The following is a 57,671-nucleotide window of genomic DNA, read 5'->3' on the forward strand; positions in this document are numbered from 1 at the left end:
AAGTTCGTATCGCTCGCATACAGACTCCAATCGAATCCCAGCTCATTCAAGTCCGTCATCGTCAATTCCACCAGCTTCGCTTCAATCTGAATCATCGGAATGTCGATGGCATCCAACTGCTGGAGCAGATCTTCCAGTTTATTCAGGTTTTCAATCGTATTGGTCACGACGATCTTGTTGGACGGACGGCTGTAATTGATGGATGCGCCCAGCGGGAAATCGACGCCGCGGGCCGTAAAGTACATCGCCAACCGCGCCGGCGTCGCCTCACGGCGCCAGACATTGTCGCCACCCAGCGTATAGCTCGTATCGCTGCTGTTGGAATTGTTGCTCGAACCGCTGGAACCGCGGCTGCTGCCGCTCGAACCACGGCTGGAACCGCGGCTGGAACCGCCGCCGCGGCTGCTGCCTGAACCACTGCTCGAACCACGGCTCGAACCACTGCCGCGGCTGCTGCCTGAACCACTGCTCGAACCACTGCCGCTATTATTATCGCGGTCGCTCGCCCCCCAGGATTCACCGGTCGTTCCCAGAATATGCGCCGCACCGACACCGATGATACCGCCGCGAATGTAATCGCCGCCCACCGCGGAGTCATTATCGCCATTGTTGGAACCGCTCCGGTTCCCGCCGCCGCCGCCAGTACCGCCGCCGGTGCCGTCTCCCATCTGCGCCTGAGGCTCCAATCCCACCTGGAAGGACATACCCGGCATCGTCGAATTGATGCCATTGTCAGTCCCGCCGCCGCCGGCACCGCCGCGTCCGCTGCCGCCAGTCACCCCGCCGCCGACGCCCCCCAAACCGCCGCCCTGCTGCCCGCCGGGCCCGCCGGTTCCACCGGTTCCCGGCATTCCGGGCATCCCAGTCATGCCGCCCTGCTGGCCGCCGGCACCGGTCATGCCTGGCATGCCGCCCATGCCCGGACCGGTCATTCCCTGTCTGCCGCCCTGCATGCCCATGGCGCCCATACTGCCGGGACCTCCCATCGCATTGTTCTGCTGCATCTGAGGATATTTTTGGGGATCGTAACCATAAATCCAGCCGTATTGACCGAGCGCCTTCCCGCGCCCGCTCTCATACGGCGTATCATATTCGGCAATGTCGTTGATGATCGACGCCCGGATCGGGAACGATACCGTCTTCATCTCGCTGACATTGGAACCGATCAACACCGAATTATCGGTAATCTGATATTTTAAGCCGGTCTGCTTGCACAGATAACGAATCACTTCCAAGAGCGGCATATCCGTCGCCGAAAATGTAAACGGCTTCAAATCCGCCGCTTCTTCACCGGAAATCGCCGAAACGACGTTGACGCCCTTGCCATCCGGGGAATAACGCGCACTGTTCCGGTCCAGGGACCGGATGACATCGATCGGATTTTCCTCTTCGAAGTCGATATCCTTGAATACGATATCTTCCAGGCGTTTCCGCATTCCGGAATCGTTCTCTTCTTTTTCCATCGCCCGGCCGAGGACATTTTTCTGCTCCGAAGGTGTGTTCTCCGGGGTAATCCATTCCCAGGCATTGTAAGCCAATTGGCCGTAAATGTTGGCAGTCTGCCGTTCTTTGGCGCGTTGATACAGCGTATCGGCATTGCGCTTGGCCATCTCGATTGCCGGCTCATACAACGGGTTGATGATGAAGATTTCCTCCAGCTTTGCCCGCACTTCCTCATAACGTCCGCCCTTGAACAGGATCTGGGCTTCGCGGAACAAAAGATCCACCTTCTCCCGCTCGTCCTGCAACGTCGGCGCCGCTTCCTCCAGGGAAGTCATCTTTTCCTTTTCCAACGCCAGAATTCTCCGGCGGGCCATATCCACCACTGCGGCAACCTCGTCCTTGACGCGCGGATCGATCAGTTCCGCTTCATTGGCAGTATTGATCGCATCGGTGAACTTTTCGTCGGCCATCTGCTTGCGGGCGTCGGCCAGCACGGCATTGGCATGCTGCCCGATCACCTCACTGCGCCGCTTGTTCACTTCGGCCAGACGGCGTTCCGCCGCCAGTCCCTTCAAACCGGAAAGTTTCTTCTGGATTTCCGCAAACGTCGCATCGGCTTCCGCATATTGACCGGCTTTGACCAACTCTTCCGCCTGAGCCAAAGCAACATCAATCGCCTCAATCTCCTTGCTGCGCTCTTCCTTCACCTGATCGATCGCATCGCGCACTTCACCGTCCGTTTCCAGCGCTACGCATCCGGTCGCAGTCAAGTAACATGCCAGCCAAAATGAACAGGATTTTCTCGGCAACCCCAATATTCCCAGTCCTTTCATGCTCTTTTACCTTATGGTTATTGTTTCAAGACAATTTTTATTCTTTAGTTGCGTTATTTCCAATTGAATCGCCGGCATTCACCGGCGCGGCATCGTGGTTGTCGGCATGACATTCGGCATCCGATTGTTCATGTTGTTCATACGCTGCTGATAATACTGGTAATTACCCAGCCGGTAGCGTTCCGGAATCTGGATCGCCGTCGAAATCGCACCGCTCTTCGACTCGTCCGTCTTATTCAACAATTCAACCCGTTCCGAAGCCAGATCGACCGCCGTCACTTCGAACTCTTCCACGCCGGAACGCTGAGTCCCCATCTTGAACGTATCGCCGACCACCACTTCGTACTTGACGGCCGGAATGCTGATATCCCGGACCACCGCTTTGGCCGTCGGCATATCGGTCACTTCGTTGACCACCATTTCCAGTCGAATGCGGTTGTCGTCATCCTGGCCTTCGAGCCAAACCCGGGAAGCATCCTTTTGCTGCTGCTGGCCGTCGACCTCCACCGTTTCGGTGCGAAGCTCGGCATCCACCAGCTTATAGCGCTTGCGGTCGACGGTGAAAACATCACCGATCCGACGATAGGGGCCGCCGGAACGACCGGTACCGATCTGGAACTCCCAGGTCGAACGGTCGGCGCCTTCGGCGTTGATCTTACGCAGGGTCGCGCCGAACGGAATCGCGTTGATTTCGGCGATATACAGCCGGTTGATATACGGCGGATGATCCTTCGGATCAAGCATATTGGTTTTCATCAGATATTCATAATTGTTGGAAAAGCCGTCATAATCGTAATCGGCAATGCCATCGAGCGGATTGTTCGGATCCAGATTATTCCGCAATTCAAAAGAGTTCGGCATGCCATCGCCGTCAGCATCGGCGCCGATCGCCACATTGAGGTCGGAGAAGTCATTGACCGGAGTCGGCAGTTCGCCACCGCAGAACGGGCAGCTGTGCACCTCTTCGAAGTAATAAATCGGCACGAAATAACGGCAATGCGGACAACGTCCGCTGATCACCGGCACCAGCAGGTCGCTGAACAGAGCGGAAACTTTCCCGCCGTCGCGCGATCTGGACTCCTTCCAGGCCAAACCTTCCGTCATCACCTTGTCGGTTTTGAATTCATCGCCGTTGAAATTCAACGATTCGTAATCCTGCCGGCCGGGCGGAATTTCCAAATCCTTTTCCGTAATATCATTGGTGGAATTGATGACGTTGAACAGATAAAGCGACGAAAAAACGAACACCAGCAGTAACACCGCCAGAATGATTTTTTCATAATGTTTCTGTAGAAAATTCAAAATCAGACCTCCCGTTGGCTGTTACTTGAGCTCTTCTTCGGCATTGTAGACGACGTATTCGACGGCAATCATGGCCCGCACCCGGCGATTGCCGCCGATCATCGGCATACCATAATTCTTACGCTTGTCGAAAGCCAATCCCTCTTCGAAGCGATTCTCCGGCAACAAATTCATCCAGTAGACGATCCGTTCTTCCCACATGGCGTCCTTGTTCGAATTGCCGCCGCCCGGCATCCCGCCACCCATCATCGACGGCATTCCGCCGCCCGTCGGACCGGTGCCGCGGCTGTTTCTCGCCGGACGCTCGCTCAGGCCGCTCCGAACCGGCGCGTTCGTGGAGGTTCTCGACATCGGATCGCCGCTGCCACGCCGGGTCGGCGTCGCGTTCGGCATCGTCATCGGCATTCTATTGTTGCCCTGCGTCGTCAGCATCGGATTCTCCCGGAGACGCAGTTCCTGGTCACGCAAACGCAACGTCGCATCGATAATCCCCTGGACATCATCATCGATTTTTTCCATATTCATATGACGGACAATATACATCCGGTTGTCCTTGTAGGCGTCGTGGAGAACCTCCGCCAGCCGCCGCATGCTTTCCATGCTGCCGGTAACATCGAATTCGAAACGATAGTAAGTGTAATCCGACTCGGTATTGCCGAGCAGATCGGTGTTGTAAAAATAATCCAGCGAGTCAATTCCCGTCCCGGCAAGACGGCGCCCCAAGTCGCCGATAATCTCAACGATGCGGGCTTTCTGCCCCAACTCCTCAGCCGGATCGACCGGTTCAATCCCCAGGCCGCCAAAACCCATGCCGGCGGCACCGCCGCGAGTCGCAGTCGTTCCGCCGCCGGTCGCGCCGCCGCCGGCCCCCATCGGCCCCATCGCTCCCATGCCCATCGGGCCGCTCATCATACTGCCGGAACCGCTCAAACTGGCCGGCTCGGCAATTTCAAACGTATCGGCGCCGTACGCCAAGCCAATTTCCTTTTCATCGAACAATCTGGAAAGCTCACTGCGGATCGCCATCGAGTGGACATCGAACTCCGTACTGCTGCCGTTGAAGCCGCGCAATACGCCGATCGCCGCCATAAAAATGTCATCGACATTGCCTTCGGTGATTTTTTCAACCGTCGCCGCCTGGGCGATAGTTTTGAACTTCTCCATCGCTTTGTCCCACTGCTCCACCGTCCACTTCATCTTCGGAGCGGCATTCGAATCCACCGACTCGCCATCCTCTTCTTCTTCCACTTCCCAGCCGCCGGAAGTTTTGAACTGACGGAAGATATGGACCCCCGGACTGCCGGCTTCCCGTTTTTCCGACCACAGTTCGCGGAACTTGGCAGTAAACTCATCCAGGTCAACGCCCAGCTCCTTGGCAAACGCATCCAAAGCGGGCTGATACGGATGCCCGAAATAGTGCTGCATCCGGGTAACCTTATCTTCGAAAACTTCGGTATCCTTCTCAATCAATTCAAGATTTTCCGGCACCGGCGAAGGATGCTGCTTATTCAAATCCCCAATCTGGTTGCGCAACCGCACCAATTGATTGAATGCATTCCGATAACCGGCATGTTCGATCAATGCCAAGACCAGCAAGACAAGAGCAACCACCCCGGAAATCGACAGGAAGACCACAAAGGAAATGTTCTTTTTCAAAAATCTTTTCATAAGGCACTCACTGTTTAATCGGCTCTTTCAGTTTGATCTTCACTTTGAATGCGGTCACATTGTTCGAACCGGCATCCGCCTGCAAGTGCTCATACTTGAATGATTCGTTTTCGGAATCAAACAGAGCGGATTGCTGAACCCTTTCCCGGAAAATATCCTCCGGCAAAACGGTCGCCTTGTCCATCACCAGGCTGTGTCCATAAAGCACGATCCATTCATAATCCGGCAGGCTTTCGGCCAGACCCATGCCCAGGCCGCCTATTGACGAAGCGGAAGACATTCCGCCGCCGGGTCCGCCGGCCGGGCCGCCAGTCGCTCCGCCGGCCATCGGCCCCATCATTCCGGCGCCCGGCATGCCCATACCCATACCGCCGAGGCTTAAATTCATTTCCTCCGGCGCACCTTCAATGGTGGTAAACCACATATAATCCGGCGTAATCCGCTGCAATTCATTCAGGATGGCAAACCACTGGCCACGCTGCTTCAAAATTTCCAGCGCATCCTTATAAGCGGTTTCCGCCTTCTGCAATTTGCCGGTCGCCTCACGAACTTCCGCAACCCGCTTCTCCGTCTCCTCCACCTTGCTCGCGGTCAACTCCACCCGGCGCATATCGTATCCTTTCCGGGCCGAAATCAACCAGTAGAACACGATTAAACAGAAAATCGCCGAAATCGCACTGGCGTACAGATACGGCTTCTTTTTCTGCAAAATTTCATGGCGCTTGATCGACAACGGCATCAGGGAAATTTGAATCGGACAATCCTGGCAATGCCGCAATCCCAGGCCGACCAGCTCGGGAAACAGCGGAGCCACTTCCCGCAATTTCTCCTTGTCGATCTCCTCAGTGATGCCGACCACCGGGAAAACATTCAAATATTCCACCGGAATACGCAGTTTCTCGCAGAAGAAATGCGGCGCATACTGGATGATCGAACTGCCGCCGGACAGCAACATGCGCACCGGCTTGTTACCATCGTACTGGGAACGCCATTGATTGATCGAACGGTTGATTTCACCATGCAGCCGCGTCATGACGTTACGGGCGATCTTCGAAATCGTCGCCGCCGTTTCGGAATCCGGGTCCTCATAGGCACCGCCCAGCGCGATAAAACAGTGGCGGCGCTTCAACGCCTCGGCATCGGAAAAGCCGATGTTGAATTCCTTGGCAATCTGCTGCGTGATCGTATCGCCGGCAATTGGAATGGTCCGGACGTAAATACGGGTTTGGTCGAAAAAGACCAGACAGGAACAGCGCCCGCCGATATTCAACACCATATCGCAACCCTCGCTGCCAACGTTGTTGGCCTTGGCGGCGTTGTAGATGGCGGTCGGCGCCATTTCGATGGAAAGAATATCCTTGCCGGAATCCTGAATCACATCGGCAATGCCGGAAACCAAGTCGGCCTTGACCGCGACGAACAATGCTTCCAGTTCATCCTGGTCGGCATCGTATTCATTGGGCGTCGCCGCCTCGCCTTCGTCCTGCACCTGATGGTTGCGGTTGCCGGAATGACGAATCAACTGATACGACCAGACCACCTCATCCATCGGATAAGGCACCGTCTGTTTCGCTTCAAATTCAATGATCTGTACGACCTGCGCCTGATTCTCGGTAAGAGGCGGCAATTTGCTCAAACGGGAAAAAGCATGCTGTCCGGATATCGTAACCCGCACCTGCTTCGATTTGAACTTATGCTCGGCCAGCATCCGACGGTAAGCGCTGAGGAAACGATCCATGAAGTCCGTCTCGCCAATGCTTTCATCATATTCGCTGATCGCATATTTGTTTAATACCAGTCCGCCAGAGGGTGGCACAACGAATTCAGCCATTTTCAGACTGTCGCCGCCAACGTCAATCGCTAAAATTGTGTTTTCCTTAGCCATTTCAAAGTCTTAGTTGAATGTTGACATTTCTATTCTTTGATCAGCTCATACGAGTCGTATTGGATATATTCCCGCGGCGTTTGGTCAGAGAAAACATTCCCCCCTGCATAAAGCAATTCCCTCTTCGCCGAGCCTGCTCATCTCCTGGAAAACAAAACAAAGACCACCGCTCCCCGGCCGCTGCCGAAAACTGCCGTCCTGCATTGTATCGTGCCGTTTGCGGCACTCGAATAAATACGACACCTGCCTCGATCCCCTGCATCGCACAGGCTGTAAACGTGTATTTGCGACCAATATTTTGATTGGAAACGACAGAGAGTTTGCCGAGTTGAACCAACTCATTGCCACAATGAACTGTTTTTCCCATCAGGCCCTCTGTTTTCATTTCCCGGATCAACCAACTAATCTAACGGCTTATTATACCACGCCTTTTTTCACTTTGCAAATTGCAAAAAAACAACAAATTCCAGCCGCCGGACATTTCCGTTTCCTACGGATTCGCCGGAACGGTCTCCGGCGCCGCCTCGGGAGTGACTTCCGGAACTTCCGCCGCCGGGGTTTCGACCGCCGGCACCGCCTTGCCGTCCATTTTTTCCAGCGCCTGATTCACCGTCGCCGATTGATACTGGCTGTCGCCCCGACTGACCAGCACCGCCAACAACAAAGTCAGCCCGAAAAAGATCGTCGTCATCACCACCGTCATCTTGGTCAGATGACTGCCGGCCTGCGCGCCGAACACCGACTCGCCCAGTCCGCCGCCGAACGCCGCCCCCAGCCCGCCCTGCTTGGACGGCTGCACCAGCACCAACGCAATCAAAAGCAGCGAGACGATCACCACTGCCGCATAAAGCATTACCGTTAACACCACCATACTAACCCAAACCTCCAATGTATGAGAACACAATTATCAATCATACATATACCGCTGTCAACGGAAAATTCAAACAAAATTTCGTTGACAGCGGCAACTAATCCTGAATTTTATCTCACACTCGGGACGGACGAAATCGTCCAAAATAATATAAAATAATTATTTACAAGCAGATAAAGCATTCTTAATCAAACTGGCGAAACTGTCGGCTTTCAGCGCGGCCCCGCCGATCAAACCGCCATCGATGTTCTGCTGCGCCACCAATTCCCTGGCATTTTCCGCCTTCATGCTGCCGCCATACTGGATTCTGACCTTCTCGGCCACTTCATTGCCGAACATATCGCGCAATTGCTGGCGGATGTAATTGTGGGTCTCTTCCGCCATTTCCGGCGTCGCGGTCTTGCCGGTGCCGATGGCCCAGACCGGTTCATAAGCGATGACGGTTTTGGCCATATCTTCTTTGGAAATGCCGGCCAGGCCGCCTTCCAGCTGGGTAAACAGAACTTTGCCGGTGTTGCCGTTCTCCCGGTCGGCCAGCAGTTCTCCAACGCAGACGATCGGAGTCAATCCGGCCGCCAAAGCCGCTTTCAAGCGCTTGTTGACCGAGCAATCGGTTTCGCCGAAATACTGGCGGCGTTCACTGTGGCCGATGATGACATATTCCACGCCGGCTTCCTTCAGCATATCCGCCGAAATCTCACCGGTGAAAGCACCACTCTGTTCCCAATGGATATTCTGAGCGCCGACCTTGATATTCGAACCTTTCGCCGCCTCGACGACAGCGCCCAGGGTCGTGAACGGCGGACACACCACCACCTCGGCTTCCGTGCAACCGGCGACCAGCGGCTTGAGCTCTTCCACCAGCTTCCGCCCTTCCGAAGCGGTCTTGTTCATTTTCCAGTTACCGGCAATAATCACTTTTCTCGACATGACGATTCTCCTTACTATTATATTAGGAATACCGACGACGGAATTTTTATCCCGCCGTCATTTTTTGGAATGAACAGGAAAATAGCACTTCTTCGCTTCTTTTGCAATTTCACAGTGTAATTTTTCAATTCAGATAGCCGCATTCGACTGTTTTCTGCCAACCAGAGTCCTCAAACGGCGTCGACCATTCCGGCGAGGATTTCGAAATTTTTGTTGCGGAGAGGATTTGCATATCCGCCAAACCGCACTATAGTATGAACCTGTACTGAATGGTGGTTGTAGCTCAGTTGGTTAGAGCGCCTGGTTGTGGCCCAGGAGGTCGCCGGTTCAAGTCCGGTCTACCACCCCATTTTCCCCTGGCTATCAGAATGTTACGCGTAAAAGGGAAATTTTTCGTTTTACGCGAAGCCGTTTTGTACGACTTTTGTGCGACTGTCAGGAGAAGTAGCAGCGACTGTCCTCCAAGTCAAATCAAAACGAACCGTAAAGGTTCACGACGGAGGTTGCTATGAGTGTTGTCATCCGGGGCAGAAAGTTTCACTACCGTTTCCAGCTTCGACGCAAGGAGTATTCCGGCCCCTGCGAGGGTTGCGACGTTCCATCTGACGCCCAAACGAGAGAGATCAATGCGATCCGCAAAAAAGCTCTTGAAATCGAATCCGCCGAAAAATCCCGTCCCGCCCAAGAGGCACAGGAACAAATAGAACTGGAACGGGATGTCCGCAAAAGCAAGAGCGTTCAGGCTCTTGTGGAAAATTACAAATATGAGCTTACCGGCGGCAAACCGATCACTTTGTGTGAAGCCTGGATTTCGCCAGAAAAGAATTGAATCTCACATCCGACGAATCACTGAAAGTCTATTTCCAGGAGGAAGGAATCTTCGGACGCATGTCCAAGTGCGACTATACCAGTTCAGAGAATGTAGTTTATCCGCTTCTGTTCTATTTCTTGCACATTTGGGGGCAAAGAAATTGAAGAGCAAGCATAGGAAGCGGGTACCTTCTTCCGAAAAGGTATGGTAAAATAGAGATAACGAACAACGATTTTATCTTCAGGAGATAGAAAAAAAATGAATATTGAAATTCGTAGACTTACACCTGACCTCGCGGAGGATTATGTCCGCTTCTTTGACGCGACGCCCCATAATGTCAACACCGACGGCGGTAAATGCTATTGTGTAACATGGCGCAGTGATAATTCTTATGTTGGCAACGGCGACCACTGGTTTCCCTCTTGTGAGGAAAGAAGGGAGCGTGCCATTCAATTTGTCAGGGCAGGTAGCCTGCAGGGCTATCTCGCTTATTGCGGGGATGAAATCGTGGGCTGGTGCAACGCAAACGAGAATTGTCAACTCTGTATTAATTATTTGCGTTCTTATTGGCCCATAGACGAATATCATGCAGACATTAAAATAAAATCCGTATTCTGTTTTGTGATCGCACCGGAGATGCAAAGAAAGGGCATAGCCACGCAATTGCTGGAACGTGTCTGCAAAGACGCGGCCAACGATGGTTTTGACTTTGTCGAGGCTTACGTCGACAAGATACTCAATGATACAGACGAAGATTTCAGAGGGCATCTGGCGATGTATGAAAAATGCGGCTTTACCAAATCCGCTGAACGAGAAGGCAGAGTAGTTGTAAGAAAAGCATTGAAATAATAACCAGATATGCTTTGCTGCCACAAAAGCATAGTGTAGCTATACTCTTACAACATGAATCGTCACGGAGTAGACGCTTGAAAGGGCTTATATTGTGCGGCTTTATACGTGCGGAAATGATAGGGTGCGTGATTTGTGATATTATTCACCTACGGGGAAAGATGGGGAGATTCTGAAATGTCACAGTTGCAAAAGATGTCGTGTATGGCTATTGTGTTGATATGCCTCTGTTCCGCAACGGGCAGTCATGGAAAAACGGTTACGATTCCGGTCAAGGCTGTCGGCGTCGCCGATATCGGCGGACTGGGTAAGGAATCGGAACTGGAATGGCCGATGAAACAGGAAGACCTGTTCAGCCACCCATGCCGGTATTTGCCGAGGCAACCACCATTTATGTGGAAATGAACGACACGAAACTGGCAATCGGACAAGCCAAACAGGCGGCCGGCCTCACTCCGGCCAACGATGAAAAGCCACCGGAAGTGACGCTCAGCGCCTCAACGGATGGCGACCGCTGGTCGCATGCCCGGTCGCCGGAATTTGTTGTTTTTTTTGCAATTTGCAAAGTGAAAAAAGGCGTGGTCTAATAAGTTGCTAGATTAGTTGGTTGATCCGGTGAATTTATGCCCAAGGGCTTTTGAACGCATTGAATCATCGGTTCGAGCCGATCACCACGCTGGAATTACGCGTGGTCGTCGATCAGATCCGCAGCTTGAACAAAAGCATTGAAGAGTTGAACCAGGCAATCGATGCCCACAACAGTAAAATGGATGGCTTCGACAATCTGAAGTCCCTCAAGAGAATCGGTTCGAAAGGCGCGGCAATCCTGCTGTCGACGATCGGCAATGTTCAGGATTTCCGGTCGGCAAAGCAATTGGCCGCTTATATCGGGATCATGCGCGAGATTCGTCGTCGAACGCGGGGGGCGGCTGTTTTCCGGGCGGCAACTCGGCATTGATACTGGTCGGCGCCAGATTGCGGCATATTTATTCCAGTATATGGACATCAAAAAACTCTTTGAGAGGGACGCGGAGCAAATATCCCGAAGAGTATGATTCATAGACATTATTTCAATGAAAAATCCTGGGTAATCCTCAGCTGGAGTAATTTGATATCGTCGGTAAATTCTGTTGATTGTGTTGAAAATTATTGAATTACAGTAATACAGCTTTACAGGAATTCAGAGAAAAAGCTGGTTGGTTTTCGACAGTCTAAAAGCCTCTGGACCGCCATCTCCGGCAGGCCAGAGGTCAAATCAGGGAATGCCAGCCGTTTTCCCCGCAAGTTCCGCCTGATTGGCCATACGCCAATGGCGTGAAGCCGGCGGTTTTTCCGGTGATGCACTTATAGACGGCATGACCGGATTTCTCTTCAATGCGAAGACGACCGTCTGTGTTACTGTTCGGCACTGACCGCGAAAAGATAGAACGGATACCTTTTCTCGCCGGCGCGCACCTCCAGCGTCCGGATTTCCTGGTCCGGATAGGGGTTGTCGAAGATCATGCACCACATCCGGCAGATGTCGCCGAACTCCGACCGCCACTCCAGTGCATTGCCCGGCTTCAGATACTTCGAATAATCCTCATCCGGTCGTTCAATGTCGCGGCGGAAACGAACCGGAAGCTCAACACTGCTGCCATCGGCATAGCAAACCCGGTAATAGGCAATATTACCGTTATAATCCCATTTTTTTTCCGGATCGCGGAAAAAATGCAGGAAATAGAGCTTTTTGGCCTTGACGTTCAGTTGAATGCCTTCCACTGCCGCCGGGAAATCCGGGTTGCTCTTCGACTGCAGCGCCACCGCCGCCAACCGGCCGTCGCGTTTGGCCAGCTCGAACTTCACCGTGCCGGTGTCGCCGGAGTGGTCAACCAGCCGGTCGATGTCCAGCGGATCTTCGAGCAGGAACGGCAGGCTGTCCGGCCGCAGCTCCAGGTTGGCGACATTGGAAAGATCGAATTTGATGCCCGAAGCGTGTTTGTTTTCCGGTTCGGCGAACATCTGGTCGTACAGCGCCCTGCCGGCCGAAGTTCCGGCCGGGAATCCCTTTGCAACATTCCACATCCAGCAGGCGGCGTCGATGTACTGGGCGATCTGCTGAAAGTTTTTCTCCTCCATCACATAGCTGTTGGTATAACCGGCCCAGGTCGTCGCCATCATGCCGAGCGCCTTCTTTTCCGCCGCCAGTCTGGTGAAGTTGGCGATATTCTGCGGTTCGTACCAGGTGCAGCCGAGCAGCTTGAAGCCTTCATCCGCCATCCGGACGAAATCGCCCGACCAATCAAGTGCCCTGGTATAATCCCAATAGCACATGATGATGTCCTTCGGCAGTTGATCGCGTACCCCGGCCAGTCCGAAAATACTGTCGCCGTCCGCCGAGTTTTTTATGAACATATCCTGCCACATCATCGTGCCGATGCCGCGTTCCTTCAGATAGTTGTAATAGAACATGATGTCGTCCATGACCAGCTTCTGGCCGCCGATCGCCTTATTCTCCTCGCGGTACGGGAACGGCGCGCCCAGCGTCACTTCGTCGTGGCCGATGTGCACGTAGGCCGGGTGGTTATAAACATTGATGATCTCCTCGAGAATCGCCGTCATCAGCTCATAGGTGCGCGGGTTGGAAACATTGTAGGCGTATGGCCAGCTCGGGAATTCCGCCAGGTCGAGATTCTGGCCGTTGGCGAACAACCATTGGCAGTGGCCGAGCGTCTGGAACAGCGGGTAAACGTCGATGAAGTTGTCGTTGGCCAGCGCGATCAATTTGCGCAGGTCGTCCTTGCTGATCGCCCACGGCTGATGAATGTTCTTCGTCGCATCCCAGGCGGCATACTCCGTTTCGATGATGATCGTGTTGTAACGCAGCGGCGCCAGCAGTTCGGTGATCTGCCTGCCGTGGTAATCCAGCGAACCGTTGTCCACCATCATCAGCATGCTGCGGAAGTCGAAATCCGGCCAGTCGGTCACTTCGACGCCGTCGAAACCCTGGCTGTTGCGGTAGCTGCGCAGGCTCTGCAGCCCGTAGAACGCTCCCCGCGCCGTCCGCGACACGATGGTGATGCCGTCCGCGCCGATTTTCAGACTGTAACCTTCCGGCTGTTCCGGCGCGGTAACGCCGTCGACTTCCCGGTCGGTGACTTCAATCGTGATGTTTTTACCGAATTCGGCAGCGTCCTCCGCCATCGTCACCGGCAGCACAAAATCGTTCAGCAGCAACTTTTCGGCGGCGCGTTTCAAGCGGCCGGCGTCCTGCTCCGAGGCCGCGCCGGGGCGCACCACCACTTTATCCATGCCGCCGACGATGTACGGCGTTTCGGTCCGCTCCAACCGCTGCGGCGCCGGCAGCACCGGCGGCGCCGGCTGGTAACCGCTCACCAGGTTGGCTTCCGGCACTTTTCGGACCTCCTTGGACAATTCCGGCAGCGGGGCTGCAATCCCGAACCCATCGACGTAATCGAATTTCAGCTCCAATTGATGCTCGAAGCGCCGCTCTCCCCCGCCGAATGTTGAGAATGTGCCGATCCATATCCCCGGCCAAACCCTATCGGACGGACCGAACCCGACGCCGCGGTAATCTATTACACTGAACGGCTGGCCTTTTTTCAAGGTCAGCGCCAGCTTGCCGGCTTTGCCGTCGATGACGAACTCGGTCAGGTTTTCGCCGATCGGCTCGGTGCCGGTCCCGTCGAAACGGACGCTGATCCGGCCGGAACCGCTCCGGCCGTCGGCTGATTTCCAATGGTATTGGCTGCCGTTGATCAGCACCTGCGGCAAAAACAACATCGAATATTCGATCTTGCCCGGTTCGTCGCCGGGCGCTTCGCCGTCCAGCGTGATCGTCACCGTGTCGTCATGCACCACCGCCGAATAATCGTTCAATTTGAAATTCGGCATCTCCTGCGTCTGAATCATCCGCGCGTAGGCGTCGCCTTCCGGCGATACGCCGTTTTCAAAACGGGTCGGCGCCGTCACCGTGTAAAACCAGTGTTTCGGCCGTCCTTCGTTCCCATTTTCTTTCACTACAAACCGCGAAAACATCGAAATTTCACCGAAATTGCCGATCTGCAGCCCGCGGTTGCTCATCGAGACGCCGATTTCCCCGGCCCCCAGCCAGGAGGTCCAGCCACTCAAAACCAATAATAACAGCCTGTTAAACATCATCACTCCTTGGTTTGAAATATTTTTTCAATGACTGAATAACATAACCGATATGGCCAGCCGCATCAGCCTGACGAAGAGAAATTGTTGCCTCTTTCCGTTTCGGATATGGATTCTGCTGCCGCCAACCGTAAATTACTTTGGAATCACCGAAAACTCCCAGCCAATGAGCCGGAAATTTCTGCAACTCCGGACGCCGTTTGTAAAACAGTACCGGGTCCAGCACGGATCTCCAACTCGTCCAGCCAACGGCTTACCTCAGCGGATTCCGCGCCCCAGCTCATCTGCCAAACGGGAAATCCTTCCGCCGCCAGTCCACTCACTCCGGCGAAACGTCTTTTAAAACAACCTTATTCAGCCGAACGGAATATCCCGATAACTCTCCCGGGAGTATCATAGTGTATTGCCGCCCATAACCCTATTGCAGGCCAGCGCATTCACTTCGAAGCTGAATAATCGCAATACCGGAGATTTGCCGCCCAGGATGGTCAGCCGGAGACTTCGCGCCATGACCCCGGCCGGAACTCTGCCCAGCCGCTGATAGTTGTCATTTTCAAGAAAAAGCCCCCGCCAGTCACCGTTTTCATCCTGATAATCCAGCCGGTAGCCGGTAACCAGAGTGGCGGGCACTTCATTGTCCGGCTCGTCGCGGAAACGAACCGGAACGGTACTGCGGTCCAGCCGATTCAGATCGCTGTCGAAAACCATCCGGATCTCATGCAGCGCCACCGGTTCACGCCAGCAGTAGGTCAAGGTGTCGCCGACTGCGCCCGCCCAGCTATGCGATTGATCGCCGATCGGCCGGTCGATGCCGTCGCGCAATGGTTCCGGGTCGTTGCCGTTGGAGGCGACGAGCGTGCCGGTTCGAGTGAGTACCGAGATGCGCCGCCGCACCCCCGGAAGGTAACAATCATCGTCCAGCAACCGCTGCTGCAACTCATTGATGCAGCCGCCGACCTCGCGCGGCGTCAAATGTTTCTCAATGGCCAGCGCGGCAGCCGTCCCCGCCGCCTGTCCGATCGTGGCACAGGTCGCCATCACCCGGGCGGCGGAAAGCGCCGCATGGGTGACGCTGATGTTGCGGCCGGCGAACAACAGATTGTCGATATTGACGGAATACAGCGATCGATAGGGAATGCCGAACGGAGTCGGCACCGGGTGATGGATCGTCGGCGGCCCCGGATAATCGAAGCCGTCCGGATGATGATCGTCCATCGTCCAGCCGCCGTAGGCGATCACGTCGGCGAACTTGCCGCCCCCGGCGACATCGTGCTGGGTCAGGAGGTAATCACCAACATACCGGCGGCTTTCGCGCTTGCCGGGCAGAAAACCGACCCAATCCAGCTCCCAGTTGCGCCAGATGTCCCGGTCGGCCGCGAAATTTTTCAGATAATCCCACAAACCGAAGGCGATTCGCAGCAGGCGCTCCCGGTGAAGGTCGACCTCATCAATCACATTACCGGAGCCGCCGATTTCGATGTACCAGAAATTCTGCTCCGTGCTCAATTGATAATCGCGATAGGCCGGCAGGTCACCGGAATCCCGGTATTTCTCCGCCCACTCCGGCGCCCGGAACGGCACTTCCCGGTCCGCTTCGCGAATCTGAATCAGGCAGCTGGAGCCCATCGTCTGCCGGTCCGCCACCGCCGGTTCGACGGATTCGCCGAACTCCGCCGAACTTTCCCGGCCGAAACGATACCGGGCCGGGGTCAGCGCCGCCAGAATGCTGTCGCCGGAACAATCGGCAAACAGCTCCGCTTCCACTTCGTAATACGTCTGCGACACGCCCTGCCAGCCGCGAACCCGGACAATCCGGTTCCCGGCTGTTTCGGCGGCCAGGCAACTGGTATTCAACAGCAGCGTCAATCCCGGCGCATACTGCAATTTGCCATACAGGATGCCATCCCAGATTGACATGTTACCTTTGGGGTTGCGATAAAGATTTTCCAGCAGCAGCTCTTCGACGATCCCGGTTTCCCGGCAGTCTTTTCCATATGCCCCGCGGATCCACATCCGGATTTCACTGGAAGCATTTCCGCCCGGTACGGGGCGATCGTGCATCAATACCACCTGCCGCCCGTGACGCGCCGCCGCCAGCGCCGCGCACAGGCCGGCAACTCCTCCGCCGATAATACACAACTCGGTCTGCAATTTGACGGTTTTCAACATTGGTTCGCCGTTCAATTCCATATCAGATTCAATCCCATTCCACGATTTTGCCGGTCATGTCGATGAAATATTTATGGCCATCCCCGGCCCGAACCCCTTTGCCGGGCACCGGCGCACCGATCAAACGACATTCCAACTCTTTGCCGGTCGCCGCCTCCAGCCGGTGGAGGAAACCGTCTCCGGCCCCGATCACCAACTGTTCCGCGTCCGGCAAAACGGTGGCGTCGACACTGCACGGTTTGCCTTCGGCATAATAGGTGGTGGCAACCAGGGCATCCTCCGGCAGAAAGTTCCACGCCTCGCTGAGGTCGTCCTGTTTCAATGCGACCACTCCCCGCCCGGCGGTTCCGAAGATCACCAGCTCCCGCCACAATATCGGTGCAGAAGCGCTTTTCAAGCCTTTCAACTGCCTGGAAGCCAGCCGGGCCCCGGTGGCGGCATCGAGTTTGAAGAACTCATTTTCCCCTTTGACGAACAATACGCCGTCGCCGACGCAGACCGTTCCCGACAGAAACGGCTGCTGGAACTGCCAGAGCAGCCGGCCGGTGTGCGCATCGTGGGCGCACAGCCCGTTCAACTGGGAAATCACATAGACGGTGCTGCCGGCGGCGGCCAGTTTATCTTCGCCGGGCGTCCGTTCGGTCCAGTCCTGATTTTCCCACAGGGTTCTGCCGGTGGCGCAGTCGACGCCCCGCAGCAGCGCACCGTAACCGCCGACCACGACGCCGTCGGCCAGAATAACGCCCGAGGCGCTGGGACTGAGCAGCTTGAGATCAGCCGGATTGTTCCAGACACGGGTTCCATCCGCTTTGGCAATCGCCAGGATGTTGCCGCGGGCATCGATCAGGTAGAGCCGGTCCCGATCCTGGGCCATATTGTTCCGAATCGAATACCGCGTCGGATGAAACCATTTGATTTTCCCGGAATGACGGTCGAGCGCATAGACGCCTCCCTGCTCGGCTTCGGCATCGTCGACGACTGCGGCAAACAGAGTGTCGCCGTCGATCAACAGGTCGGCCATCGCCGCTTCCTGCGGCAACGCCTGCAGCAGCCGCAGGCCGGACAGTTCGACTGCCGCCGAAAAAGACCGGCCGGAAGCCGTCGTCGCCGTCGCCCGGACCGGCTGCCAGTTGCCATCGGGAACGGGCGCATACCAGCCCAGCGCGGTCGTCTGCTGCAATTCCACGCCGGAACCGTCCTTGCCCGTGATGACAACCCGATTCACTTCATCGCCGCTGTTGCCGGCGGTCGCCCACAGACTGCCGCCGTCGCAGCCGGCTTTCAACAGTCCGTCCAATTGCGCATAGTGCAAAGCACTCCGGCTGCCACCGTCCGGGGTGAAGGTGACGGTGCGGAAACCCGGCGCCACGAAACCGATGCCGCCGCGGGTGGCCGTCCCGGTACAATACGCTTTCCGGCCGGATTCATAACGCATCACCACATTCATATGCTTGTGGCCGTACAGGATCGCCCGGAAGTTGCAGTCGTCGAGGTTGACCGGTTCGCCGTGAGTGGGCACTTCGTCGCCAACCAGATCGACGATATCGTGCGCCATCAGCACCTTGGGCTGCGAAGCCGGAAAATGCTCCAGCAGTTTCCGCAGCCAGTCGCCGTACGCCTTCATATCGTAAGGCAACGGAGCGCCCCAACTGGCATACATCGGCGCGGTGATGAACAAAATCCCTTTGCACTCCAGCGAATAATACCACGGCGCGATGTTTTCGGCATAGCAATCCGCTTCACCGGGAGCGCGTTTGACGATATCGTGGTTGCCGATCACGTAATAGACCGGACGCGGAAAACTTTCGGAAGTCAAGCCGGTCCGATGCGCCAACATGCCAGCCCGGCCGTTGATGTCTCCGGCGTTCAGCACGAAATCCACCTCCGGATGCTGTTCAATATAGGCGGCGATCTCCTTCATGTAATCGACATTGTCGGTTTCCGGGTCGCCGATCACGACGATATTCACCTTATCGTCACCGGTCTTCGGGCGTTCGGTCAGGCTGAAATCGTATTGCGTCCGTTCCGGCGTCAGCAGATAATAGAATGGTTCGGCCCGATATTCCGAATCCTGGTGCAGATAGACGGTGGCAGCCTCCGGCGCCAGTTCCAGTTGATAATGCCCGGCGCCGTCGGTCACCGCAAAGGAGTGCCCGTCGCTGAGCAAAGCGCCGGAGACCGGTCGACCGTCTCCGGCAGTAACCCGGCCTTCGATCATCTGAGCCGGCAGCGTCAAAACACTGCAGACGGCGACGATCAGAAAGCAATATTTGAGATATGACATGATAGCTTTCACAATGGGTAATTTTAAGTTCTTATTCTTTCTCCAGCCAAATCCGGGCCAGCAGTAATTCCGGTACGGTCGGATTGTCCGCGCCTTCGAAATAAATCTGGCAGTCGCGTTGAAAATCCGCTTCACCGAGCGGAATCAATGCATAAGAAGTATTGGACAAAGAAGCGGAAGCGATCGGAATTACACTCTTTTCGGCAAAATTCGTACCGTAAACATACATTCCAGCCAGGGCGGCGATTCCGTCTGCCGCGGCAACGTTCTGCGGCAGGCGCAATTCCGCCCATACTTTCACCGGTCCGACGCCGGCGGTCGCCGGGAGGTTGACGCGCGCCGCCCAATTGTGCCGGCCCAGCGTCAGCCGCACCGCCCGGCGGTTCGGCGCCAGTTCATCCGCGACGGTTTCCGCCTGTGCCGGAGTAACGTAAGCCGGCGGCAACGCGATCAATTTCTCCGGCGGCACCGAGCGCAATTCCGCCGGAAATTCACGTTCGAAGGCCGGCGGGGTCAAATGCCGGTCCAATTCGGCCAAACACTGGCTCCAGATTACCCCTTCGCGGGCATGAAGCCCTTTGTATCCGGGTGTCTTCGGAATTGCCGGCAACCGGGTATCCAGGCTCTGCCGCAACGCCTGGCGATCAACCGTCGAGGGCCGATTTGACAACGGCTGCAGCGGACTGTTTTCGATGCGCCACAGCGTTGTCCAGTCATGGGAAGTCCGCAGGCGATCCACCCGCTCCAACCGGATCGGATCGTCGGCCACGGCGGCGGCGGCCTCCTCCAACAGCCTGGCGCCCTGTTCCAGCACCGGGTACGGCAACCAGAAGGAAGTATCCATTTCGTAACAGTCCAATCTTACCTTCGCGGCGGCAAGCGCCGTCTCATTGAGTTTGAGATAGGCCTGCAGCTTTTCGGCGGCGGCGCCGTAATAAGCGGCGAGAAATTCCGCCGTCAGTACGGACGGCTCCAGTTCCGGATTCCACAGCAGCCTGGCATTCAGGTAACCGCGCAATTCGGGGAAGAAACCGAAACTGCCCGCGTCCCGGCTGTCCTGGCTGAAAACATCCTCGATGCCGAGCCCGGCAAAAAACCGCAAATTCGGGGCCAGCGAAGCAAAATTGGGATGGATCAGGCCGTAATTGGTGAAATTGGTGATGTAATGCCAGATCGCCAGATGCGGCGTCACCTTGCTCCAGCCAATGCAGATATCCCGGAAGCGGCGGTTGGCGTCATCGGTCAGCGGCAGCCGCGAATCGGCTTCGATCAAACACAACCGAATGCGAAGGTTCGAGCGCGGCTTCACGCTTTTCGGCGGCTCCAGCGTGTAGCGGTAGGCGAAGGTTTCGACGGTCAGGCCGGGAAATTCCTTTTCCAGCTCGGCGGCGACATCGTTGAGAAACCACAGCAACAGATCGGTTTGGCCGCCCAGCTCCGCCGCCAGTTTTTCACAGGCAGGACAGCAGCAATAGTTGGGATTGTCGTTCTGGGTGATAAAAAGGCTCTTCGTCTGCCGACCGCGCCGGCGGATAAGGTCAACGGCGTTGGCGATCACCAACGCTTTCACCTCCGGATTGGTCAGGCACGGCTGGCCCTGCTCGCCGGTGATCCGGCGTCCGTCCCGCCAGGCGAATAATTCCGGTTCGGCGCCCGGGAATTGATAATCGTCGGCATAATAATCGGGATGAGCTCGGTAAAAAGCTTCGTCCGGCACCAGCCGGGATAACGTATGACTGCGGTTACACAGCACATAATCACCCGCATTGCCGCCATATTCGACCGGCGTCGAGTGTCCGTTGACCCGCATCCGGGCCAGAAAGGCCGGCTGTGAAGGCTGGAACTGTGCACCGTCCGGGCTGCGCACCGCAATCGGCGGCGCATAACGGAAATTCAAGGCCGGAATTTCAACGGTGTCATGAGACGGCACCAATTCGGCATCCGGCGCCAACCACCGGATACCGAGCACATCTTCCAGCCAAGTATAAACCGCATAGAGGGTTCCCCGCGATCCTTCGCCGGTCAGAACCAGCGTTCCGTCCGGAAAGCTGCGGACGACGACTTCATCCGGCCGCAGCGTTTCCAGTGCAATTTCCGGGAGCCGCTGACGCACTTCAGCGCTCCAGCCGAGATAAACCGCTTTTTTGCCGGGGGTATTTTTCCCCTGCAACACCGGAAGCGACAGTCCGGCGCTCCGCTGCAGATAATGCTGCAGCTCCCGTGCGGCAGTCTGTTCCACGACTGCCGGTGTCTCCGGCAGGACGATTTCATAATTTTCATCCAGGGAAAATGCCATTCCCTGGCATAAAATTCCAATCAGCGACAACATGCTCAAATACCACCGCACGATATTCTCCTGTTCACAGATCGCTGGTCAAAACTTTGTTCATCTGATAAGGCCGCTGATGTTCCCGGAAAAAAGCGTCACCCCATGTGCTGATCAGCGAACTTCCGGCATGACCGTCGAAGGCGACGAAATTGACTTTATTGTTGTGACGGAAATTAATTCGATAGGACAAATCTCCGGAAAAGCCGAGATCCGGAACCGGCTTGCTGTCGCTATGGTTATAGCCCATTCCATTGCCCACCGCGTCCTCCGTGCCGGGGATCATCGGCTGGGTGTCGGCAGTCAGAATCAGTTGCGGCGACATCCGGGTATTGAGGACGGCCGACCGGCGGACAGTGGTGGCGCTGCTATGATTGTAAAGCCAACCCATCGTAAGGAGATTGATTCCGTAGCTGACCTTTTTCTGATCATTATAGCGTTCGACCAGATCGGTGATCGACGACGGTATATTGGCCGGCAGGCTCGTTCCGGCAGCGGCCGGACAGATGAAGTGCTGAATGCCGGGCAGATAACCCGCCTCAATGTAGCGGTCCACCCAGGCGCGTCCGCCGCTGCCGGCCCAGGCACTGTCCAACATGCTCACCAGATAATCGTCGTTGTCATCGCTGTACAACTGATGCGCCAAACCGATCTGCTTGAGGTTGCTGATGCATTTGATCGATATCGCCGCCGCTTTGGCTTTGCCCAGAGCCGGCAGCAACATGCTGGCCAGAATGGCAATGATGGCAATGACAACCAGCAATTCTATAAGTGTGAATTTTTTCATGGTGTTTCCTTTCCTGTTCCATGGTTTCATTTATGATTGCTCTCATGTCCATGCGGACATTTTTCCTGGTTTCTAAGAAAATAATTATAGCTGAAAAACTGCGAAAAAACCTTAAAAATGCCACGTTTTTTCTTTGTTTTTCACTGATTTTTTTAATATGACCGGATTCAGACTGGAAAGATCGGGAAACCAGCGTACTGTATCCGCCAATTACCCGGAGACCAAGATGAAACTCTGTGAACTTCTGCTACAGTTTGAAAATCGCATCGGCGGACTGATCAGTGTGGAACCGATGTGTGTGCAGTTGCTAACCAACGAGCACCTTCAGCTGCCGACCCGGATGACACTGCACAATCACGACTTCTGCCGTTTCATCAAGCAGCACGACCGCAATGACTCCTGTGCGCACAACAAGCATTACAGCGTGGAGATCGCGTCGCGGGGCAGGCGTTTCTGCGGTTACTGTCCGTACGGGGTCTGGGAACTGGTCCAGCCGGTGATGTTCCAGCAGAAGCTGGCGGCAGTCCTCTACTTCGGCGGCTTTTGTGACGTGAAGCGGATCCCTTCTCTGGAGAAATACGGAGTTTATCGCGGCTCGCTTCCCCCTCCGGTGACGCCGGAAAAGATCGTGCTCATTAAAAAACATGCGGCATTTATGGCGGAATTCATCCGCTGGGAGCTGGAACTGGCGCTCGCCGCCAACCGGGCGAATCCGATCAAACAGCACGGGGCGGATTATTATCTTAAAAAGGTCACTTTATTCCTGGCCCAGCATTTTTCGGAAGATATCCGGCTGGCCGATGTCGCGGAGCTCTGTCATCTGACCCCCAACTATCTGAGCAACCTGCTGCGGAAGCATACCGGCAAGACATTCCGCCAGCTGCTGCTGGAGCAGCGGCTGATCGAAGCCGAAGCTTGCCTGAAGTATCGGCATACCATGTCGATCACCGATATCGCCATGCAATGCGGCTTCTGTGACGGCAATTATTTCAGCGCCGTATTTCATCGGGCATTCGGCTGTTCCCCCCGGCACTATCGCCTCAACTGGCGAATCCTCCATGCGGCGGTGAACAGTGGCTCCAACCAGCCGGCACCGGAATGATTGCCGGCGCCCGGAAAGTCTGAACTCAAGCCTCCCGCCGGCCGCAATTCGGCTTACCGTTTCCAACGCAAATTGAAAAGGCTGCTGCCGGCGATGACCCCGGTGACGATGCCGCGCTCCATCCGGGCCGCCGCATAAACGCTCAATACCATCAGGCCGCAGTTGACAACCTCCCCTATCATGAACGCGAACCCGCCGTTTTCGCCGACCAGCATCACCTGATAAATATCCATCCCGATCAAGACAAATTGCCGCAGCGCCACCAGCAGCAGCAAACCATGATGAGGAATGCCGTTGTGCGGCGTTTCTCCGGCGAGCGCCAGCCGGATATCTTTCCGGATTCCCCGACGGACCCAGGCCCAGATAACGGAAATGCCGAACTGGCATGGCAACGCCCAAACCAGAAGGTGGTGCGACAATGACATCATACTCTGCTGCCGCGCCCAGCAACCCAGAAAAATGATGGCGGCCAGCGTCAACAAGACCAGAAAATCGAAACAGAAAATCGCCAGCCGCAGCAGGCCGGCATTCGGCGGGAATGTTTCCGGCTGCGGAATCGCTTCCCGGCCGTCCGGCGCCCAACTGGCCGGCGCCCGGTAATTTTTGTACCCGCCGAGCCGCCCCCATTCTCGATACATGATATAGGCAACCACCGCCGCCGGAACGAGCCAGACCGTCTGCCAGACCGGCACGAACCGGTAGTTATAGGTCTGGCTGACCGGAAACCAGGCGCGCAGCCAGTCGAACAATACGCCGATGAAAAGACTGAAAAAAGTGCAGACCAGTGACCGGATCAGCGCCTGGGCCGAACAGAACGAGCCGAAACGGGATTTGGGGAAGGTCAGCATCTCCATCGGCAGACTGGCGATGGAGCAGATTGCCGTGAAGATCGCGGCACCGGCGGTGGCGGCAATTCCGACGATCAGATAGGCTCCATCCGGCAGAACCCCGAACAGCCATTTCCAGGAGCAGGCGCTGCCGCACACGCCGAACAGAATACCGTAAATATAAATTCGCATCGGATGCCAGCGGTCGATCAGAATTCCGGAAAATAAAGTAACCAGAAACGTGGCGCCGAAGGAAATCATGCCGGCCACTCCGACCATTTTGCCGATCAAATTGTCGTCGAGCCCCATCTCCCGATTGTAAAAATAGCTGAAAATATACGCTCCGGCGCTGATCGCCACCAGGGTCGTGAGCGTATAACGCAACACATAGAAGCGGCTGCAGCAGCTTTCCCGGCAGAAAAGCCAAAACGTTTTGTGCCAAGCTGTTCTGCGGCCATCCCCCTCGCCGGTCACCGGCGGATATTCGCCTTCTTTGACCATCAGGCACATCAATCCCATGCCGATCGCGTACAGGATGCCGGAGACGACAAAAATTTCCGTATACCACGGCGCCGCATACTGGAAGATAAAGAAATTGAAGGCGGCGATCCCCGCGTTGGACGCCACCTGAAATGCGCCCATTACCCGGCCGAAAAACTGTGCCGGAATCACGTCGTTGAAGATATACCAGAAAACCGAATTGACATACATATTGGCGAACTGGAACATGAACATTACCAGAGCAATGACCGCGACGGTCATCGTGACCGGCGCGATATCGGCCCACCCGGCGGTGGCGGCGGCCAGCCAGCCGCCGATCTGGTCGCCGAAACCGAACAGGATCAGCGACAGCGAGATGAACGGCAGCGACATCAGGATGAACGGGATGCGCCGTCCCCAGCGGCTGCGGTAACGGTCGCTCTTGAAGCCGACGATCGGACAGATGACGATATTCAAGGTCCCGCCGATGACGGCGAGGATGATCGAATTTTGAAAATCGGAGGAGCCGAGCTCCTGGAGTTTGACCGGAAGCATGCGGCCGGGAAGCGCAGTGAATACGCTCAAGGTCATACCGCCGATCATCAGCCAGATGAATACCGCCGCCAGGGAGCGCAGCGTATAGTTCAGGGTGCCGCAGGCATAACGGCCGAAATGGCTTGCATTCTGTAAATTCTTTTCCGTCCGACTAGTGTTCATGTTTCCAGCGTCTTTCCCGGTAAAAAGTTTGATCCATTGTGGGCATTTTTCCACAAATTGCCGCCGCTTTTCCGCAATAAGAACAGGGGTGAGAATTTGTATTGCGCCATCCGTAGCAGCGAAACTTCTTGCCGCCGCTTCAAAAGCCCCATACAATCCGGCGGAAAGCTTTCAAAATCATTTTTATTATAGCCGGAAACTGCCGGGAAAACCTTAATTTTATCAAATTTTTTATTTGTTTTTTACAGATTTCCGGACAAATCGCGCCCAACCCGCCATTCACCACATTTCCGGTCCGGGAGACCGGCGGCCGCCGGAGCGGTCTGAAGATTTTCATGCAAAGTCAATTGGAAAGAACGCTGGGAACTTCAAGATGACGGAATCGACGGCGGATTCTCGCCAGACGGGAATATATGCAGTCCATGGCCAATTATTTCGATCGGGCAGCCGGGAAATCTCCGGCCGTGCCGCCCCGGCCGCCGGTTGTGAACGCACCCCTAAATTCCCAGGCGCCGTTTCAAAGATTTCAGCTTCCGCAGCGGCACCGCGCCATAACTCCGAAGCCTATTGGCACAATAACAGTTCTGCCGCAACGACAGCGGAATCTTCCCCGGCAACGGGTAATCGTGTTCGACGGCCCAGACCACCAGATCGGTGTATTCCCGGAAAAAACGGAACGACGCCGGCGTCCAGGCCTGCCACGGTTTCGGCTGGCTGATGAAATGAACGAAAAAAGCGGAACGATCTTTGTCCAACTGATAATACGGAGCGATCGCCGGAACATCGTTCCCATAGAACAACAAACTGTTGAGCACCGATTCATCGGTCTGAAAATAGGCGAACAATTTGGTGTCCAGCACACCGTGGTCGCCCTGCGGCAGCACCGTCCGCATCTGCCGCGACCAGCGTTCGAGAAACGGCCGGTGTCCGGAGTGCAAGGCTAGAAAACAGGCCGAACAGCAACGGTCATAACGCGGCGTTTCCCGCTCTCCGACATCCCGCCGCCAGATATCCAGCACCGCGGCCGGCACCCCCTTTTCACGGCTGACTTTACGGAACAGCACATCATTCTCTTCGACGCTGCGCTGCCGGATATGAATCAAGCCGGGATCCGGCCAGATCAACCGGTCGCTGCAATTGCCGATAAAAAAGCCGTCGCAATCGGCCCAGGTCAGATATTCGGTTTCCGCCAGCAGCAACGCTTCCGGCTTGCTGCAGGTCAAACTCCGCTCGAAATCGTTCTGACAAACCACCCTGACATCTCCGAGCGCCTCCAGCACCCGGCAATGAGCAGGCTCGAACTGAAACCCCAGCACCAAGACCGGTTCTTTCATGCCATTCTTGCGCATGGAAGCAATCAGCAGCCAGGCGCCCCACAGATAATTCGGATTGCAGGCGGTAACGACTGTATTGTTCAACTTTTCAATTTCCAGTTTTTATGATAAAATGATCCGGCTTTCTTTGACGCCGGTTTCGGTTCTCCTCGTTCTTCTTATTATAACCGGCAATTCCGGAATAGTCAAATGAACAAAAGCCGCGGCCGCAGCGCCAAGCGCTTTTTCGTTCCGGTAATTCCGGCAAACCGGACTTTGCCGTTTGACAATCATTTTACCATATATTTGACATCCCGATGATATTTTTTCTATAAAATAACCTATATTATTCCCAAAGCCGTCAGGCATCCGTATATTCAAAAACATGTCGATCAACAGAAAGGAACCTTGTGATGCGTTATTTCTACCCCGGAATGATGTCGTTCCTGCTGCTATGCGGCGGTTGTGTCACCCCCGGCGCCGATGAGACCGCGAAACCGGAAGAGAACTGCCGTCAAACCGCCTCCCCGCACGACAATTCAACAGCGGAAATCGAACTGGCGCAACTCCGCCGGCAACTGGCGGACAGACAGGAAATGGAATGTGAATTGATGTTGAAATTCACTCAGTTATCCAGGCTTGACGCACCGCTATTCTATCAGAGCTTATTCTCCTGCATCGTTCTGCCGGAGAATCCGAGCCAGGTCGAAACCACCGCCTATCTGCAGAAACTCTATCAGGTGGTGCTGACAGCCAACCAGTCGGGCTGGGAAGAGCAGCTTTACCGGAAACTTCTCGCCATCCCGCCGGAACAGTGCGAATTATTGCTGCCGTATTTCGACAGGCAACCCTTCATCAGGGCATTTGCGTCATTGCTGCCGCCCGGCAGCGGGCGGCAAGCACTCCGGGCGTTTCGGTGCAACAATTCCCCAATCCTGGCCCAGCTCTTTATTGACAATATGAGTGAAGACGATATCCCCGATTGGTTGGCATTGCTGCCGCTCCATCCGGAACTGCTCCAGGCCTGTACGAAATTTCAGTTGGCCGACCAGGCGTTACCGATTGCCAAGCGGCTGTTGTTTCTGCCCCAAAGATTCGCCAACGCCACGGTCTGGCTGAACTTCGTGCTGAACCATCAAACCGAGGAGGAAAACACGGAATTTCTGGTTTCCTGCTGGCAACAGACCGCAATCAATCCAGTTTTCTGGGATTCGCAGGTTCTGTCCTTCGTCCGCAACCGCCATTTGGCGGAGCTCGTCCTGCCCGTATTGCAAAAAGCACTTCCCAACGGCCAGATAACCGATATCGGCTGGCTCCGGCTCGCCCTGGAACAACTGTCGAAAGAAGAAGGACAAAAATTACTCGGGGATATCTGGAACAGCGATGCCGCCCAACCGCTTTGCCGGATGCCGGGAATGCTTTCACTGATTCGGGACTATCAGATGGCAACGGTTGTTTTGCCAATTGTAAGGGCAAATATATGGGACTTCATTTCCAGCAACCGTTCTTCCTCCGCCGCGGACAACTGGCTCAATTTCGTATCGCGGCAACTATCGGAACAGGAAAGAACTGATTTTTTAAATGATTGCTGGAATATGCTCCAAAAGCGCTTTGGCTTTTCGAGCCGGGATCTCATTTTCCCGGCAATCCAGCTTGCCAAACTGGGCAATTGCCCGGCCTTGATCTACTTGTGCAGCAATCCCCAGATATTCAACAGCGCCAACCAGGACTTCCAGCTTGCCGCCTTGATCGACAGTGGAAGCGATGATCCTTTCAACTGGGTGCAAAAGCACCGGGATAAAATAGTTTTCGATTCCCAAACCGGCAAATATACTGTACCGGCTTCCGCCGCTGCTCCGGCAACGCAATACCAGGAGAAGGAAATCGAATACAAAACGTTGCTGGAACTGTTCGCCGCCCAAAACAGAAACGATTTCAACACCTTATTTTGCCAAAAGCTGCTCGACAGTATTGTGCTGCCGGCCAATCCGACCGCAGAACAGACCCGGCAGTATCTGCAAAAACTGCAAAAAATTTTTACCAACGCTTCCTGGTTTCCACCGGAAGCACGGCAGTGGATCATCGCTAAATTCGAAGCGATCCCGCCGGCGCAATGTCAATTGCTGCTGCCTTATCTTGCGACGGAGTATTTTCTGGATGGCTATCTGACATTGCTGCCCCCCGGCAGCAATCGGCAGTTGGTCGAAGCGATCCACGCTTATCGCCTCCCGGCGCTGGGCAAACGCTTTCTGGCCGAGCTGACCGAAGCGGACATTCCGGCCTGGCGCGAACTGCTGCCGCAGCATCCGGAACTGCTGCCGACCGATGACAAGTTTCAATTGAAAGCGCAGGCGTTACCGGTTGCACTGGAACGTTCGAAGCACAGCGGCGATGCCGCCTGGTTTCTTTTCGCCCTCAATAACCTGCCGCCGGAAGAGGTCAAACCGTTCCTGCAGCCTTATTGGGAACAGCCGACCCCCAATTCGATGATCTGGGATCCCCGGGTTCTCGCGGTAGTCCGCAGACAAGCGTTGAAGGAAGTCCTGCCTTCGCTTCAAAAAGCACTGCGGGACCGCCGGCAGAACCTCGATTTCGACTGGCTGCTCTATGCACTGGAACAATTGTCGCCGGAAGAGGCAAGGGAATCGCTGAAAACAATATGGAGCAATTCGTCGAAGCAACTGCGCTGGGATCCCCGGATGATCCCATTGCTGCAAAAATACGAATTGGTCGAAACCGTCCTGCCGGCCATTCAGCAAATGCTTTGCCGCGACCAGCGGGACAACTCCGCGCACTGCAAAGTCGAATCGCCCTGGTTCGCGTTCGCCTTCGAACAAACGCCGGAACCGGACAAGGAAAAGTTTCTCGAATATTATTGGAATGCGCTGAAGAAAAACTCCGACACGTCCGATTGGCAGTTTACCGACCAGACATTCAAACTCGCCCGAATGGGTTATCAACCGGCCCTCCTCTATCTGGGGGATCATCCGGACGTCTTGAAGCATCGTCCGGACCTGCGTCAGCAATTGGAATCATTGGTCAATTGTTCACCGGGAGAGGCGGTCTCCTGGCTCCAAACCCACCATGACACCATGGTTTTCGATCCGGCATTCGGTATTTACACCGTACCGGCCAATCGCGAGGACGACCGCCGGCACTGAAAATTTCGACAGCCCGCCGGCCGGCCGCGGCGTCGCTCCAATTGAGGGCGGCGCCGCTTTTTCAGCCTCGCTGCGGCAGCGGTGCGGCGTTTGTAAAATAGCTGTTATCATGCTAATTTAACGTACGCGTTCAAGAAGCATAACCCAGCCAACGAGGTGTCAGATGGATTTTTATAAAGTAATCGAACAACGCCGGAGTATCCGGCAGTACAGCGACCGGCCGGTGGATGACGCCGTGCTGGAACGGCTGGCCCATGCGGTGCAACTGGCGCCCTCGGCCTGCAACCGGCAGCCCTGGCGCTTTGAAATTGTTTTCAATCCGCAACTGCGCCAGAAGATCGGCACGGTTTACACGGCGCCCTGGCTGCAGGAAGCGCCGGCCGTCGTCGTGGCGATCGGCAACCGGGAAAACTGCTGGAAACGGCTGGAAGGCACGCCGATCATCGAAGTGGACATCGGCATCGCGATGGAACACCTGGTGCTGGCAGCGGCGGCCGAAGGGCTCGGCACCTGCTGGATTTGCGCGTTCGATATCGCCAGAATGAATGCCGCTCTGGAAATACAGCCGCCGTGGAGTGTGGAAGCGATTTCACCGCTCGGCTATCCGGCGCAGCCGCCGGCACCGCTGTCGCGCCGACCGCTGCCGGAAATCTTTCAGGTGGTCAAGTGAGTTCGTCCGGTCCGGCAATTCAGGGCGGGCAATGGCGCTTCGTTTGCAACACCGAAGCCGGTGAAGTCAACTGTCTGGCAATCGGCGGTGACGCCTTGTTGCATTTCGACGGCGTGCGGGTCAACGGTTTTGCCGAACGCGGCGGCCTGAGCAGAGGCTGGCGACTCCACAGCTCGGCGGACGCCCTGAGCGCCAGCGCCGAACTGGCGACGGTGATCCCGTTCGGCAATGAACCGGTCGTCAAGCGCCGGCTGGAATTCTTCAACCATGTCGGCCGGATGACGATGGATATCGCCGGCGGCAGCGGCTGCGTAGAACAGCTGGAACTGGACCCGCTGACGCTGTCCGGACCGTGGAAACGACTGATGATCGCCCGCTTGCCGGAAGATGACGCCCTTGAACTGCCGCTGGCGGAATGGCAGTCGCCCGGCACCGATTCGACGCTGTTTTATGATTCCGACCGGCCGTTTCTGCGTTTGCAGGCAGAACGGACGGACGGCAAGCGAGTGGAAATCGGCTGCGGCGACGACCTTTGGCGCTGGCTTCTGCCGCGCAACACCAACGGGGCCGGACGCTACACGATCGAAGGAAACGATCAGCAATTGACGGTCCGTCGCACCGTATTGAAATTCGATCCGGAACTCGGTCCGATTGAAAAACGCTCCTGGCGGTTCAACTGGTATTTCGCCTGGCTTGACGGCAACGGAGCCGGCCCGGCCGGCTCCGTTGCACGGCTGTTTCCCGAAGCCGGCACCCTGCCCGCGTCGGCGGAGCTCAGTTGCCGGCCGGGTGAATATTGCCTGACCGCCGCGGCGGCCCGGAAATATTTCCGCAGCGCGATTCGCCGCCGCGACGGCGCCGCCCTGGCGATTCCGGCCCGGCTCGACGGCTGTTTGAATGCCGCTCACCTGGAGCGTCCTCAGAAGGGCCGACTGCTGCACTGGAACCTCGGCGAATGTTTCGATCTGTATCTCTGGGGAAACCGGCAGTTGCGGCGGCGCGGCGGTACGCTGCAGTTCGAATTTCCCCAGCCGTCCTGGGTGGCGGAGCAAATTCTCAATGTCCCGCCCGATGACGGAGTCATGCCGGACGGCGATTGAAAACCGGAACCTTTGCGTGTCCGGAGCGGCCCCCCCGGCCGGCAAATGGTCTTGTATGGAAATTCAACGGAGGATTGCGACGATGAGAAAAGTGAAGATCACGGTATTGAAAACGACGTTGGATCAGGAACTGGCTTCGGAATACGGGGTGGAGGGTCTGACCGCCTGTCCGATGTTGAAAGCCGGTCAGGTATTCCATGCCGACTACGCCAAGCCGGCGGGTTTCTGCGATGAAGCGTGGAAAGCCATTTACCAATACGCCTTCGCCCTGGCGCACGGCGCCGGCAACGGACTGTTCTATCATGGCGACTGGATCCGGAAGCCGGGGGTGGCGATCTGCAGTTGCAACGACGGTTTGCGGCCGGTCATTTTCAAGCTGGAAGCGACCGACGAGGAGGCAGAGATCAACTACCAGCCGGTCCGCTGAATGCCGGGTGAACCGGACAGCCTGGAGCGCATTGCCGCCTCGATCAACCTCCTGGCGAAATTCTGCGGCAAAAGGGATCTTCCCCGTCTGACCCGGCGGGAACTGCAGGCGAAATACCGCATAGACCAGGCCGATGTCATGGTTCTGTTCGGCGGCAGCATTCTGGCGGGCGGCGATATTCTGGCCGAAGCCGTCGCCAATCGGGTTGCCGGTAAATATGTGATCGTCGGCGGCATCGGGCATACGACGGCAATCCTGCGGCGGGAAATGCGCCGGGCGCTTCCCGCTGTCGCCACGGCCGGCCGACCGGAAGCGGAACTCTTTGCGGCCTATCTGAAAACTCAATACGGCCTGGAACCGGACCTGCTGGAATGCCGTTCGACGAACTGCGGCAGCAATATCACCGGGCTGCTGGAACTGTTGCGGCAGAACGGCATTCCATTTCAATCCATCATTCTCGCCCAGGATGCCACGATGCAGCATCGGATGGAAGCGGGCTTCCGCCGGTTTGCGCCGGCGGAAGTCACGATCATCAATTATGCCACCTATGCCGCCAGCGTCGTCTGCCGAAACGGCAAACTCGTTTACGAAAATACGATTCGGGGCATGTGGACGATGAAACAATATATCACCCTTCTGCTGGGCGAAATACCGCGGCTGTCCGACGATGCGGCAGGCTACGGTCCGAACGGCAGAAACTTCATCGCCCATGTCGATATCCCGGCCGACGTCCGAAAGGCTTTCCAGGAGCTGCAGCAGGAGTATACCGGCCTGGTTCGCCGGGCCGATCCCCGTTATGCGTCGAAGAATCCATAATTTACGCCCATGCAAATTTTTTTCGTCAACAACCCGCCCGAAGACCGGCATTCGATTTGTCACACCGGTCCCGGCAAATGCAAATTCAGCTCGGAGGCTGGCAATGTTCTTGATAAAATATGTGACCAGTGAGGATAAAAAATTCTGGCTGGCGATGGATAACCATGGCTCCGAACCGGAATTCGACCGCAAAGTCCGCGACGCCCGGGGATACGTCATATTCGTCGATGAAAAACCGGCCGGAATCATGTATTATAGTCTGTTATGGGACAAACTGCCGTTTTTGAACCTCATTTGTCTGGATCGGGCCTGCCGGGGAAACGGCTACGGCCGGCTCGCGATGGAATTCTGGGAAAAGGAGATGGCGGCGGCCGGCTTCAAGATGGTGCTTTTATCGACCCAGGCGGATGAAACGGCCCAGCATTTTTACCGGAAGCTGAATTATCGAGACTGCGGCTGTCTGGTGTTGAACGACGGTCCGCTGGCGCAGCCGATGGAGATGTTTTTCTGCAAGCAACTGAAAAGCTGAAGCGTGACAGGCAGAATTTCAATCTATCGGCGTACCAGGCGTTTTTCGGCAGCCGGGCCGGAGCGAATGGTGCAAACTCCGGTCAATCCCGAAGAAAATTATTTTTTTTCATTATTTTTATTTGCATTTATAAGTTATGTTTGTAACTTATAAAAAAGAGACCGGAATCTGCGGCGGCCGGAAACGGCCGGTTTTGAAACGGGCCGGGTCGATGTCGATGACCGCGGCAACGAAGTCAGGAGGTATTCATCATGAACAGTCGCCCCAAGACGACCAAACCACACCCCGGAGCGAAACGGCGGCGCGCCATCTACCTGCCGCTGCTGCTCGCGCTGCCGGTGCTGGGCGGCCTGCTGTGGTTCTGCAGCAGGATTGAAACGGAACCGATGACATCCGATGAAATGCTCGCCAAAGAGCATTGGACGGCCGAACAGCTCGCCGCGGCGATGACGCGGGTATTTTCACCGCAGAGCAACCGCGACCGCCGGGAGGAGGTCATCGAACACCTGCGGCGGCAGCTCGCCCAATACTCGCCGGAAGAACAGCGCCGGATCCGGGTACAGGCCCTGAAAGGTTCGCTGCAGAATCAATTGTCCCAGTTTCGCGCCCTGCCGCCGGAACGCCGGCAGGAGACGATCGCCAAGCTGGAACGCGATGCGGAGCATTCGCTGCAGGACGCCTATCAGAAGAATGCCGAACTGCTCAATTCGCCGGAAGGACAGGCCGTCCAGGAAGAAGCGACCCGCATCATGCTGGCCGAATTGTCACCCGCGGAGCGGCGCGATCTTTCCAAAGTCATCCAGACCTGGGTCCGGCTGCTGCAATACCGCCGTTAGACAAGTTAAAAGCACACTGCTTCTGCACAGGAGGAAACCGATGAAACATTCAGCTTTTACATTACTGGAATTACTGATCGTTATCGCCGTAATAGGCATATTATCCGGACTGCTGCTGCCGGCGGTCCATTATGTCCGGGCCAGGGCTTACCGGACCGGCTGCATGAACAATCTCCGGCAAATCGGCCTGGCGTTGCAGAATTATGCGATGGACAACCGCCAATGCCTGCCGTATTGCGTCGGCGATCCCGGCGACCCGGCCGCCAACGAGACGATGTTCGAGCCGGTGATGCGGACATTGGCCGCCTATCTCGGCGCCGATCCTGGCGACGAAGCGTCCTGGCAACATCAGGAGATCTTCCACTGCCCTTCCGATCCCGAACATTTCGCCCAGAGCGGCAGCAGCTACTGGTGGCTGTCGATGCTGGACATCAACGGCAAATCTTTTTCGTCCCGTTTCGAGCTGCTGGGCTACACCGTCCCGCTGTTGACCGACTTCGAAACCGTACACGGCAAAGACGGCGAGGTCAGCTCCCGCAACTATCTGTATATCGACGGCCACATCAGCACCGACGCATTGCAGGAAAAAGGCGGGCTGTAAATGGCCATCCGGATAACAAATTTGAGCAAATGTTTCGGTTCCCGACCGGTCCTGCGGGATGTTTCACTGTCCGTTGAACGCGGCGACGTCATGGGACTGATCGGCCCGAACGGCGCCGGCAAGAGCACTCTGCTCAAAGCGATCACCGGGTTGATCTGGCCGACGGCCGGAACGGTCACCGTCAACGGTTTCGACGTCCATCGGGAACACCCGCAGGCCATGCGGAAACTGGGCGCCGTCATCGAATGGCCGAGTTTTCATCCCGACCTTTCCGCCCGCTGGAATCTGAAGGTTTTTTCCGGCGGCCACGGCCCCGCCTATGAAAAACGGTCGCGGGAACTGCTGCGCTTCGTCGGCATGGACTCGGCGGCCGACCGCCGAGTCGGCACCTTTTCCACCGGCATGAAACAGCGGCTCGGCATCGTGCTGGCGCTGCTGCCCGACTCGGATCTCATCATCCTGGATGAACCGACCAACGGCCTCGATCCCGGCGGCATCGTCGAAATCCGGCAATTGATCCGGCAGTTGAACCGCGATTTCGGCACGACGGTACTGGTCAGCAGTCATCTGCTCGGAGAGATGGAACAAATCTGCGATAAGATCGCGCTGCTCTCCCAGGGAACTCTGATCGCCTGCGGCGGCTTGCAGGAGCTGCTGAAAGCGCCGCCGCAACTGTGCGTCCGCTGCCGCCAGCCGGCCCTGGCCCGGCGGCTGCTGCAGGAGACCGGTGAACTTGCCCCCCGCTCAATCGTCGTGACTTCCGATCGGGAATTGCGGTTGGAATACGCCGCAACGGCCGACTGCGACCGACTGGCGGGACTGGTCAACGCGCGGTTGGTTCACGGCGGCGTGGAAGTGACGCATTTGAGCGTCGCCGCGGCGAACCTCGAGACATTTTTTCTGGAAAATCTGGCGGAAAGGCGATGAATATGTGGCGCAATATCGGTTACGAACTGTTGAAAATGGCGGTGCAGAAAAAAAATTTCGTCATCGCCGCCGGCCATCTGCTGTTTCTGACGTTATGTTATATCGGTTTCCGCTCCGGCGGCGGTTCCCGGGAATTTGCCCGGACGCTGGAACGGGCCGGCTTCAGTGAAGCGTTCGCCAATTTCATTTTCAGTTGTTTCGACGGTCCTTTTCTCGCCCGGCTGGTGATGATTCCGACCTTTCTGATTCTGATGCCGATTCTGGTCGCCACGCTGGCCGGGGAAACGGTCGCCGGCGAAATGCAGGACGGCAGCCTCAAACTGGCGCTGTCCCGGCCGCGTTCCCGGACCGGCATGATTCTGAGCAAATTCTTCGCCATCTATCTGATGACGCTGTTTTTTTCCCTCTATTTCGCCGTCGTTTCCCTGGCGGCGGCAGCGCTGCTGCGGGGCTGGTCGTCCACCCAGGTGATCTTCATGTTCGGCGCCTGGGGAGTCGATTTCACGACGATGGGCGAACCGGCGGCCATCCTGCGTTACGGCGCGATGGTAATCTACTTCTCCTTCTCCCAGATGGCGCTGGCGGCGATCGCCTTGTTCTTTTCCACGATATTCAACCGGACGACGGCGGCCACCATCGCCGCGGTAACGGTTTATTTCGTCTGTTATATTGCGGCTTTGTTTCCTTTCATGGCGCACCTCAAGGATTATCTGTTGTCTGAAACAATGGGCGGCGCGACGGCGTTTCTTTTTTGGCTGAACAACATCCCATGGTATAAATTAAGTGCGAATCTGGCATTGCTAAGTATTTATATCGTGGTATTTTTAACATTGGCAATCATCAATTTCAATTGGAAAGACATCAGATGAAGCCGTCCGACCGGTCGCCGGCTTTGCAAAAAAGGAATGGATATGGAGCGGATCAAAATTTCTGACGCGGAATTGGAAGTCATGAAGGCGTTGTGGGACAAATCGCCGCAAACCCTGCCGGAAATCGTCGGCAACGTGCAACGGGAAAACAGCTGGGAAGGGGTGACGATCAAAACACTGCTGCTGCGGCTGTTGAAAAAGGAAGCGGTCAGCCAGGAGGGCGAACGGCGCTCCTATCAATATTCCCCCCGGATCAGCCGCGAGGAATATTTGAAAGAGGCCAGCAATAAATTTCTGCGGGATACGTTTCAGGACACGCCGGGGGCGCTGCTGAGCTTTTTCGTCAAGGAACGCCGGCTGTCAAGCGAGGAACTCAGCGAATTGAAAGCCATTATCGAGGAAGCGGAAGGACAATGCATGAAATAATTTTTTATGCCGCCTCCGCATTGCTGCGTGGCGCGGCTCTGTTTCTGCTGATCCAGTTGTTGGAACGGCTGCCGTTCCCGGCCTTGCACCGGCAACTTCAAAGCCGGGGCCTGTGGGCGGTGCTGCTGCTGTTGATGGTCCTGCCGCTGCATGACGTGAATTTTCCCGGCTGGACAGCGGCTTCGCAGGCCGACCCGGCGGAAAATGTCGCCGCGCCTTCCATCCGGTTCGACTGGGACAGTTGGGAATTCGCCGTTGCCACCGCACCGGAAAAACCGGAAGCCGTTCCCAAAATTGCGGAAAAGCCGCTGCCGCCGTCGTTCGTCATCCCGGCCGGCAGCGCCTTCTGGGGGCTGGCCGGTCTTTACCTCGGCATCGCCGGATTGCTGGCCGGTTACCGGCTGAACCGGCAGCGGTGCGGGCAGAGGCTGCTGAATGCCTTGCCGGAAATTTCCGGCGGCCGGCTGTTCAACCTCTTTCACCAGGCGGCCGGCCTCGCCGGCTTCGACCGTCGTCATTGCCGGCTGTTCGACGGCGGAATTCTGCTGGCGGCGCCGGCCTGTACCGGTTTCCGGCGGCCGAAAATTTTTTTCCCGGCCCAAAAAGCGGCGACATTGACCGATCAACAGATCATCACGTTATTTCTGCACGAATTTGCGCATTTGAAAGCCGGCGACAATGCCAGCAATCTGTTGCTGACCCTTACCGGCTGCCTCTTCTGGGGAAATTTGTTCCTGGGCTGGGCGATCCGGCGTTTCTGGCTGGCGGCCGAACTGAATTGCGACCGGGAAGTGGTCCGCCGGCTTCACCTGGAAGGCGCCCAGCGCGGCGAATATGCCCGGCTGCTGCTTTTTTTCAGCCTGACCCCGCCGCCGGCCCTGCAGGGCGGCAATAATCTCGGCGCCGGCAGCCGCGACCTCAAACTGCGGTTATGGGAAATTTTCAACGTCCCCCCGGAAAGCGTCCCGCGCCGCTGGCTGCGGCGGGCGGCCACCGCCGCTTTATTGTTGAGCGTGGTGATGCTGACGCCGGCCTTTACCGGCCATGAACGCCGCGGCCCGGACAGCTTGCTGCGCTATCCGGTCCCGGCGGCCCAGGCGATGGTTTACTGGGATTGTGAAATGATGCAGGATTCCTACTGGAGCCGGAAATTGCTGGCGACCTCGCTCGCCCAGAGCCTGCTGACCAAGCTGAGCCGGGACGCTCAGCCGTATCTGTTCGCCGACTGGTTCGAAACCATGCAGGTTCAGGAATTGATGTTCTTCTGGCTGAACGGCAAAACCGGCGGTGAATCCATGCCCTCCTCCGGCGGGATTCTGGTGCGCAGCCGGACAACCTGGCCGGCGTTCCGCGCACGACTGCTCGAGGGCAATCCGCAAGCCAGAACCACCGCGCTGCGCAACCGGGAAGTTCTGCAACTGGCCGACGGCGGCGCCCGCAAACCGACTTTTTTCCTGCCGGTCAACGACCACGTCATCGCCATCCTGCCGGATCATGGAATCGTCCTCGACGCCTTTTTCGCCAGTTTGGACAACCAGTTCGACGACGCCGGTATTTTTCAGAAAATCCTGCAGGAAATCCCGGCGGAAGCCATCGGCTTTGCCGCCATTCCCCAACCGGTCGACGGCTGGATGACCATGGACGATCGGCCGGTATCCGGAACCTTGCAGGCAATTCTCCGGCTGGCCAAAGACCATTCGATCGGCGTTGACCTGGACTGTCGGCTGACGGAGGCGCACCAGCAGGAAAAGGCCTGGCTGCAGGTCGGCAAACTGTTCGACGGCATGAAACGCGCCGCAATTATTCTCGGAACCGATGCCGGCGAAGCGGCCGAACAATTGACCTGCCGCAACGACGACGGCGCCATTCATGTGGAGGGCCGCTGGCCGGCCGATTTGCTGGAGCGGTTATGGCTGGCGCACCAGGCGCTTCTGCAGCCGGAGTCACCGGACGCCGTTTCCGAGGTTGCCGTATTGCGCTCTAAAGTAAAATAAGCACAAGAAAACTATGCACTGATAGGAAATTAGACAAAAGTTAGATAACAACTCAATATTTTATATTGATTAAATATCATAACTTATTTATTTATGAATGGAGCCGGCTGTCGGAGTCGAACCGACGACCTGATGATTACAAGTCAGCTGCTCTACCACTGAGCTAAGCCGGCAGGGGAGAATTTGTTTTACTATGCGTTCAGTTATGTAAAAAATCAAGAAGGAGAACCGCTTTAAAACATTTTTTTCCGCTTTCCTTCCCCTGTTTTGCATTTCTTATCTGAATTCAATCGGAAATTACTTGAAATTCTCAAAAAGCAGAATTAATGTTTACGATGTGCTGTTGTGCAATGTGGGCATGACGTATTGGCTCTAAAAGTATTTCAGTTACGATCACGGGGGAAAGAACGTGGCCAAAGATAATGATTTTATCATTGAGTTGCTGACCGAATATGGCTTGCTGTCTCAGGAACAGTTGAACCAGGCGCGCCAGTATTCTGCGCAAAGCAAAAACAATCTCAGCGTCGTCGACGCCATCAAAGAGCTGGGATTCGTTTCCGAACACGATTTGACTGCGCTGCTGGCGCAGCAATACGGCATGGAAATGCTCGACCTGGACCACTACGAAATCCCGGACGAGGTGCTCGCCGCGTTGACTCCGGATATCGTCAGCACCTACAATGTCATTCCGGTGATGAAAACCGATGAAAGCCTGACGGTGGCGATGAGCGATCCGACCGATATGGGGACGATCGACGCGTTGCGTTACCTGCTCGGCTGCGACGTCGAAGCGGTCATCGCGCCGGAAGCCCAGATTACCCGGATCATCGAACGGCACTATCGGACCATCTCCGAAACGGTCAAGAAATTCATGGGCGAACTGGCCGAAGAGGAAGGCATCATCCACTTCGATGCCGCCAGCGAAGACGAGAACGATGAAACCGCCATCATCCGGCTGGTGACGTTGATCATCACCGAAGCCTACAAGATGCACGCCAGCGATATTCACCTCGAGCCGATGGAGAAATCCTACCGTATCCGTTACCGCATCGACGGAGTGCTCCGGGAAGTGGAGGCGCCGCCCAAATACTGGCAGCCGAATCTGACCAGCCGGGTAAAAATCATGGCCCGGCTGGACATCACGGAAAAACGCATTCCGCAGGACGGCCGTATTCAGATGTCCGTCGGCGACCGCGACATCGACCTGCGTGTTTCCAGCGTGCCGACCACTCACGGCGAAAGTATCGTCATGCGTATTCTGGACAAGGCCAGCATCCAGTTGGATATTCCGAAGCTCGGTTTTTATGCCGACGACCTGGAACTGGTCAACCGCATCATCTCTTTCCCGGACGGCATTTTCCTGGTCACCGGGCCGACCGGTTCCGGCAAGACGACGTCGCTTTACGCTTTTCTGAACACCATCAATACGACCGCGCGCAAAATCATCACCGTCGAAGACCCGGTCGAATATCTGTTGCCCGGCATCAACCAGGTGCAGGTCGACCGCCATGTCAACATGACCTTCGCCGCCGCGCTGCGGGCCATGCTGCGTCAGGCGCCGAACATCATCATGGTCGGTGAAATCCGCGACTTGGAAACGGCCGAAATCGCCATCAACGCCGCGTTGACCGGCCACCTGGTGTTCAGCACCCTGCATACCAATGACGCCCCGACCGCCATCACCCGTCTGGTCGATATGGGCGTCGCGCCGTTTCTGGTCGCTTCTTCGCTGCGGGCGGTCATGGCGCAACGGCTGCTGCGGCGCGCCTGCAAGAATTGTCTGGCGCCACACAAACCGACGCCGATGGAAGCACGGCTGCTCGGACTTTCGCCGGAATATCTGGCCACCCGCCAATTCTACAAGGGCACCGGTTGCGAACGCTGCAGCCATACCGGTTACAAAGGCCGGATCGGCATTTATGAAATTTTTACCGTGACCGACGACATCGCAGCATTGATCTTCAAAAACTCTTCCACGTCCACCATCCGCGACGCGGCGCGGCGCAACGGCATGCGGACGCTGCGCGACGACGCGCTGCGCAAAGCGGAGGCGGGCACTTCAACACTCGAAGAGGTAATCCGGGTCACCATGATGGACGCGGAATAACAGTCATGAGATTTGTAATCAACTATCAACACAAGGTCATTGGATAAAATGCTCGACAGTGAAAACCTAGCTTTGCGTGATATTCTGCTGACGGAAGGCGGCTGTACCGAAGAACAGTTGCGCGATGTGGAAGAGGAACACGATCGTTCCGGAACGCCGTTTACCGAGGTCATCGTCAACTACGGTTTGCTGACGAAAAAGCAGATTTTACAGTTGATGGCCAACAATCTCGGCAGTGAAGTCGTCGATTTGGAAGACATTCCGATACCGCCGGAGATCATCGCCAAAGTCGATCCCGAACTGGCGCGCTCCTACGGCGTCATTCCGGTCAGCTTCGACGGCGAAATCCTGAGGGTGGCAATGCGCAGTCCGCTGAATTTTCTGCAACACGACGATTTGCGTTTCATTCTCAACTGCGACATCACGCCGCTGGTGGCCGATCCCGATCAGATCGACAGCCAGTTGGAAAAATATTATCCGGCCGACATGAGCACGGTGCGCGAAGTGATCGACGAAATGAGCCAGGACATCAAGGAGGTCAATCTCGATGACGTCATCGACCTGGAGCATACCGCCAATGAAGCGCCGATCATCCGGTTCGTCGACATGGTGCTGCGCCAGGCGATCAAGGACAAGGCGTCCGACATCCATTTCGAACCGTTCGAAAATGATTTCCGCATCCGCTACCGGGTGGACGGCGCACTCTATGAACTGCCGCCGCCGCCCAAGGCGCTGGCGATGCCGATCATCAGCCGCGTCAAGATCATGTCCGGTTTGAACATTTCCGAACGCCGTATCCCGCAGGACGGCCGCATCCAGCTCAAAGTCGGCGGCAAACCGGTCGATCTGCGCGTTTCCTGCCTGCCGATCACCCACGGCGAATCGGTGGTGCTCCGCGTGCTGGACCGGTCGGTGGTCAATCTGGATTTGGACGTGCTGGGACTCGATGCGCAGGTGCTGGAAAAATTGCGGGAGCTGATCCATCTGCCGAACGGCATCCTGCTGGTCACCGGGCCGACCGGTTCCGGCAAGACGACGACGCTTTATTCCGCGCTGAAGGAAATCAACGTGATCGGCGACAAACTGCTGACGGCCGAGGACCCGGTCGAATACGATATCGAAGGCATTATCCAGGTGCCGATCAACGAGGCGGTCGGCATGACTTTCCACAAGGCTCTGCGGGCGTTCCTGCGCCAGGACCCGGACCGGATTCTGGTCGGGGAAATCCGTGACTTCGAAACCGCCCAGACCGCGATCGAGGCATCGCTGACCGGGCACTTCGTGTTCAGTACCCTGCACACCAACGACTCGGCCGGGACCATCACCCGTCTGGTCGATATGGGAATTGAACCGTTCCTGATCTGTTCTTCGCTGGTCGGCGTGCTGGCTCAGCGGCTGATCCGCCGGGTCTGCTACAATTGCAAAACCAGCTACACGCCCAGTGACGAAGAACTGCAGCGGCTGGACCTGGACCGGACGGAGCTCGGCGACCGCAAATTCTATTACGGACGCGGCTGCCCGGTTTGCAACAACACCGGCTATAAGGGCCGGAAAGCGATTACCGAGCTGCTGGTGATCACCCAGCCGATCATCGATTTGATTTTAAGCAATGCGCCAACCTCGGCAATCCAGGAAAAAGGTTGCCAGCAGGGCATGCATACGATTCGGGAAGACGGTTTGAAGGCCATCTTCAACGGCGAAACGACGGTGGATGAAGTGTTGCGTTACACCTGACGGCAATGGCGGAATTCCGGATTTGAAATAAGAGACAATGAAAATAATCAAAGAATTAGCAAGCGGTTGGGTGCCGCGTAGGAGTGGAAGGCGAAAATGAGCGTTGATATGACAGAACTGTTGCAGTTGGTGGTGGACGAGGGCGTCAGCGACTTGCACTTGGAGGTCGGAGCCCCGCCGATGGTACGTCTGCACGGTGATATGACGCCGCTGGATGTCCCGCCCCTGACCGCCCAGGATACGGAACGGCTGATCAAAACCATCGCATCGGAAGCGCACCTGCAGCAAATCCAGGCGGTCGGTACGGCCGACTTCGGATTCGGGTTCGGCGATCAGGCTCGTTTTCGTGTCAGCGCCTTCAAACAGAAAGGGGTGTTCGGCACGGTATTGCGCCAGATTCCCAATACGCTCCTGACTTTCGAGCAGATCGGTCTGCAGGAATCGGTCAAGGATCTGCTCTACCGTCCCCGCGGCCTGGTCCTGGTTACCGGGCCGACCGGTTCCGGCAAATCGACGACGCTGGCTTCGATGATCAACATCATCAACCAGGAACGCGCCTGCCACATCATCACCATTGAGGACCCGATCGAATTTTATCATTATCACAAGAAAAGCGTGGTCATCCAACGGGAAATCGGCGTTGACGTCCCTTCCTTCGGCGAAGCGCTGAAACGTTCGCTGCGTCAGGACCCGGACATCATTCTGGTCGGTGAAATGCGCGACCTGGAAACGATGGAAGCGGCGGTAACCGCAGCGGAAACCGGTCACCTGGTTTTCGCCACTTTGCATACCACCGGCGCTGCCCGTACCGTCGACCGTATCGTCGACGCCTTTCCGACCAACCAGCAGGCGCAGATTCGTACCCAGTTGGCGTCCTCGCTGGTGGCGGTGATTTCCCAGGTGCTGCTGCCGCGGGCCGATAAACCCGGACGGGTGGCCGGATTCGAGATCATGGTCTCAACGCCGTCCATCCAGGCGCTGATCCGCGACAATAAAACATTCCGTATCACGTCCGAACTGCAAACCGGAGCGAAATACGGCATGCATACGCTCGATGCGCATTTGGTCGAGCTGTTTGAAAGAGGGGTGATCTCTTACACGGAACTGATCACCAAGGCACAGGATCAGGAGTCGGTCCTCCAGACCTTGCGCCAATTGCAGCAGGAGGCGCAACAGCAGAAAAAATAACGGAACGGCCGGAACGGGTCCGGCCGTGATTCGAAAGTGGGAATCCGTTACATTGTGGCGTGACGGAGACGGGATCAACCATTCATCAAGCAAAATCGGAGGATTCGATTTATGCCGCAATTTGCATATACCGCAATGGATCAGTACGGCAAGGAGCAGAAGGGAACGCTGGAAGCCTCTTCTGAAGACGTCGCTGCCTCGACACTGAAGAAGCAGGGATTGTATCCGACTTCGTTGAAAGCCCTGACCGCCAAGGGACAGCCGGTCAAGCGGCGCCGCAAGGCCCAGCAGGGAAGCATTTTCAACTTTGCGCTGGGCGCGCGCAAAATCAAGCGCAAGGAATTGACGCTCGTCACCCGCCAGTTGGCAACGCTGCTGGAGGCCGGTCTGCCGTTGATCCGTTCGTTGCGGACGCTGGAAAAACAGAGCAAAAACGCGATGACCAAGCTCATCCTCGGCGACACCGCCGATGCGGTTGAAGAGGGTGCGACGTTCTCGGAAGCGCTGGCTTACAATCCGAAAAGTTTCGACAAGCTGTATTTGAACATGGTACGGGCCGGCGAGGCGGCCGGGGCGATGGAAACCATTTTGTCACGCTTGGCGCAATTCATGGAAAAGGCGGCAAAGATCGCCGGCAAAGTGAAATCGGCGATGATCTACCCGATCTCGGTGCTGGTCATCGCCGGGTTGATTACCACCGGGTTGATGATCTGGATTGTGCCGAGTTTCAAAAGCATTTTTGACGACCTGCTGCCGGGTGGGCAAATGCCCGCCTTGACTTTGTGGGTCATCGACGCCAGCAACGTGCTGGTGCATGAAGGCTGGAAAGTCTTGCTGGCTATTGTTGCCATTATTATTTTGTACTGTATTACCAATCGTACCAAATACGGTAAATTCGGCATCGACTGGGTCAAATACCACATGCCGCTGTTCGGGCCGATCATTTCCCGGTCGGCAATCGCCCGTTTCTCCCGAACCCTGGGCACCCTGATGGCCGCCGGCGTGCCGGTGCTGAACGCCTTGAACATCGTCCGCGATACCTCCGGCAACGATCTGGTCGCCTCGGCCGTGCAGAAAGTGCACGATGCGGTCAAGGAAGGCGAAGGCATCGCGGCGCCGTTGAACGCCACCGGCATTTTCCCGCAGATGGTGATCAGCATGATCGAGGTCGGCGAGGAAACCGGCCGCTTGCCGGACATGCTCGAGCGCATTGCCGACAAGTATGAAGACGAAGTGGACAATGCGGTCAACGCCCTCACTTCGATGATCGAACCGTTGATGATCGTCGTCCTGGCCGTGATCGTCGGTACGATCGTCATCGCCATGTTCTTGCCGTTGACGAAACTGATCGAAGGTATGGGTTGAAAACCTCGTCACGGTGCCGATGAAAGGTTGGCTTGATCGATGAATCTTGAAAACGTATATGCCGTCGTCATGGCCGGCGGCAAGGGAGAGCGCTTCTGGCCGCAAAGCCGGAGTAGTCATCCGAAGCAGTTGCTGCGGCTGATCGGCAATTTGACGATGCTGGAGCAGACGGTAGCGCGCCTGACTTCCGCCGGAATCGCCCCGCAGAACTGTCTGGTGATCACCAACCGGGAATACGAACTGCCGATGCGTTCCCTGCTCTCCTCGATTCCGGCCGAGAATATCATCGGCGAAGCGACCGGTCGGGATACGGCCGCCTGCGTGGCGGTCGCGGCCGGAATTGCGGCGGCGCGTTGCAAAGCGGCCGACAGCGTCCTGGTGGCGACGCCGGCCGACCACATCATTCACGATGCGAAGCAATTCAAGCAGGTGCTGAACGACGCGGTGCAGGCGGCAGTCATGTATAAAAAAGCGGTCACCATCGGGATCAAGCCGCGCTTTGCCACCACCGGTTACGGCTATCTGCGCTGCGGCGAAGCGATTGATCCCGGGTTGCCGACGGCCTTTCGCCGCGGCGAAGGTTTCGTGGAAAAGCCGAGTCTGGAGGAAGCGACGAAATTTCTGGCTTCCGGCAATTACCGCTGGAACAGTGGAATTTTCGTCTGGACCTTGCCGGTTTTGCGCGAAGAACTGCAGTGTTACGCGCCAAGTTTGTCGGAGTTGGCCGAAACGGTCAAAGCGGCAATCGGCTGCGGCACGCTGAATGAAGTTCTGGCCTTGGAGTACCCGCATTTCGACCGCATCAGCATCGATTATGCATTGATGGAAAAATTACGGGACGTGCTGGTGGCGGAGGCGACATTCGACTGGGATGACGTCGGCAGTTGGACCGAATTGCGCAACCAGGTCAAACCGGACCGGAACAACAATGTCGTGCGCGGCCTGTTCGCCGGACTGGGAGCCAAAGACTGCATCATTGTCGGAGACAACAATCACCTGATTACGGCCGTGGATGTCGATGACCTGATCATCGTCCACACCGAAGACGCCACGCTGGTATGCAACGGAAAATCGGCGCAACGAGTGAAAAATCTGGTACAGATGCTGGGCGACAACCCGGAACTCAGAAAATTTTTGTGAGCGAGCCGGGGAAGTCGATGGTATTTTTAATGAATATCGGCAACAGCAACACGCAGTTGGCCGAATTTGAGAATGGCAGGATCGGCAATCTCCGGCAGGTTCGAACCGAACAGTTGGAGGAGGCAATGCTGCCGGAGGAAGGGGTGCCGATTGCAGCGGCGACTGTCGTTCCGGAAGTTCGCGAAAAGCTGGCCGGCCGGGCGTTTTTTTATGTTTCGCCCGCGACGGCAGTCAACCTCGACCTGACCCGGCTCGACTGTACGACGATCGGCAGCGACCGGCTGGCCAATGCGGTGGAATTGGCGGCAAACTATCCTCTGCCCGGGCTGGTCGTCGATTTCGGCACCGCCATCACCATTGAAGTCGTCGATGGCCGCCGGCGTTTCCTCGGCGGCGCCATTGCGCCGGGCCGGCTGCTGTTGCGCCAATCGCTCCATCAGGGGACCGCTCAGTTGCCGTTCCTGCCGCTTGACGACACCCGGCCGGAACGCCGGCCGGCCGGGAATACGCGCGACGCCATGCGTCTGGGAATCGACCTGGGGGCCGTCGGAATGGTTCGGGAACTGATCCGGGCGACGGAAGAGGGTCTCGGCGCCAGTTGCCGGACGCTGCTAGGAGTAGGCGGGGATGCGCCGTTTTTTCTGCAGCACCTGTCCGGGCTGCAACCCGGCGGCAATGATTTTACACTGCGCGGCATCTATCGCGCCTGGGAGCTCAATCAATAATGCGGATCAAAATTTGCGGAATTCAGAATGAAACGGAAATGGCAGCGGCGATTCGTTGCGGCGCCGATGTGCTGGGGTTCCAGGTCGGCCAGATTTATCAATCGAAATCGTTCATTCTGCCCAGCACCGCCGGCCGGCTGGCAGCGGAACTGCCGCCTTATGTGACGCCGGTGATCGTCACCCACCTGTCCGAACCGGAAGCGATCGTCGATATTCTGAACAAATCGGCCATTTTCACAGTACAACTGCACAAAGTAACACCGGTTCAGGTGGCGGTATTGCGAGACCTCCTGCCGGCCAACGCCAAGATCATTCTGACGTTTTACCTGAATCCCGGCCGTTATGACTGGACGCTGGATGAATATCTGTCGCTGATCGACGCCGTCAATCTGGACGCCTTCAATCTGGATCTCAGCCGGGTGGGCCTCGACACGGCCGACAAGGTTTATCAATGGGAACGGGCGGCGGAATTCGTCGCGCAATGTCCGCGACCGGTGATGCTCAGCGGCGGGTTGAATGCCGCCAACGTTGCGCAGGCAATCGAAACGGTCCATCCATTCGGCGTGGATGCCTGCAACCAGTTGAAAGCCCCGGATCAATTTTGTGATCCTGCCGTCTGCCACCAGTTTGTCCAGGCGGCCAGGCTGGCCGGAATGGCACTCAATCCGCCGCCGGAAATTCCGGACGGCAAGGTATCAAACCTAATCTAAAGGAAATTCGCAGCATGAAAAAATGGATCGGTATTTTGAGTTTGGCATTGTTGCTGACGGCGGGAATTTCAACCGGAGCCGGGGAAACGCCAACCCCGCCGCCGGTTCCGGCGGCGGGCGAAGAGAACAGCGACAGTCATTGGGACCATATGCTGCGGGGCGTAACCAACATCGGCACCTGTTTTCTTGAAGTACCGCGCTGTATGCTGTACCAGAGCAGCCGGGTCCCGTTCTGGGGATTCGTTTACGGTTCGATCGAGGGAGTCTGCCTGACCCCGTTGCGAGCCTTCGGCGGCGTGACCGATGTCCTCTTTCTCGGTTACGATCCCGGCCTGATTTATACGGATACCTTCTGCGATTACGTCTGGGAATCGCGTTGGCTCTACGAAGAAAATTAAGCGCCGGCGGCAGCTCGCCAATTAAAAAAACAGAAGCGACCGGCAGTCGCCACGGCAATGAAAGCAAACGGCCGGCGGGATTCCGCCGGCCGTTTGCTTTGCTGAATCAAATCTTATACTTTATTCCGCCCGCCAGACGAAACGGCGGCTCGTCCCACAAAATTGTTCCGTACCCCGAAGCAGTCGACGCGACCGGTAAATCCGACCTCCGAGAGCCATCCGGCGGCAACGCAACTTACTGCAACACCGGCAAGATCCGGCCCGCCAATTTCAACGCACACTGCGCCAGCGCCGTCTTCGCGGCGATCACATACGAACCGCCGGCAACCGTTTCCACGCCGCGGTCCACTTTCACGACCTCTTCCTTGCCGCGATAGAGCGTCAGTTCCACCCGGGCCGTCGCGCTCTGGAAATTCTGATAAACGCCGGAACTGGTCGCAACGCCTTCGCCGATCAAACGGTATTCGGCTTCAACCGGAGTTTCCACAATCTGAAAGCCCAGATCCAGCAACAACTTTTTCAATTCGACTTCCGCCGCCGGATCGACCGCCGGGACGTTGATGGATTCCGATACTTGAATATACACTTTCCGGCTCTGGCCGGCGACAACAGCGGACAACTGCGCCAATACAGACTGCTCCGTCACCGCCGGCGGCAGCAATTTCGCACTGCTCCTGCACAGAATATCCGTCAATTTCTTCCGCAATTCCGGAATCAGTTCGACCACATCCACCCGGCCGTTGACACTGGCTCCCAGCACCCGGCCGCTTTCCGTACCGATCACCTTGGCAACCAGAAACGTCTTCTCGCCGCTTTTGAAGCAGGAACCGGTAATCAGAATCCGGGCACCGACCAGATGACCGATCTGAAGCTGCGTCTGCTGATCGATCAAGCCGGAATCGGAAAGCTGCAATTCATTGAGAATTTTCTCCAGCTCGGCACGTTCCACCAACTCGAACTCGCTTTCTTCCATCAAAGCGACCGACAACAATTCGGCAATGCTGCGTCCAAGCTGTTCGGCATCGCTGTTGCGGCTGCGGGAATCGAACGGCAACACCGCAATGGTCGGAATCGGCTGCGTCGCCGTCGCCGCCACGCTTTCGTCAACGGCCTTCAGTTGCGGCAGCAGCACTCCCATCAGAAGCGCGAACAGCATTGTTTTTGGCTTGTTCAAAAGCATGATTGTATTTCTCCTGAATTACTGATTTGATTAACAACAACACGTCCGGCGAACTCCCCAGTTTCTTCGTCAACTCCGGCGAAAGAATCAGCAGTTGCGGCGTACCTTTCACTTCCATATAAGAACCACTGCCATTCCGGTCAATCCATTTTTCTTTGTCACTATATAGGACGGAAAGCGAACCGGGAATTCTGGCGGAAGACAGAGAAATTTGCTGAATATTTTGGCCATTCAAATCAATCGGAAAATCCCCCTCATCCGGCAGCAAAACGATCAACTCCGGCATCGGCTGCCAGGCATCCTTTCCCGGCAACGCATTGCTGAACAGAATCTTCGGCGCCGGACTGCTGACCTCACGCATGCCGCCGGCCCGCAATTGATCGGCAGTTGCATGCGGCAGGTCGAAAACCACTCCCAGCGAAGACGGCCACAGTCCATCCAGTATCTTCACCGCATGAAACGTGACCGGTACTCTCTCCGTTTCATAGCGCAGAAAAGCATCCACCGAAGAACCTTCCTTCAACTCCGGAAAACTCAGGGAAATGCTCAATTCACCATGCTCGTCGCTCCAGTTCGAACCGCGCGCCACCACCCGGCCGTTGACGGTTTCAATCTGCCATTCCAGCAATTTGCCGGCCGGAGCAGCAATCGTGATCTGCTGCTGCTGTCCGGCATAAAAATGCAATGGCTGAACGTTGTCCTCCGCCGCAACCGTTTGCAACAACACCATACCGAGAAAAAATCCGGCCCATCTGATCCGTCGTTTCTGCATTGTGGTCACTCCTGATTTTTTGTCGCCATATTATCAATCTATTCAATAAGACGCCGCTTTGTTCTTTTTCTTGGCTGGAAAGCGTTCAAATATTTCATTTTTCATTTCCGGAAACCCCGGGATTTAATTTCCATAATAATTTTAATATAAAGAGGATGAAGATGCGGCAGCCGGAAATTCCGCTTGACTCCTTTTTTTATTCATAAAAAAATTAAGACGACAAACACGATTATTTCATTTAACTGTAAACAGTTATCTCCTCCTCTGTTGACAGAACTCAATATAATTGAAAATACCCAATATGCAAAGAACAAAACCGAAAGGGGATGAAACATGATAGAGCAGAGCAATTTCAAGACAAATTATTTTCACCTCTGAAAAAATCAAAAACCGAAAGACAAAAAAATGATGGAAAATACCTTCAACCCGCAATATGTCACCGACGATTACCGGGCGGTATTTCCGGTGGAATTTATCGAACCTGAAACCGCCGCTTCACGGGATTGTTACAGAAAAACGGCCCAAACATTGATTCGGTGCATCAACACGATTGCACTGGCGGAAACTTGACAGGAGCTCTACTTCCCAATGATTCCGACGCTGTCGGTGAAGAATACGAATTATCATATAAAATTATCCGTTACATCCGGGAAGGAGAAAAACTCTCATGCAATCAATGCAATGTTGGAATTGTTTGCTGAAGCACCTTGCCGCCGCCCTCAGCTACGGCAAGGAGGTGCTTGCCGGTCACGGCCGTGGCAATGAACTCGACCACCGGCCGGACTTGTTGGGCGAAATCGTCAATGCCGAACATCACGCCAAACTGCTGGATCAATCCTTTTTCCGGCTTTTGAACGAGTATCGTCAGAACCTGCAGACCAATCAGGCCATACCGGGCATCAACGATATCGAATATCTGCGCGGGCTGTACGGCAAGGCAGAGGAATTGTCCTCCAAGCCACTGCTGATGGCAACCATTGACCCGGCTTACCGGCCGATTCCGCCGAAAGAGCGGAATTGCCGCTGCCGGCAACGGCCGGAAACGGCCGATGAGTTGAAATAATCGTCTCTTTCTGAATTCTGCGTTTTCTCTTTTCCTGCTCAAAAGGCGGGAAAAGAGAAAACGGCGGCCGAAAAACAAAAATTGCCGATAAATAACCATTCCCGCCTTGACTTTCCCAGCAATGCTGCTATTATTCTACGTAGAATTTCCCAAATTCCTTCTCTCCCTTTCCCCGGCTTTCGGCTGACGACAGTCGAAAGCCTCCTTTTTCAGCCGGTAATTGGAAAATTATTTTGCATGTTTCACTCTATATTTAAGATAATTGCAACCAGGTCTGAATTGATTGGGAAATCATTTCCGCCAACGGTATCCCGCCGTGCCGGCGCCGGAAAAACCTCCGGCCATGACCCAGCCGGTCTCCTTCCGCAATCCACTATTTTCAAGTTCGTCGACAAAAATCTGTTTTTTTTCAATCCGGGGATTGACTTTTGCCATTTTTTTTGCTAAACTAATTCTACGTAGAATTAAATGACCGGCATGCTTCCGTCATTGCGCAGGCGGAGGGTTGTCAAGTCATCGGAATGGATCACCAATCAAAATCAAACGACAAGGAAGTAAAGGATGAAAAAAAGTTTCACGCTGATTGAACTGCTGGTCGTGATTGCAATCATCGCCATTTTGGCTTCGATGCTGCTGCCGGCGCTCGGCAAAGCCAAAGCCGCTGCAATGAACGTCAAATGCAAGAGCAACTTAAAGCAGCTCGGCCTGGGATTGGCCATGTACGCCGGCGATTTCGACGACAGCCTGCCGCCGTCCGCCTTTCAGGAAAAAGACAATAATTTGCGTTTCTGGTTCAATGAACTTTGCCGTTATATGGGCGGGAAATTTTATGGCGATGCCGACGGCACCGGCTGGGTCAACATCTGGGATGAAGGCGACGCGCCGCAAATGCTGATCTGCCCGGCCGAAGGCAGCCTGAAAGTCGGCACTACCACCAATACCGTCTGCTACTCCTGGATCGGACTGGACTTCGGCACTTCGGACAGCGGTTGGACCGCGGCCCCGACTTACGGATACGGCACCAAGCTTTCCAACGTTTCCAACCCCTCTTCGGCGACAATCATCACCGATGCCAGAGATCACTCGCTCGCAACGGCGGAAACGGATTTATACACATTGTTCAACAACTACAGCAACTGGTATCCGACCATCGACGGCCGGGTTGCCCTGCGGCACAGCCGCGGCAACAGCGTCAATTCGATCAAATTCAACGGCTGCCGGGTCGACGGCAGCGTCCACGATGTCAGCGGCACTCAGATGCTGATCAACACCTGGAATCCGGACAGCGGCGTCGACAACTGCTGGCGGGCCCGCAATACCGACGGCTCCTTCCGGTAGAATCATCCGCGCGTGTCCACAGCCATTGCCTTGCCGGAACCGTGGGCACGCGCGGTTTGCATGAATTTCCGATGCATCAAATTTCATTCTAAAGAATCATGACCGCAATCCAGAGACAACAAACGCAGAAAATTGAATTAACTCGATTATTTTAAAGATCTTAACAGCATTTTGTTCTTTTTCGCTTTAGAGAAATTCTCATTAAATTCAATTATTTTTATCATTTTTTTTCAATTTTTTTACGTTAGGGTATTGACTTTTGCTCTTTTTTTTGCTAAAATAGTTCTACGTAGAACAACAAAGTGCATCATCTCGCTCGCGACGATGTGATGTCGGATGACAAGTGTTCCAAATTTGAAAAACATCTCAAAACAAAGGAAAGAAACGATGAAAAAGCATTTTACATTGATCGAACTGTTAGTCGTGATTGCGATTATCGCCATTCTTGCCAGCATGCTGCTGCCGGCGCTCGGCAAAGCCAAAGCCGCCGCCCAGGCAATCAAATGCACTTCCAACCTCAAGCAGATCGGCGTGGTTTGTTTTTTGTATGCGGAAGATAACCAGGACTACGGGCCGGTCGTCGATTACGGCTGGAATCATGCGAGCCATTTTCTCGGCGACTACATGAATTTGCAGCCGAATCAGGATTGCCTCATCTGGGGCCAGGGAAGAGGATACTTTTCCAACACGATTTTCAGTTGTCCCGGCTACACGGAAGACGGCGGCGTCACCGGAACGGACAGTTATGCTTATGCGCCCAATGTCTACATCGGCGGCCACATCGACACCAACTACTTCGACGGCGGCACCCCCGTCAACACCTGGGGCGCCGATTTTGAGGCGAAAAAGTTGAGCCAGATTACCAGAGCCTCGGAACGTTATTACTGGGGAGACAACAAAGCTCTTTCCAAATATGCTTACTATTGGACGCTGCAGCCGGGGGATGAGTGCATCGGTTATCATCACAACAATCGGGCCAATGTCCTTTTCGCCGACGGTCATGTCAACAAAGGCGAAGGAAAGATCAACTGGATCAACCATCAGGAAATGTTTTACCCGGTCAACGATTGACGGAGAAAAATGCAGAATGGCAATCGCCGACGGTCAACCGTTCTCAAACCTCCAATTGCGGTATGAAAGTCATCTTTTTGAAAAATTTTGGATTGGGTACTTGATTTTCTTTTAAAAATTTGCTATAATTCTACGTAGAATGGAGCTTCGAGGAAAACTGGAATCAACAATCCATCCCTGATGAGAAAAGGAGCAAGAAGATGATGAAGAAAAGTTTCACACTGATCGAACTGTTGGTCGTGATCGCGATCATCGCCATTCTCGCCAGTATGCTGCTGCCGGCGCTCGGCAAGGCCAAAGCGGCAGCGATGAACGTCAAATGCAAAAGCAATTTGAAACAGCTCGGCCTCGGGCTGGCGATGTACACCGGTGACAACGATGACAGTCTGCCGCCGGCGGTGTTGTGGGATCTGCCGAGCGGCGACATGAAGTTCTGGTTTTCCGACCTTTGCCGTTATATGGGCGGCAAATTCTACAACGATACCGCCGCCCAGGAAGGCTGGATCAACATCTGGGACGCCAACGAAGCGCCGCCGGTGCTGGTCTGCCCGGCCGAAGGCAGCCTGACGATCAACGTCGGCGGCCGTACGTTCGACAATGTGGTCTGTTACGGCTGGGTATCGCTCGACTTCGGCGGCAACGGCTGGATGGCCGACAAAGTTTACGGCTATCAGACCAAAGTGTCCAGCGTCTCCAATCCGTCGGGCGCGACGATCATCGCCGATTCGCCGAACCACGCCGACATCACCTATGAAACCGATTTGTACAGCCTGTTCAACAATTATAACAACTGGTACCCCACCGCCGATGCCGGCCGGGTGCCGATGCGGCACAGCCGCGGCAGCAGCGTCGGTGCGATCAAGTTCAACGGCTGCCGGGTCGACGGCAGCGTCCACGACGTCTCCGGGACCCAGATGCTGATCAACACCTGGAATCCGGACGGCGGCGCCGACAACTGCTGGAGAGCCCGCAATACCGACGGCTCGTTCAGGTAAACCGAGAAATCAGTCACGCCGTTTCCGCAATGCCGGCGGAAACGGTTCGACGCAAAAAATGTCCCTTTTCCGCGGCCCGGCAACCGGCAGCGGAAAAGGCGGAGAAAAAAATCAATGATGTTCAGCAAGAAAATATCCGCGGCGCTGTGCGCCGGCGTGACAACCCTCTGGCCGCTGCTGGCCAACGATCTGGCCAACAGTGATTTCAGCCGGAGTGACGACGGTAAACAGGCCGTCGCCTGGGAGCCTTACCAGGATGGTTACCGCTATACCCGCCAGGGCAACCGGACCTCCGGCGCAGTCGTGCTGCAGCGTACCGGGGAAAACCCGACCAAGGCTGTCGGCGTCCACCAGAAGGTGGAATATGACCAGGCCGACCAACGACCGGTCAGCTTCAGCGGCTGGAGCAAGGCCGCCGGCATCCGCAACGGCGAAATTTTTTTGCATCTGGACATCACATACGACGACGGCAGCCATGCCTGGGACAACATCGCCAGTTGGAACAACTGGTCGCACGACTGGGAATATACCGAAGGCATTTTTTATCCGGACAAACCGGTCAAGACGATTGATTTTTACGCCTATTTCCGCAACTCGGCCGGCACAGTTGAAATCGACGACCTGGAGTTGACCCGCGATGAACGGAGCGCCGACGCGCAGTTGCGGCCGAACAAATTGTGGATTTCCTCCGATTCCCCCTGCCATCCGGCCGGCATCCGGATCTCCGCCGAGATCGGCGAACAGAGCCGCTGGCACGGCGAACTGCTGGCCAACGGCAAAGTCGCCGCCGAACAGCAGGGACACGGCAACAAAGTGGCATGGCACTATACCGGCGATACGGCGATACGGCCGGATACGCTCCGTTTCTCCGTCACTTCCGGCCGACGGACTGTGACGACCGAATATCAAATCCCGGTATTCGACCTGCCGGTCAATCCGATCGCGGACGGCTGCCGGTTCTGGGTGACTGGACCGATGGACAAAGTGTTTCCGGACAGCCTGCCGCCGGAGGAACCGGTACGGCAGGTCGATATCGCGCTGGCCCGGGAAGAGCATGAAGGCGTTCAGCTTTCGTTCAAAGCGGCCGATGACGCGGTGCTGTCGCCGATCACGGTGACGGTTTCCGAACTGCAAAACGCCGACGGCAACATTTTTCCCGCCGCCAGCATCGCCCGCCACCGGGTCGGCTACGTCTGGAGCCCCTGCCCGTCCCGCCATCCCGGGGATCTTCATTCAATGCAGCCGAGCTGGATTCCGGACCCGTTGCTGCCCTACAGCGATATCACGCTGCAGAATGGCCAAACCCAGACGGTATGGCTGGACTTCGACGCCTCCGGTGTCGAGCCCGGCATCTATACCGGCACGGTCGATGTGAGCATTCCCGGCGAAGCGGTTCAAAAGCTGCCGCTTCAACTGGAAGTATACGATTTCGCTCTGCCGACGACGCCGCACTTCAAAACCGCGTTCGCACTGATGGACGGATTCACCAGACTGGCATACGGTGAAATCACCCCGGAACTGCGCAAGCAGGGCCTCGACATCATGCTGGAACACCGGCTGAATCCGGATGACATTTCCCGGACCACGCCGCCGGCAATCGAAGACCTGCTCTATGCCAAAGAACACGGCATGAACGCCTTCAACATCATCAACCTGGTGCCGCTCCCGCCGGAAGGCACCGTCTGGGTCCATGCCGCCGACCGATCGGTCTACAATGACGCTTTTTACGCCGAACTGGCCGAACGGCTCGATCCGTATATCGCGGAACTGCGCGCCAACGGCCTGATCGACCTGGCCTATCTGTACGGTTTCGACGAACGGCCGCCGGAATTCGACGAGGCGATCAAAGCGACCTGCAAATTCCTCAAGGAGCGTTATCCGGACGTCAAAACCTTCAGTACCGCCACCTATATGTACGACAAACGCCGGGAGACGCCGACAGGCTATCAGGATTATATGGACTGGTATTGTCCGCTGACCAGGGGATACGACGCCGAACTGTCGGCCAAACTCCGGAAAGAAGGCAAGGAGGTCTGGTGGTACGTCTGCTGCGATCCGGTCTATCCGTATGCCAATTTCGCCGCGGTCGACTACCCGGCCATCGAAGGGCGGCTGCTCGGCTGGATGGCTTATCAATACGAGAGCGACGGGCTGCTGTACTGGCTGGTCAACGACTGGCAGAACAATGCATTGATCGCCGACACGACCGAACCGTTCCTCGACTGGCAGCTCGGCGTCTACTGGATTATTTCCGGCGACGGCACGCTGATCTATCCGGCCGAAGAGGGATTGCTCAGTTCGGTTCGTCTCGAGAACATCCGTGACGGCCAGGAAGATTATGATTATCTGGCCATTCTGGCCGAACGCAAAGGTCGTGACGCCGCGGTGAAATACATCAAGCCGCTGATCAAAAGTTTGACCGAATATTCGCGCGACTCCGCCCAGCTTGAACAGTTGCGCCGGCAAATCGCCGCCGAAATCGTCGCCGCCGGAAAGGAAGCAAAGTGAAAAAACGCCTTATTTGTTTCGCGTCTTCGCTGCTGTGCGGCACCCTGCTGCTGTCCGCCGGCGCGTCCGCTCCCGCCGGCTCCGCTCCGTCGGAACCGGCCGAACCACAGCACGATTGGGAAAATGAACAGGTGTTCGGTATCAACAAATTGCGCGGCCACGCCCAATTCATCCCTTATGACTCGGAAGAAGAAGCGCTGGCGATGCCGCGGCAAAGCGCCAGAATGCGGAAGCTCAACGGCGACTGGCGGTTCCATTGGGCGCCG

The 57,671-nt window shown here is 56.0% G+C and carries 48 protein-coding genes, 2 tRNA genes and 2 pseudogenes (2 of these 52 cut by a window edge); 34 read left to right on the forward strand and 18 right to left on the reverse strand.

The features are described from left to right. The 7 genes from HWX74_RS05045 to tpiA all read right to left on the reverse strand — a co-directional run. On the reverse strand, nucleotides 1–2,213 hold the 5' portion of the coding sequence (locus tag HWX74_RS05045) for a hypothetical protein (protein WP_176012510.1). 880 nt of this gene lie to the left of the window's left edge; 2,213 of the gene's 3,093 nt are visible here — the first part of the coding sequence; the start codon lies at nucleotides 2,211–2,213; its stop codon lies beyond the left edge, outside the window. A 141-nt stretch (nucleotides 2,214–2,354) separates the two neighbouring features. Beyond that, entirely contained in the window at nucleotides 2,355–3,578 is a 1,224-nt protein-coding gene (locus tag HWX74_RS05050; RefSeq protein WP_176012511.1) for an Amuc_1099 family pilus-like system protein, read from the reverse strand. Nucleotides 3,579–3,599: 21 nt separating this feature from the next. Further along, a complete protein-coding gene (locus HWX74_RS05055) occupies nucleotides 3,600–5,234 on the reverse strand; it encodes a hypothetical protein (RefSeq protein WP_176012512.1) in 1,635 nt (544 codons plus the stop codon). Nucleotides 5,235–5,253: 19 nt separating this feature from the next. Continuing rightward, nucleotides 5,254–7,131, reverse strand: coding sequence for a pilus assembly protein PilM (pilM, locus tag HWX74_RS05060; RefSeq protein WP_303048086.1), 1,878 nt, complete (start codon nucleotides 7,129–7,131; stop codon nucleotides 5,254–5,256). Between the two features lie 40 nt (nucleotides 7,132–7,171). Then, nucleotides 7,172–7,516 (reverse strand): hypothetical protein, encoded by a 345-nt coding sequence (locus HWX74_RS05065; RefSeq protein WP_176012514.1) that lies wholly within the window; start codon nucleotides 7,514–7,516, stop codon nucleotides 7,172–7,174. A 105-nt stretch (nucleotides 7,517–7,621) separates the two neighbouring features. After that, entirely contained in the window at nucleotides 7,622–8,002 is a 381-nt protein-coding gene (secG, locus tag HWX74_RS05070) for a preprotein translocase subunit SecG (protein ID WP_176012515.1), read from the reverse strand. Nucleotides 8,003–8,161: 159 nt separating this feature from the next. Continuing rightward, nucleotides 8,162–8,932 (reverse strand): triose-phosphate isomerase, encoded by a 771-nt coding sequence (gene tpiA, locus HWX74_RS05075; protein WP_176012516.1) that lies wholly within the window; start codon nucleotides 8,930–8,932, stop codon nucleotides 8,162–8,164. 272 nt (nucleotides 8,933–9,204) lie between these two features. Here tpiA and HWX74_RS05080 point away from each other — a divergent pair. The 6 genes and pseudogenes from HWX74_RS05080 to HWX74_RS20625 all read left to right on the forward strand — a co-directional run. Beyond that, a tRNA-His gene (locus HWX74_RS05080) sits at nucleotides 9,205–9,281 on the forward strand. A 159-nt stretch (nucleotides 9,282–9,440) separates the two neighbouring features. Next, nucleotides 9,441–9,761: a hypothetical protein gene (locus tag HWX74_RS05085; RefSeq protein ID WP_176012517.1), complete on the forward strand. Its 321-nt coding sequence runs from the start codon at nucleotides 9,441–9,443 to the stop codon at nucleotides 9,759–9,761. A 240-nt stretch (nucleotides 9,762–10,001) separates the two neighbouring features. After that, nucleotides 10,002–10,592 carry a GNAT family N-acetyltransferase gene (locus HWX74_RS05090; protein WP_176012518.1) on the forward strand — a complete coding sequence of 197 codons (591 nt, stop codon included), beginning with the start codon at nucleotides 10,002–10,004 and terminating at the stop codon, nucleotides 10,590–10,592. A gap of 326 nt (nucleotides 10,593–10,918) precedes the next feature. Beyond that, nucleotides 10,919–11,179 carry a hypothetical protein gene (locus HWX74_RS05095; RefSeq protein WP_176012519.1) on the forward strand — a complete coding sequence of 87 codons (261 nt, stop codon included), beginning with the start codon at nucleotides 10,919–10,921 and terminating at the stop codon, nucleotides 11,177–11,179. A 179-nt stretch (nucleotides 11,180–11,358) separates the two neighbouring features. Continuing rightward, nucleotides 11,359–11,433: pseudogene (locus HWX74_RS20165) on the forward strand (hypothetical protein); the annotation flags it as partial. Between the two features lie 51 nt (nucleotides 11,434–11,484). Then, nucleotides 11,485–11,654, forward strand: a pseudogene (locus HWX74_RS20625) (IS256 family transposase); the annotation flags it as partial. Between the two features lie 333 nt (nucleotides 11,655–11,987). Here the strand turns inward: HWX74_RS20625 and HWX74_RS05105 are convergent. The 6 genes from HWX74_RS05105 to HWX74_RS05130 all read right to left on the reverse strand — a co-directional run bounded on the left by HWX74_RS05105 (nucleotide 11,988) and on the right by HWX74_RS05130 (nucleotide 22,316). Continuing rightward, the gene (locus HWX74_RS05105; protein WP_217704853.1) at nucleotides 11,988–14,750 is read right to left on the reverse strand and encodes a glycoside hydrolase family 20 zincin-like fold domain-containing protein; all 2,763 of its coding nucleotides are present in this window, start codon (nucleotides 14,748–14,750) and stop codon (nucleotides 11,988–11,990) included. Next, entirely contained in the window at nucleotides 14,743–14,976 is a 234-nt protein-coding gene (locus HWX74_RS05110; RefSeq protein ID WP_176012522.1) for a hypothetical protein, read from the reverse strand. Before HWX74_RS05110 ends, HWX74_RS05105 begins: the two co-directional genes overlap by 8 nt. Before the next feature lie 167 nt (nucleotides 14,977–15,143). After that, nucleotides 15,144–16,919: an FAD-dependent oxidoreductase gene (locus tag HWX74_RS05115; protein ID WP_176012523.1), complete on the reverse strand. Its 1,776-nt coding sequence runs from the start codon at nucleotides 16,917–16,919 to the stop codon at nucleotides 15,144–15,146. A 28-nt stretch (nucleotides 16,920–16,947) separates the two neighbouring features. After that, a complete protein-coding gene (locus HWX74_RS05120) occupies nucleotides 16,948–19,203 on the reverse strand; it encodes a PQQ-binding-like beta-propeller repeat protein (RefSeq protein WP_176012524.1) in 2,256 nt (751 codons plus the stop codon). A 31-nt stretch (nucleotides 19,204–19,234) separates the two neighbouring features. Then, nucleotides 19,235–21,550, reverse strand: coding sequence for a DUF4838 domain-containing protein (locus HWX74_RS05125; protein WP_176012525.1), 2,316 nt, complete (start codon nucleotides 21,548–21,550; stop codon nucleotides 19,235–19,237). A gap of 13 nt (nucleotides 21,551–21,563) precedes the next feature. Continuing rightward, nucleotides 21,564–22,316, reverse strand: a complete 753-nt coding sequence (locus HWX74_RS05130) for a type II secretion system protein (protein ID WP_176012526.1) — start codon at nucleotides 22,314–22,316, stop codon at nucleotides 21,564–21,566. A 226-nt stretch (nucleotides 22,317–22,542) separates the two neighbouring features. Between HWX74_RS05130 and HWX74_RS05135 the strand changes: the two genes are divergently transcribed. Continuing rightward, nucleotides 22,543–23,418, forward strand: coding sequence for an AraC family transcriptional regulator (locus HWX74_RS05135; RefSeq protein WP_176012527.1), 876 nt, complete (start codon nucleotides 22,543–22,545; stop codon nucleotides 23,416–23,418). 53 nt (nucleotides 23,419–23,471) lie between these two features. Here the strand turns inward: HWX74_RS05135 and HWX74_RS05140 are convergent, their stop codons facing one another. Together HWX74_RS05140 and HWX74_RS05145 are read right to left on the reverse strand one after the other, a co-directional pair. After that, complete coding sequence (locus tag HWX74_RS05140) at nucleotides 23,472–25,442, reverse strand: MFS transporter (RefSeq protein WP_176012528.1); 1,971 nt, start codon at nucleotides 25,440–25,442, stop codon at nucleotides 23,472–23,474. A gap of 497 nt (nucleotides 25,443–25,939) precedes the next feature. Continuing rightward, nucleotides 25,940–26,860 carry a hypothetical protein gene (locus HWX74_RS05145; RefSeq protein ID WP_176012529.1) on the reverse strand — a complete coding sequence of 307 codons (921 nt, stop codon included), beginning with the start codon at nucleotides 26,858–26,860 and terminating at the stop codon, nucleotides 25,940–25,942. 308 nt (nucleotides 26,861–27,168) lie between these two features. On the opposite strand from HWX74_RS05145, the gene HWX74_RS05150 reads away from it, so the two are divergent. The 12 genes from HWX74_RS05150 to HWX74_RS05205 all read left to right on the forward strand — a co-directional run bounded on the left by HWX74_RS05150 (nucleotide 27,169) and on the right by HWX74_RS05205 (nucleotide 39,111). Then, nucleotides 27,169–29,916, forward strand: a complete 2,748-nt coding sequence (locus tag HWX74_RS05150) for a hypothetical protein (RefSeq protein ID WP_176012530.1) — start codon at nucleotides 27,169–27,171, stop codon at nucleotides 29,914–29,916. Between the two features lie 163 nt (nucleotides 29,917–30,079). Then, nucleotides 30,080–30,586, forward strand: coding sequence for a nitroreductase family protein (locus HWX74_RS05155; protein WP_176012531.1), 507 nt, complete (start codon nucleotides 30,080–30,082; stop codon nucleotides 30,584–30,586). Then, complete coding sequence (locus tag HWX74_RS05160; protein ID WP_176012532.1) at nucleotides 30,583–31,686, forward strand: hypothetical protein; 1,104 nt, start codon at nucleotides 30,583–30,585, stop codon at nucleotides 31,684–31,686. Before HWX74_RS05155 ends, HWX74_RS05160 begins: the two co-directional genes overlap by 4 nt. Nucleotides 31,687–31,768: 82 nt before the next feature. Then, nucleotides 31,769–32,113 carry a TIGR04076 family protein gene (locus HWX74_RS05165; protein WP_176012533.1) on the forward strand — a complete coding sequence of 115 codons (345 nt, stop codon included), beginning with the start codon at nucleotides 31,769–31,771 and terminating at the stop codon, nucleotides 32,111–32,113. After that, complete coding sequence (locus tag HWX74_RS05170; RefSeq protein ID WP_176012534.1) at nucleotides 32,114–32,929, forward strand: ElyC/SanA/YdcF family protein; 816 nt, start codon at nucleotides 32,114–32,116, stop codon at nucleotides 32,927–32,929. A 103-nt stretch (nucleotides 32,930–33,032) separates the two neighbouring features. Next, a complete protein-coding gene (locus HWX74_RS05175) occupies nucleotides 33,033–33,458 on the forward strand; it encodes a GNAT family N-acetyltransferase (RefSeq protein WP_176012535.1) in 426 nt (141 codons plus the stop codon). Between the two features lie 251 nt (nucleotides 33,459–33,709). Next, nucleotides 33,710–34,294: a hypothetical protein gene (locus HWX74_RS05180; RefSeq protein ID WP_176012536.1), complete on the forward strand. Its 585-nt coding sequence runs from the start codon at nucleotides 33,710–33,712 to the stop codon at nucleotides 34,292–34,294. 40 nt (nucleotides 34,295–34,334) lie between these two features. Then, on the forward strand, nucleotides 34,335–34,895 hold the full coding sequence (locus HWX74_RS05185) for a DUF1559 domain-containing protein (RefSeq protein WP_176012537.1): 561 nt from the start codon (nucleotides 34,335–34,337) through the stop codon (nucleotides 34,893–34,895). 21 nt (nucleotides 34,896–34,916) lie between these two features. Next, a complete protein-coding gene (locus tag HWX74_RS05190; protein WP_176012538.1) occupies nucleotides 34,917–35,822 on the forward strand; it encodes an ABC transporter ATP-binding protein in 906 nt (301 codons plus the stop codon). Next, complete coding sequence (locus HWX74_RS05195) at nucleotides 35,819–36,691, forward strand: ABC transporter permease subunit (RefSeq protein ID WP_176012539.1); 873 nt, start codon at nucleotides 35,819–35,821, stop codon at nucleotides 36,689–36,691. The genes HWX74_RS05190 and HWX74_RS05195 overlap by 4 nt, the downstream gene beginning before the upstream one ends. A 42-nt stretch (nucleotides 36,692–36,733) precedes the next feature. After that, nucleotides 36,734–37,117, forward strand: a complete 384-nt coding sequence (locus tag HWX74_RS05200; protein WP_176012540.1) for a BlaI/MecI/CopY family transcriptional regulator — start codon at nucleotides 36,734–36,736, stop codon at nucleotides 37,115–37,117. Further along, nucleotides 37,105–39,111 carry a M56 family metallopeptidase gene (locus HWX74_RS05205; protein WP_176012541.1) on the forward strand — a complete coding sequence of 669 codons (2,007 nt, stop codon included), beginning with the start codon at nucleotides 37,105–37,107 and terminating at the stop codon, nucleotides 39,109–39,111. Before HWX74_RS05200 ends, HWX74_RS05205 begins: the two co-directional genes overlap by 13 nt. 98 nt (nucleotides 39,112–39,209) lie before the next feature. On the opposite strand, the gene HWX74_RS05210 is transcribed toward HWX74_RS05205, so the two are convergent. After that, nucleotides 39,210–39,284: transfer RNA gene (locus HWX74_RS05210), tRNA-Thr, on the reverse strand. 236 nt (nucleotides 39,285–39,520) lie between these two features. Here HWX74_RS05210 and HWX74_RS05215 point away from each other — a divergent pair. The 8 genes from HWX74_RS05215 to HWX74_RS05250 all read left to right on the forward strand — a co-directional run bounded on the left by HWX74_RS05215 (nucleotide 39,521) and on the right by HWX74_RS05250 (nucleotide 48,478). Continuing rightward, nucleotides 39,521–41,218, forward strand: a complete 1,698-nt coding sequence (locus HWX74_RS05215) for a GspE/PulE family protein (RefSeq protein ID WP_176012542.1) — start codon at nucleotides 39,521–39,523, stop codon at nucleotides 41,216–41,218. Nucleotides 41,219–41,266: 48 nt separating this feature from the next. Continuing rightward, nucleotides 41,267–42,952, forward strand: a complete 1,686-nt coding sequence (locus HWX74_RS05220; protein WP_176012543.1) for a GspE/PulE family protein — start codon at nucleotides 41,267–41,269, stop codon at nucleotides 42,950–42,952. Between the two features lie 96 nt (nucleotides 42,953–43,048). Next, the gene (locus HWX74_RS05225; protein ID WP_176012544.1) at nucleotides 43,049–44,140 is read left to right on the forward strand and encodes a type IV pilus twitching motility protein PilT; all 1,092 of its coding nucleotides are present in this window, start codon (nucleotides 43,049–43,051) and stop codon (nucleotides 44,138–44,140) included. Between the two features lie 111 nt (nucleotides 44,141–44,251). After that, entirely contained in the window at nucleotides 44,252–45,505 is a 1,254-nt protein-coding gene (locus tag HWX74_RS05230) for a type II secretion system F family protein (protein WP_176012545.1), read from the forward strand. A 39-nt stretch (nucleotides 45,506–45,544) separates the two neighbouring features. After that, nucleotides 45,545–46,645 (forward strand): mannose-1-phosphate guanylyltransferase, encoded by a 1,101-nt coding sequence (locus HWX74_RS05235; RefSeq protein ID WP_176012546.1) that lies wholly within the window; start codon nucleotides 45,545–45,547, stop codon nucleotides 46,643–46,645. Between the two features lie 17 nt (nucleotides 46,646–46,662). Then, nucleotides 46,663–47,370, forward strand: a complete 708-nt coding sequence (locus HWX74_RS05240; RefSeq protein WP_176012547.1) for a type III pantothenate kinase — start codon at nucleotides 46,663–46,665, stop codon at nucleotides 47,368–47,370. After that, the gene (locus HWX74_RS05245; protein WP_176012548.1) at nucleotides 47,370–48,080 is read left to right on the forward strand and encodes a phosphoribosylanthranilate isomerase; all 711 of its coding nucleotides are present in this window, start codon (nucleotides 47,370–47,372) and stop codon (nucleotides 48,078–48,080) included. Before HWX74_RS05240 ends, HWX74_RS05245 begins: the two co-directional genes overlap by 1 nt. Nucleotides 48,081–48,094: 14 nt before the next feature. Beyond that, on the forward strand, nucleotides 48,095–48,478 hold the full coding sequence (locus tag HWX74_RS05250; RefSeq protein ID WP_176012549.1) for a hypothetical protein: 384 nt from the start codon (nucleotides 48,095–48,097) through the stop codon (nucleotides 48,476–48,478). A gap of 235 nt (nucleotides 48,479–48,713) precedes the next feature. Here HWX74_RS05250 and HWX74_RS05255 read toward each other — a convergent pair whose 3' ends face one another. Next, nucleotides 48,714–49,658, reverse strand: coding sequence for a CsgG/HfaB family protein (locus HWX74_RS05255; protein WP_176012550.1), 945 nt, complete (start codon nucleotides 49,656–49,658; stop codon nucleotides 48,714–48,716). Then, nucleotides 49,582–50,430, reverse strand: coding sequence for a hypothetical protein (locus HWX74_RS05260; RefSeq protein WP_176012551.1), 849 nt, complete (start codon nucleotides 50,428–50,430; stop codon nucleotides 49,582–49,584). The genes HWX74_RS05255 and HWX74_RS05260 overlap by 77 nt, the downstream gene beginning before the upstream one ends. Before the next feature lie 405 nt (nucleotides 50,431–50,835). On the opposite strand from HWX74_RS05260, the gene HWX74_RS05265 reads away from it, so the two are divergent. From HWX74_RS05265 to HWX74_RS05295, 7 genes are all read left to right on the forward strand, one after another. Continuing rightward, on the forward strand, nucleotides 50,836–51,000 hold the full coding sequence (locus tag HWX74_RS05265; RefSeq protein ID WP_176012552.1) for a hypothetical protein: 165 nt from the start codon (nucleotides 50,836–50,838) through the stop codon (nucleotides 50,998–51,000). A gap of 97 nt (nucleotides 51,001–51,097) precedes the next feature. Continuing rightward, nucleotides 51,098–51,493 (forward strand): hypothetical protein, encoded by a 396-nt coding sequence (locus HWX74_RS05270; RefSeq protein ID WP_176012553.1) that lies wholly within the window; start codon nucleotides 51,098–51,100, stop codon nucleotides 51,491–51,493. A 561-nt stretch (nucleotides 51,494–52,054) separates the two neighbouring features. Further along, on the forward strand, nucleotides 52,055–52,831 hold the full coding sequence (locus HWX74_RS05275) for a type II secretion system protein (RefSeq protein ID WP_176012554.1): 777 nt from the start codon (nucleotides 52,055–52,057) through the stop codon (nucleotides 52,829–52,831). Nucleotides 52,832–53,218: 387 nt separating this feature from the next. Continuing rightward, a complete protein-coding gene (locus HWX74_RS05280; RefSeq protein WP_217704854.1) occupies nucleotides 53,219–53,902 on the forward strand; it encodes a prepilin-type N-terminal cleavage/methylation domain-containing protein in 684 nt (227 codons plus the stop codon). A gap of 200 nt (nucleotides 53,903–54,102) precedes the next feature. Then, on the forward strand, nucleotides 54,103–54,897 hold the full coding sequence (locus tag HWX74_RS05285; RefSeq protein WP_176012556.1) for a prepilin-type N-terminal cleavage/methylation domain-containing protein: 795 nt from the start codon (nucleotides 54,103–54,105) through the stop codon (nucleotides 54,895–54,897). A 114-nt stretch (nucleotides 54,898–55,011) separates the two neighbouring features. After that, complete coding sequence (locus HWX74_RS05290; protein ID WP_176012557.1) at nucleotides 55,012–57,405, forward strand: DUF4091 domain-containing protein; 2,394 nt, start codon at nucleotides 55,012–55,014, stop codon at nucleotides 57,403–57,405. Then, nucleotides 57,402–57,671: the 5' end (the start) of a glycoside hydrolase family 2 TIM barrel-domain containing protein gene (locus HWX74_RS05295; RefSeq protein WP_176012558.1), read on the forward strand. Its footprint extends 3,567 nt past the window's final position; only the first 270 of its 3,837 coding nucleotides appear in the window; it begins with the start codon at nucleotides 57,402–57,404; its stop codon lies off the right edge, out of view. Before HWX74_RS05290 ends, HWX74_RS05295 begins: the two co-directional genes overlap by 4 nt.

It is taken from the genome of Victivallis sp. Marseille-Q1083 (assembly GCF_903645315.1).
Taxonomy (GTDB): Bacteria; Verrucomicrobiota; Lentisphaeria; order Victivallales; family Victivallaceae; genus UMGS1518.

Excerpts from the sequence above, each read along its gene's own strand:
- pilM (WP_303048086.1), bottom strand. The coding sequence starts at position 7,131 with ATGGCTAAGGAAAACACAATTTTAGCGATTGACGTTGGCGGCGACAGT.
- HWX74_RS05065 (WP_176012514.1), bottom strand. The coding sequence starts at position 7,516 with ATGAAAACAGAGGGCCTGATGGGAAAAACAGTTCATTGTGGCAATGAG.
- secG (WP_176012515.1), bottom strand. The coding sequence starts at position 8,002 with ATGGTGGTGTTAACGGTAATGCTTTATGCGGCAGTGGTGATCGTCTCG.
- tpiA (WP_176012516.1), bottom strand. The coding sequence starts at position 8,932 with ATGTCGAGAAAAGTGATTATTGCCGGTAACTGGAAAATGAACAAGACC.
- HWX74_RS05085 (WP_176012517.1), top strand. The coding sequence starts at position 9,441 with ATGAGTGTTGTCATCCGGGGCAGAAAGTTTCACTACCGTTTCCAGCTT.
- HWX74_RS05090 (WP_176012518.1), top strand. The coding sequence starts at position 10,002 with ATGAATATTGAAATTCGTAGACTTACACCTGACCTCGCGGAGGATTAT.
- HWX74_RS05095 (WP_176012519.1), top strand. The coding sequence starts at position 10,919 with ATGGCCGATGAAACAGGAAGACCTGTTCAGCCACCCATGCCGGTATTT.
- HWX74_RS05105 (WP_217704853.1), bottom strand. The coding sequence starts at position 14,750 with ATGTTTAACAGGCTGTTATTATTGGTTTTGAGTGGCTGGACCTCCTGG.
- HWX74_RS05115 (WP_176012523.1), bottom strand. The coding sequence starts at position 16,919 with ATGTTGAAAACCGTCAAATTGCAGACCGAGTTGTGTATTATCGGCGGA.
- HWX74_RS05120 (WP_176012524.1), bottom strand. The coding sequence starts at position 19,203 with ATGTCATATCTCAAATATTGCTTTCTGATCGTCGCCGTCTGCAGTGTT.
- HWX74_RS05130 (WP_176012526.1), bottom strand. The coding sequence starts at position 22,316 with ATGAAAAAATTCACACTTATAGAATTGCTGGTTGTCATTGCCATCATT.
- HWX74_RS05135 (WP_176012527.1), top strand. The coding sequence starts at position 22,543 with ATGAAACTCTGTGAACTTCTGCTACAGTTTGAAAATCGCATCGGCGGA.
- HWX74_RS05140 (WP_176012528.1), bottom strand. The coding sequence starts at position 25,442 with ATGAACACTAGTCGGACGGAAAAGAATTTACAGAATGCAAGCCATTTC.
- HWX74_RS05150 (WP_176012530.1), top strand. The coding sequence starts at position 27,169 with ATGCGTTATTTCTACCCCGGAATGATGTCGTTCCTGCTGCTATGCGGC.
- HWX74_RS05155 (WP_176012531.1), top strand. The coding sequence starts at position 30,080 with ATGGATTTTTATAAAGTAATCGAACAACGCCGGAGTATCCGGCAGTAC.
- HWX74_RS05165 (WP_176012533.1), top strand. The coding sequence starts at position 31,769 with ATGAGAAAAGTGAAGATCACGGTATTGAAAACGACGTTGGATCAGGAA.
- HWX74_RS05170 (WP_176012534.1), top strand. The coding sequence starts at position 32,114 with ATGCCGGGTGAACCGGACAGCCTGGAGCGCATTGCCGCCTCGATCAAC.
- HWX74_RS05175 (WP_176012535.1), top strand. The coding sequence starts at position 33,033 with ATGTTCTTGATAAAATATGTGACCAGTGAGGATAAAAAATTCTGGCTG.
- HWX74_RS05180 (WP_176012536.1), top strand. The coding sequence starts at position 33,710 with ATGAACAGTCGCCCCAAGACGACCAAACCACACCCCGGAGCGAAACGG.
- HWX74_RS05185 (WP_176012537.1), top strand. The coding sequence starts at position 34,335 with ATGAAACATTCAGCTTTTACATTACTGGAATTACTGATCGTTATCGCC.
- HWX74_RS05195 (WP_176012539.1), top strand. The coding sequence starts at position 35,819 with ATGAATATGTGGCGCAATATCGGTTACGAACTGTTGAAAATGGCGGTG.
- HWX74_RS05200 (WP_176012540.1), top strand. The coding sequence starts at position 36,734 with ATGGAGCGGATCAAAATTTCTGACGCGGAATTGGAAGTCATGAAGGCG.
- HWX74_RS05205 (WP_176012541.1), top strand. The coding sequence starts at position 37,105 with ATGCATGAAATAATTTTTTATGCCGCCTCCGCATTGCTGCGTGGCGCG.
- HWX74_RS05220 (WP_176012543.1), top strand. The coding sequence starts at position 41,267 with ATGCTCGACAGTGAAAACCTAGCTTTGCGTGATATTCTGCTGACGGAA.
- HWX74_RS05225 (WP_176012544.1), top strand. The coding sequence starts at position 43,049 with ATGAGCGTTGATATGACAGAACTGTTGCAGTTGGTGGTGGACGAGGGC.
- HWX74_RS05230 (WP_176012545.1), top strand. The coding sequence starts at position 44,252 with ATGCCGCAATTTGCATATACCGCAATGGATCAGTACGGCAAGGAGCAG.
- HWX74_RS05235 (WP_176012546.1), top strand. The coding sequence starts at position 45,545 with ATGAATCTTGAAAACGTATATGCCGTCGTCATGGCCGGCGGCAAGGGA.
- HWX74_RS05240 (WP_176012547.1), top strand. The coding sequence starts at position 46,663 with ATGGTATTTTTAATGAATATCGGCAACAGCAACACGCAGTTGGCCGAA.
- HWX74_RS05245 (WP_176012548.1), top strand. The coding sequence starts at position 47,370 with ATGCGGATCAAAATTTGCGGAATTCAGAATGAAACGGAAATGGCAGCG.
- HWX74_RS05250 (WP_176012549.1), top strand. The coding sequence starts at position 48,095 with ATGAAAAAATGGATCGGTATTTTGAGTTTGGCATTGTTGCTGACGGCG.
- HWX74_RS05255 (WP_176012550.1), bottom strand. The coding sequence starts at position 49,658 with ATGCTTTTGAACAAGCCAAAAACAATGCTGTTCGCGCTTCTGATGGGA.
- HWX74_RS05260 (WP_176012551.1), bottom strand. The coding sequence starts at position 50,430 with ATGCAGAAACGACGGATCAGATGGGCCGGATTTTTTCTCGGTATGGTG.
- HWX74_RS05265 (WP_176012552.1), top strand. The coding sequence starts at position 50,836 with ATGATGGAAAATACCTTCAACCCGCAATATGTCACCGACGATTACCGG.
- HWX74_RS05270 (WP_176012553.1), top strand. The coding sequence starts at position 51,098 with ATGCAATCAATGCAATGTTGGAATTGTTTGCTGAAGCACCTTGCCGCC.
- HWX74_RS05275 (WP_176012554.1), top strand. The coding sequence starts at position 52,055 with ATGAAAAAAAGTTTCACGCTGATTGAACTGCTGGTCGTGATTGCAATC.
- HWX74_RS05280 (WP_217704854.1), top strand. The coding sequence starts at position 53,219 with ATGAAAAAGCATTTTACATTGATCGAACTGTTAGTCGTGATTGCGATT.
- HWX74_RS05285 (WP_176012556.1), top strand. The coding sequence starts at position 54,103 with ATGATGAAGAAAAGTTTCACACTGATCGAACTGTTGGTCGTGATCGCG.
- HWX74_RS05290 (WP_176012557.1), top strand. The coding sequence starts at position 55,012 with ATGATGTTCAGCAAGAAAATATCCGCGGCGCTGTGCGCCGGCGTGACA.